The 55,677-nt window shown below is 63.6% G+C and carries 55 protein-coding genes and 1 pseudogene (1 of these 56 only partly in view); 36 read left to right on the top strand and 20 right to left on the bottom strand.

What is annotated here, in order from left to right; all coding sequences use genetic code 11:
- Nucleotides 1-151: 151 nt before the first annotated feature.
- Together ald and HV711_RS05645 are read left to right on the top strand one after the other, a co-directional pair.
- Nucleotides 152-1,270: an alanine dehydrogenase gene (ald, locus tag HV711_RS05650; RefSeq protein WP_035478181.1), complete on the top strand. Its 1,119-nt coding sequence runs from the start codon at nt 152-154 to the stop codon at nt 1,268-1,270.
- Nucleotides 1,271-1,413: 143 nt separating this feature from the next.
- Nucleotides 1,414-1,830 carry a PAS domain S-box protein gene (locus HV711_RS05645; protein WP_028360165.1) on the top strand — a complete coding sequence of 139 codons (417 nt, stop codon included), beginning with the start codon at nt 1,414-1,416 and terminating at the stop codon, nt 1,828-1,830.
- Nucleotides 1,831-1,833: 3 nt separating this feature from the next.
- Here the strand turns inward: HV711_RS05645 and HV711_RS05640 are convergent, their stop codons facing one another.
- Nucleotides 1,834-3,120, bottom strand: coding sequence for an MFS transporter (locus HV711_RS05640; RefSeq protein ID WP_035478178.1), 1,287 nt, complete (start codon nt 3,118-3,120; stop codon nt 1,834-1,836).
- Nucleotides 3,121-3,431: 311 nt separating this feature from the next.
- Here HV711_RS05640 and HV711_RS05635 point away from each other — a divergent pair, with 311 nt between their 5' ends.
- Together HV711_RS05635 and HV711_RS05630 are read left to right on the top strand one after the other, a co-directional pair.
- Complete coding sequence (locus tag HV711_RS05635; RefSeq protein WP_013591875.1) at nt 3,432-3,749, top strand: ArsR/SmtB family transcription factor; 318 nt, start codon at nt 3,432-3,434, stop codon at nt 3,747-3,749.
- Between the two features lie 91 nt (nt 3,750-3,840).
- Complete coding sequence (locus HV711_RS05630; RefSeq protein ID WP_013591874.1) at nt 3,841-4,902, top strand: alkene reductase; 1,062 nt, start codon at nt 3,841-3,843, stop codon at nt 4,900-4,902.
- Between the two features lie 115 nt (nt 4,903-5,017).
- On the opposite strand, the gene HV711_RS05625 is transcribed toward HV711_RS05630, so the two are convergent.
- Both HV711_RS05625 and HV711_RS05620 read right to left on the bottom strand, forming a co-directional pair.
- Complete coding sequence (locus HV711_RS05625) at nt 5,018-5,545, bottom strand: GNAT family N-acetyltransferase (protein ID WP_035478272.1); 528 nt, start codon at nt 5,543-5,545, stop codon at nt 5,018-5,020.
- Nucleotides 5,546-5,594: 49 nt separating this feature from the next.
- Nucleotides 5,595-5,855 carry a hypothetical protein gene (locus HV711_RS05620; protein ID WP_013591872.1) on the bottom strand — a complete coding sequence of 87 codons (261 nt, stop codon included), beginning with the start codon at nt 5,853-5,855 and terminating at the stop codon, nt 5,595-5,597.
- 168 nt (nt 5,856-6,023) lie between these two features.
- On the opposite strand from HV711_RS05620, the gene HV711_RS05615 reads away from it, so the two are divergent.
- On the top strand, nt 6,024-6,452 hold the full coding sequence (locus tag HV711_RS05615) for a hypothetical protein (RefSeq protein ID WP_035478176.1): 429 nt from the start codon (nt 6,024-6,026) through the stop codon (nt 6,450-6,452).
- A gap of 151 nt (nt 6,453-6,603) precedes the next feature.
- On the opposite strand, the gene HV711_RS05610 is transcribed toward HV711_RS05615, so the two are convergent.
- Nucleotides 6,604-6,822, bottom strand: coding sequence for a DUF2795 domain-containing protein (locus HV711_RS05610; RefSeq protein ID WP_013341490.1), 219 nt, complete (start codon nt 6,820-6,822; stop codon nt 6,604-6,606).
- Nucleotides 6,823-7,026: 204 nt separating this feature from the next.
- On the opposite strand from HV711_RS05610, the gene HV711_RS05605 reads away from it, so the two are divergent.
- The 3 genes and pseudogenes from HV711_RS05605 to HV711_RS05595 all read left to right on the top strand — a co-directional run bounded on the left by HV711_RS05605 (nt 7,027) and on the right by HV711_RS05595 (nt 10,095).
- Nucleotides 7,027-9,192, top strand: coding sequence for an ATP-binding protein (locus HV711_RS05605; RefSeq protein WP_035478173.1), 2,166 nt, complete (start codon nt 7,027-7,029; stop codon nt 9,190-9,192).
- Nucleotides 9,193-9,250: 58 nt separating this feature from the next.
- Nucleotides 9,251-9,466 (top strand): FmdB family zinc ribbon protein, encoded by a 216-nt coding sequence (locus tag HV711_RS05600; RefSeq protein ID WP_013591869.1) that lies wholly within the window; start codon nt 9,251-9,253, stop codon nt 9,464-9,466.
- An 89-nt stretch (nt 9,467-9,555) separates the two neighbouring features.
- A pseudogene (locus tag HV711_RS05595) lies at nt 9,556-10,095 on the top strand (low affinity iron permease family protein).
- Between the two features lie 35 nt (nt 10,096-10,130).
- On the opposite strand, the gene HV711_RS05590 reads toward HV711_RS05595, so the two are convergent.
- The 6 genes from HV711_RS05590 to HV711_RS05570 form a co-directional block, all read right to left on the bottom strand.
- On the bottom strand, nt 10,131-10,766 hold the full coding sequence (locus HV711_RS05590) for a ParB/Srx family N-terminal domain-containing protein (protein ID WP_035478171.1): 636 nt from the start codon (nt 10,764-10,766) through the stop codon (nt 10,131-10,133).
- A 60-nt stretch (nt 10,767-10,826) separates the two neighbouring features.
- Nucleotides 10,827-11,120 (bottom strand): DUF6723 family protein, encoded by a 294-nt coding sequence (locus HV711_RS05585; protein WP_013591866.1) that lies wholly within the window; start codon nt 11,118-11,120, stop codon nt 10,827-10,829.
- A 168-nt stretch (nt 11,121-11,288) separates the two neighbouring features.
- Nucleotides 11,289-11,414, bottom strand: a complete 126-nt coding sequence (locus HV711_RS33790; RefSeq protein ID WP_013591865.1) for a hypothetical protein — start codon at nt 11,412-11,414, stop codon at nt 11,289-11,291.
- Nucleotides 11,415-11,472: 58 nt separating this feature from the next.
- Entirely contained in the window at nt 11,473-11,901 is a 429-nt protein-coding gene (locus tag HV711_RS05580; RefSeq protein ID WP_082201388.1) for a GFA family protein, read from the bottom strand.
- Between the two features lie 51 nt (nt 11,902-11,952).
- A complete protein-coding gene (locus tag HV711_RS05575) occupies nt 11,953-12,105 on the bottom strand; it encodes a DUF6496 domain-containing protein (RefSeq protein WP_013591863.1) in 153 nt (50 codons plus the stop codon).
- A gap of 170 nt (nt 12,106-12,275) precedes the next feature.
- Entirely contained in the window at nt 12,276-12,818 is a 543-nt protein-coding gene (locus HV711_RS05570) for a DUF4142 domain-containing protein (protein WP_013591862.1), read from the bottom strand.
- Nucleotides 12,819-13,016: 198 nt separating this feature from the next.
- On the opposite strand from HV711_RS05570, the gene HV711_RS05565 reads away from it, so the two are divergent.
- Together HV711_RS05565 and HV711_RS05560 are read left to right on the top strand one after the other, a co-directional pair.
- Nucleotides 13,017-13,190, top strand: coding sequence for a hypothetical protein (locus HV711_RS05565; RefSeq protein ID WP_013591861.1), 174 nt, complete (start codon nt 13,017-13,019; stop codon nt 13,188-13,190).
- Nucleotides 13,191-13,278: 88 nt separating this feature from the next.
- The gene (locus HV711_RS05560; RefSeq protein WP_035478167.1) at nt 13,279-14,370 is read left to right on the top strand and encodes a glycosyltransferase family 4 protein; all 1,092 of its coding nucleotides are present in this window, start codon (nt 13,279-13,281) and stop codon (nt 14,368-14,370) included.
- Nucleotides 14,371-14,462: 92 nt separating this feature from the next.
- Here the strand turns inward: HV711_RS05560 and HV711_RS05555 are convergent, their stop codons facing one another.
- Together HV711_RS05555 and HV711_RS05550 are read right to left on the bottom strand one after the other, a co-directional pair.
- Nucleotides 14,463-14,870 carry an Hsp20/alpha crystallin family protein gene (locus HV711_RS05555; RefSeq protein WP_013591859.1) on the bottom strand — a complete coding sequence of 136 codons (408 nt, stop codon included), beginning with the start codon at nt 14,868-14,870 and terminating at the stop codon, nt 14,463-14,465.
- 24 nt (nt 14,871-14,894) lie between these two features.
- Entirely contained in the window at nt 14,895-15,335 is a 441-nt protein-coding gene (locus HV711_RS05550; RefSeq protein WP_013591858.1) for an Hsp20/alpha crystallin family protein, read from the bottom strand.
- 276 nt (nt 15,336-15,611) lie between these two features.
- Here HV711_RS05550 and HV711_RS05545 point away from each other — a divergent pair, with 276 nt between their 5' ends.
- Nucleotides 15,612-16,097, top strand: a complete 486-nt coding sequence (locus HV711_RS05545; protein ID WP_035478165.1) for a hypothetical protein — start codon at nt 15,612-15,614, stop codon at nt 16,095-16,097.
- A 105-nt stretch (nt 16,098-16,202) separates the two neighbouring features.
- The gene (locus HV711_RS05540) at nt 16,203-16,484 is read left to right on the top strand and encodes a hypothetical protein (protein ID WP_035478164.1); all 282 of its coding nucleotides are present in this window, start codon (nt 16,203-16,205) and stop codon (nt 16,482-16,484) included.
- Nucleotides 16,485-16,504: 20 nt separating this feature from the next.
- Here HV711_RS05540 and HV711_RS05535 read toward each other — a convergent pair whose 3' ends face one another.
- Complete coding sequence (locus HV711_RS05535; protein ID WP_035478162.1) at nt 16,505-18,850, bottom strand: hybrid sensor histidine kinase/response regulator; 2,346 nt, start codon at nt 18,848-18,850, stop codon at nt 16,505-16,507.
- 332 nt (nt 18,851-19,182) lie between these two features.
- Between HV711_RS05535 and coxB the strand changes: the two genes are divergently transcribed.
- The 6 genes from coxB to HV711_RS05505 are packed head-to-tail and all read left to right on the top strand — an operon-like array spanning nt 19,183 to nt 25,447.
- Nucleotides 19,183-20,277, top strand: coding sequence for a cytochrome c oxidase subunit II (gene coxB / locus HV711_RS05530; RefSeq protein ID WP_035478160.1), 1,095 nt, complete (start codon nt 19,183-19,185; stop codon nt 20,275-20,277).
- Nucleotides 20,274-22,223: a cytochrome c oxidase subunit I gene (gene ctaD, locus HV711_RS05525; protein WP_035478157.1), complete on the top strand. Its 1,950-nt coding sequence runs from the start codon at nt 20,274-20,276 to the stop codon at nt 22,221-22,223. Before coxB ends, ctaD begins: the two co-directional genes overlap by 4 nt.
- Nucleotides 22,220-22,870, top strand: a complete 651-nt coding sequence (locus HV711_RS05520) for a cytochrome c oxidase subunit 3 (protein ID WP_028360179.1) — start codon at nt 22,220-22,222, stop codon at nt 22,868-22,870. Before ctaD ends, HV711_RS05520 begins: the two co-directional genes overlap by 4 nt.
- 11 nt (nt 22,871-22,881) lie before the next feature.
- Nucleotides 22,882-23,214: a hypothetical protein gene (locus tag HV711_RS05515; protein WP_013591851.1), complete on the top strand. Its 333-nt coding sequence runs from the start codon at nt 22,882-22,884 to the stop codon at nt 23,212-23,214.
- Nucleotides 23,187-24,155, top strand: a complete 969-nt coding sequence (locus HV711_RS05510) for a cytochrome c oxidase assembly protein (RefSeq protein WP_035478154.1) — start codon at nt 23,187-23,189, stop codon at nt 24,153-24,155. Before HV711_RS05515 ends, HV711_RS05510 begins: the two co-directional genes overlap by 28 nt.
- Nucleotides 24,152-25,447 (top strand): c-type cytochrome, encoded by a 1,296-nt coding sequence (locus HV711_RS05505; RefSeq protein WP_035478152.1) that lies wholly within the window; start codon nt 24,152-24,154, stop codon nt 25,445-25,447. The genes HV711_RS05510 and HV711_RS05505 overlap by 4 nt, the downstream gene beginning before the upstream one ends.
- 45 nt (nt 25,448-25,492) lie before the next feature.
- Here HV711_RS05505 and HV711_RS05500 read toward each other — a convergent pair whose 3' ends face one another.
- A complete protein-coding gene (locus HV711_RS05500; RefSeq protein WP_035478150.1) occupies nt 25,493-26,002 on the bottom strand; it encodes a GNAT family N-acetyltransferase in 510 nt (169 codons plus the stop codon).
- Between the two features lie 321 nt (nt 26,003-26,323).
- On the opposite strand from HV711_RS05500, the gene HV711_RS05495 reads away from it, so the two are divergent.
- The 3 genes from HV711_RS05495 to HV711_RS05485 all read left to right on the top strand — a co-directional run bounded on the left by HV711_RS05495 (nt 26,324) and on the right by HV711_RS05485 (nt 29,693).
- A complete protein-coding gene (locus HV711_RS05495) occupies nt 26,324-26,848 on the top strand; it encodes a CinA family protein (protein ID WP_035478149.1) in 525 nt (174 codons plus the stop codon).
- An 84-nt stretch (nt 26,849-26,932) separates the two neighbouring features.
- Nucleotides 26,933-28,981, top strand: coding sequence for an NAD(+) synthase (locus tag HV711_RS05490; protein WP_035478147.1), 2,049 nt, complete (start codon nt 26,933-26,935; stop codon nt 28,979-28,981).
- A gap of 124 nt (nt 28,982-29,105) precedes the next feature.
- A complete protein-coding gene (locus tag HV711_RS05485) occupies nt 29,106-29,693 on the top strand; it encodes a hemerythrin domain-containing protein (RefSeq protein ID WP_035478145.1) in 588 nt (195 codons plus the stop codon).
- Between the two features lie 69 nt (nt 29,694-29,762).
- On the opposite strand, the gene HV711_RS05480 is transcribed toward HV711_RS05485, so the two are convergent.
- A complete protein-coding gene (locus tag HV711_RS05480; protein ID WP_035478142.1) occupies nt 29,763-32,069 on the bottom strand; it encodes an FdhF/YdeP family oxidoreductase in 2,307 nt (768 codons plus the stop codon).
- Between the two features lie 225 nt (nt 32,070-32,294).
- Between HV711_RS05480 and HV711_RS05475 the strand changes: the two genes are divergently transcribed.
- Together HV711_RS05475 and cydB are read left to right on the top strand one after the other, a co-directional pair.
- A complete protein-coding gene (locus tag HV711_RS05475) occupies nt 32,295-33,746 on the top strand; it encodes a cytochrome ubiquinol oxidase subunit I (protein ID WP_028360187.1) in 1,452 nt (483 codons plus the stop codon).
- Nucleotides 33,727-34,743: a cytochrome d ubiquinol oxidase subunit II gene (cydB, locus tag HV711_RS05470; RefSeq protein ID WP_035478141.1), complete on the top strand. Its 1,017-nt coding sequence runs from the start codon at nt 33,727-33,729 to the stop codon at nt 34,741-34,743. Before HV711_RS05475 ends, cydB begins: the two co-directional genes overlap by 20 nt.
- 276 nt (nt 34,744-35,019) lie before the next feature.
- On the opposite strand, the gene HV711_RS05460 is transcribed toward cydB, so the two are convergent.
- Nucleotides 35,020-37,677 (bottom strand): glucose/quinate/shikimate family membrane-bound PQQ-dependent dehydrogenase, encoded by a 2,658-nt coding sequence (locus HV711_RS05460; protein ID WP_035478139.1) that lies wholly within the window; start codon nt 37,675-37,677, stop codon nt 35,020-35,022.
- Nucleotides 37,678-37,841: 164 nt separating this feature from the next.
- Between HV711_RS05460 and HV711_RS05455 the strand changes: the two genes are divergently transcribed.
- The 4 genes from HV711_RS05455 (at nt 37,842) to HV711_RS05440 (ending at nt 39,782) form a co-directional block, all read left to right on the top strand.
- Nucleotides 37,842-38,258 carry an NUDIX hydrolase gene (locus tag HV711_RS05455; RefSeq protein WP_028360190.1) on the top strand — a complete coding sequence of 139 codons (417 nt, stop codon included), beginning with the start codon at nt 37,842-37,844 and terminating at the stop codon, nt 38,256-38,258.
- Between the two features lie 110 nt (nt 38,259-38,368).
- Nucleotides 38,369-38,596 (top strand): hypothetical protein, encoded by a 228-nt coding sequence (locus HV711_RS05450; RefSeq protein ID WP_028360191.1) that lies wholly within the window; start codon nt 38,369-38,371, stop codon nt 38,594-38,596.
- 49 nt (nt 38,597-38,645) lie between these two features.
- The gene (locus HV711_RS05445; RefSeq protein ID WP_035478137.1) at nt 38,646-39,188 is read left to right on the top strand and encodes a hypothetical protein; all 543 of its coding nucleotides are present in this window, start codon (nt 38,646-38,648) and stop codon (nt 39,186-39,188) included.
- An 81-nt stretch (nt 39,189-39,269) separates the two neighbouring features.
- Nucleotides 39,270-39,782, top strand: coding sequence for a hemerythrin domain-containing protein (locus HV711_RS05440; RefSeq protein ID WP_028360193.1), 513 nt, complete (start codon nt 39,270-39,272; stop codon nt 39,780-39,782).
- Between the two features lie 116 nt (nt 39,783-39,898).
- On the opposite strand, the gene HV711_RS05435 is transcribed toward HV711_RS05440, so the two are convergent.
- On the bottom strand, nt 39,899-40,399 hold the full coding sequence (locus HV711_RS05435; protein WP_013591835.1) for a YciE/YciF ferroxidase family protein: 501 nt from the start codon (nt 40,397-40,399) through the stop codon (nt 39,899-39,901).
- A gap of 171 nt (nt 40,400-40,570) precedes the next feature.
- Between HV711_RS05435 and HV711_RS05430 the strand changes: the two genes are divergently transcribed.
- Nucleotides 40,571-41,446 carry a manganese catalase family protein gene (locus tag HV711_RS05430; protein WP_035478135.1) on the top strand — a complete coding sequence of 292 codons (876 nt, stop codon included), beginning with the start codon at nt 40,571-40,573 and terminating at the stop codon, nt 41,444-41,446.
- 125 nt (nt 41,447-41,571) lie between these two features.
- On the opposite strand, the gene HV711_RS05425 is transcribed toward HV711_RS05430, so the two are convergent.
- Nucleotides 41,572-42,810, bottom strand: a complete 1,239-nt coding sequence (locus HV711_RS05425) for a phosphatidylserine decarboxylase family protein (protein WP_035478132.1) — start codon at nt 42,808-42,810, stop codon at nt 41,572-41,574.
- An 87-nt stretch (nt 42,811-42,897) separates the two neighbouring features.
- Nucleotides 42,898-43,899: a flavodoxin family protein gene (locus tag HV711_RS05420; protein ID WP_035478271.1), complete on the bottom strand. Its 1,002-nt coding sequence runs from the start codon at nt 43,897-43,899 to the stop codon at nt 42,898-42,900.
- Between the two features lie 239 nt (nt 43,900-44,138).
- On the opposite strand from HV711_RS05420, the gene HV711_RS05415 reads away from it, so the two are divergent.
- A complete protein-coding gene (locus HV711_RS05415) occupies nt 44,139-44,831 on the top strand; it encodes a PIG-L deacetylase family protein (RefSeq protein ID WP_035478129.1) in 693 nt (230 codons plus the stop codon).
- 132 nt (nt 44,832-44,963) lie between these two features.
- Nucleotides 44,964-45,908: a glycosyltransferase family 2 protein gene (locus tag HV711_RS05410; RefSeq protein WP_035478127.1), complete on the top strand. Its 945-nt coding sequence runs from the start codon at nt 44,964-44,966 to the stop codon at nt 45,906-45,908.
- 42 nt (nt 45,909-45,950) lie between these two features.
- Here HV711_RS05410 and HV711_RS05405 read toward each other — a convergent pair whose 3' ends face one another.
- Nucleotides 45,951-48,638: an ATP-binding cassette domain-containing protein gene (locus HV711_RS05405; RefSeq protein ID WP_035478125.1), complete on the bottom strand. Its 2,688-nt coding sequence runs from the start codon at nt 48,636-48,638 to the stop codon at nt 45,951-45,953.
- Nucleotides 48,639-49,139: 501 nt separating this feature from the next.
- On the opposite strand from HV711_RS05405, the gene HV711_RS05400 reads away from it, so the two are divergent.
- The 6 genes from HV711_RS05400 to HV711_RS05375 all read left to right on the top strand — a co-directional run.
- Nucleotides 49,140-50,435 carry a glycosyltransferase family 4 protein gene (locus HV711_RS05400; RefSeq protein ID WP_035478123.1) on the top strand — a complete coding sequence of 432 codons (1,296 nt, stop codon included), beginning with the start codon at nt 49,140-49,142 and terminating at the stop codon, nt 50,433-50,435.
- 110 nt (nt 50,436-50,545) lie between these two features.
- Nucleotides 50,546-51,166, top strand: coding sequence for a D-glycero-alpha-D-manno-heptose-1,7-bisphosphate 7-phosphatase (locus HV711_RS05395; protein ID WP_013591827.1), 621 nt, complete (start codon nt 50,546-50,548; stop codon nt 51,164-51,166).
- Nucleotides 51,163-52,446 carry a lipopolysaccharide heptosyltransferase II gene (gene waaF / locus HV711_RS05390; RefSeq protein ID WP_175145015.1) on the top strand — a complete coding sequence of 428 codons (1,284 nt, stop codon included), beginning with the start codon at nt 51,163-51,165 and terminating at the stop codon, nt 52,444-52,446. The genes HV711_RS05395 and waaF overlap by 4 nt, the downstream gene beginning before the upstream one ends.
- 25 nt (nt 52,447-52,471) lie before the next feature.
- Entirely contained in the window at nt 52,472-54,217 is a 1,746-nt protein-coding gene (locus tag HV711_RS05385; protein WP_013591825.1) for a carbamoyltransferase family protein, read from the top strand.
- Nucleotides 54,214-55,293, top strand: a complete 1,080-nt coding sequence (locus HV711_RS05380) for a glycosyltransferase family 2 protein (RefSeq protein WP_035478119.1) — start codon at nt 54,214-54,216, stop codon at nt 55,291-55,293. Before HV711_RS05385 ends, HV711_RS05380 begins: the two co-directional genes overlap by 4 nt.
- Nucleotides 55,290-55,677: the 5' end (the start) of a glycosyltransferase family 9 protein gene (locus tag HV711_RS05375; protein ID WP_035478116.1), read on the top strand. The gene runs 752 nt beyond the window's last position; only the first 388 of its 1,140 coding nucleotides appear in the window; the start codon lies at nt 55,290-55,292; its stop codon lies beyond the right edge, outside the window. Before HV711_RS05380 ends, HV711_RS05375 begins: the two co-directional genes overlap by 4 nt.

The following is a 55,677-nucleotide window of genomic DNA, read 5'->3' as shown; positions in this document are numbered from 1 at the left end:
TCGGGCGTATGCTGGTTCACGACGCCGCCGCGCGCTGCATGCGCCACGTCTGCGCAAGCTGTCATGGCGACGCAGGCGCCGGCGGCGCTCGCCGCATTGCCGCAGCGCACAAAAAAATCACAGAGCGGTTTATCCGCAACTGGAGGATGACATGCACGTTGGCGTTCCAAAGGAAATCAAGAACCACGAATACCGTGTGGGACTGACACCGTCGTCGGTCCGCGAAATGGTAGCGCACGGGCATACGGTCACTGTCGAAACAGGCGCCGGCAACGGCATCGGCGCATCGGACGCAGTCTATGAAAAGGCCGGCGCGAAGATCGTGCCGCGCGCCGAAGAGGTGTTCGCAACGGCGGAGTTGATCATCAAGGTGAAAGAGCCGCAGGCGGGCGAGCGCGCCATGCTGCGCGAAGGCCAGATCCTCTTCACCTATCTGCATCTTGCGCCGGACCCGGCGCAATGCGCCGATCTCGTGAAGAGCAACGCCGTCTGCATTGCCTATGAGACCGTCACGCAAGCAGCCGGCGGCTTGCCGTTGCTCGCTCCCATGTCCGAGGTTGCGGGCCGCATGTCCATTCAGGCAGGCGCGTTTTGTCTGGAGCGTGCGCATGGCGGCAAGGGCATTCTGCTTGGCGGCGTTGCGGGCGTGCCATCGGCGAAAATCGTAATTCTCGGCGCGGGCGTGGTCGGCTCGAACGCCGCGCAGATTGCCGTGGGCACCGGTGCTCAGGTCGCGGTGATCGATCGCAATCTGGACGCATTGCGGCGCATGGACCGTCTGCTCGGCGCCCGCGTGATGACCGTGTTTTCGAATCAGGACAATGTCGAAAAACACGTGCTCGAAGCCGATCTCGTCATCGGCGGCGTGCTGATTCCCGGCGCGGCCGCGCCGAAACTCGTGACACGCGCGATGGTCGAAGCCATGCAGCCGGGCGCCGCGATCGTCGACGTGGCTATCGATCAAGGCGGCTGCTGCGAGACGGCGAGGCCCACCACGCATGCCGAGCCGACCTACAGAGTGGGCGACGTGGTGCACTACTGCGTCGCGAACATGCCGGGCGGCGTGCCGCGCACCTCGACGTATGCGCTGAACAACGCAACGCTGCCGTTCGCGCTGCAAATCGCGGACAAAGGCTGGCGCAAGGCATTGCAGGACGACGCGCATCTTCGTAACGGCCTGAATGTCGCGCTCGGCAAGGTGACCTGCCGCGAAGTGGCGGAGGCGCTCGACTACACGTGGGAGTCGCCGGAATCCGTCATGGCGATGTGATCGGCCAGGCGTTGTCCGGCAGCTTCGGGCACGCCGCTTCTTTGTCTGGCTCAACGAAGGGCGCGGCTTTTTCCCGCCCCGTCGACGGAAAACCGTTCGCCCACCGAAGTCTGCATGATTCTCTGCCATTCAGGAGTGAGCGTATGACAGAAGCGCCAGCACTAGCGGAATGGATATTCGATCAGATGGCCGATGCCGCCATCTACGCGGACCGCTCCGGCACCATCGTGCGCTGGAACCGCGCCGCCGCCGCACTGTTCGGCCACAGCGCCGCCGAGGCGCTCGGCCAGAATCTCGATATGATCATCCCCGAACGTTTGCGCGCGGCGCACTGGCGCGGCTTCGAGGCGGCCATGGCAAGCGGCGTGACCAGGACGCACGGCCGCGCGACCCTGACGAGCGCGATCCACAAGGAAGGCCGCAAACTCTATGTGGAGATGACCTTCGCGCTGGTCGTCGATGCAGACGGCAGCGCGTGCGGCTCCGTGGCCGTGGCGCGTGACGTCACCGCTCGCGTCGAACAAGAACGGGCCGTTGCCCGTCACGGCGGCCCTGTGTAACGCCTACTCGACGTGCGCCTTGACATGCTCCGGCCGCCCCGCCGCGTAACCGAACCAGGCCGACACCACGCATACGCCTGCACATAGCGCGGCCAGGCTGTTCAGCGAACCGGTTGCATGGAGCAGCGATCCGGCAATGAACGGTCCACATGACGCGATCAGATAGCCGATGCCTTGAGCCATGCTCGATAGCTGCGCGGCCACGTGCGAGTCGTACGAACGCAGGCCGATAACGGTGAGCGCCAGCGTGAACGACGCGCCCTGCGCCATGCCGAGCAGCAGTGCGGCTATCCATATGGTGGATAGAGGTGCGAAGAAGCAGCCCATCAACCCCACGCCCGTCAACAGCAGCGCACTCACATTCACCACGCGCTGATCGCGCAGACGAGCAAGCAGAAACGGCAGCAAGAGCGACGCAACCGCCTGCGTGACGACGCTCAGCGACAGCATGAATCCGGCGTCGACAGCGCTCATGCCGCGCGTGCGAAGCACTGTCGGCAGCCAGCCGAACACGATATAAGCCAGCGACGATTGCGACCCCATGAACAGCGTGACCTTCCACGCCAGCGGGTCTCGCCACAGTCCGCTCACCACATGGACGCGTCTTGCAGTATGCGAGGCCCTGGCGGGCAGACGCACGCCCCACACGAGCGTCGCGAGCGCAACCGGCAAGGCCCACAGTGCCAATGCCCACGCCCACGCGTTGCCGCCCGCGCCGCCGAACAGATGCCCGATCGCGTTGGCGGCGGGCACGGTGGCCGCCGCGGCCGCGGCGGCGCCCGCGCACATGGCGGCGCTGTAGATCCCCGTCATCAACGCGACATGATGCGGAAAGTCGCGCTTCACCACGCCCGGCAGCAGCACGTTCATCAGGCCGATGGCAAAACAGGCCACGATCTGACCGACATACAGCACCTGCCATGCTGGGACGACCCGCAACGCGGTGCCGAGTGTCAGCAGTATCAGCAGCGCGAGCAATGCGCGCTCACTGCCGAGGCGCCGTGCGAGCAACGGCGCAAGCGGTCCGAACAGGCCGAAGCACAGCGACGGCAAGGTGGTCAGCACGCTCGCGCCGGTGCGCGACAGATGAGTCGCCCGCACCGCTTCGAGCAGTATGGGACCCACGCTCGTAATCGGCGTGCGTAACGAGAAGGCGATCAAGGCAAGGCTCGCCGCCAGCGCGATCGTACGGGCGCGCGAATCGTGGGGCGCCGGCGTGTCCGCGGCAGCGCGCGCGGGCGCGCCGGACTGTGCGTGCTGAAGGTTGCGAGGCGTTTCGGGGGTTGTCATCGATGGCGTGCGTTTTTAAGGTTCGGCGAAGGCGACCCTTGTTCGTCTCGCATTGTATGCGGCAAAGGCGCTGAGCATCGGAGATCGGCAATTGCGGATACCGGGGATAAGGCCGTGAGTATCGGATTGCGGCGGATGCGCGCGCGGCTTGTGCCTGCGCGGAGTGGGTCGACAAGGCCATTCCCCCACCGCGAGTAGTGCCTCCATGCATATCGTAAAATTACGATATATACTCCGTTCCGTAGCGATAGAGGCGTCCGGCGGCCGCCGCCGCGCGCCTGACTGTTGAACAGCATGACGGTAGTTGACGAATGAAACGAACCCCCATCGCGCCGGACATCGACGCGATCCACAAGGCGCTCGCCAATCCGGTGCGTCGCGAGATTCTTGGCTGGCTGCGCGAGCCGTATGCGCATTTCGCCGATCAGGAGCTCCCGCTCGACCATGGCGTTTGCGCGGGCAAGATCGACGCGCGCTGCGGGCTCTCGCAGTCCACCGTGTCGGCTCACCTCGCGGCGTTGCAGCGCGCCGGACTCGTCACGTCGAAACGTGTGGGGCAATGGGTGTTCTTCAAACGCAACGAGCCCGTTATTCAGGCGTTTCTCGAGCATATGAACTCGAAGCTCTGAGCCGTCTCGCATCGCCGCTTTCCTTCACTTCTCGTTGCCGCGCAACTATTTTTCGGCAAGGCGTCCGCGCCTTCGCCAAAGGTGAACATTTATGCCGACTCTTTTCGATCCGCTGCAAATTGGCGACCTCACGTTGTCCAACCGCATCATCATGGCGCCGCTTACGCGCCAGCGCGCCGAGGAAATCCGCGTGCCGAACGCGCTGATGGCGAAGTACTACGCCGAGCGCGCAACGGCGGGCCTCATCATTAGCGAAGCGACCTCCGTCACGCCGCAAGGCGTGGGCTATGCCGAAACGCCGGGTATCTGGTCGCAGCAACAGGTGGAAGGCTGGAAGCTCGTGACGAAGGCCGTGCACGCTGCAGGCGGCAAGATCTTCCTGCAGCTGTGGCACGTGGGCCGCATTTCCGATCCGCTGTTCCTGAACGGCGAACTGCCGGTCGCGCCGAGCGCCATCGCAGCGAAAGGCCACGTGAGCCTCGTGCGCCCCGAGCGTCCGTATGTGACGCCGCGCGCGCTGGAACTCGATGAAATCGCCGGCATTGTCGAGGCGTTCCGCAAGGGCGCGGAGAACGCGAAAGCAGCAGGATTCGACGGTGTGGAAGTGCACGGCGCGAACGGCTATCTGCTCGACCAGTTCCTGCAGGACAGCACCAACCAGCGTACCGACGCATACGGCGGCCCGATCGAAAACCGCGCGCGTTTGCTGCTCGAAATCACCGACGCGTGCATCGACGTGTGGGGCGCCAACCGCGTCGGGGTGCATCTCGCGCCGCGTCGCGACGCGCACGACATGGGCGACTCGAACCCGGCAGCCACCTTCGGTTATGTGGCGCGCGAACTCGGCAAGCGCAAGATCGCGTTCATTGCCGCGCGCGAAGCGTTGGGCGAAGACCGCCTGGGTCCGCAATTGAAGAAAGCGTTCGGCGGCCCGTACATCGCGAACGAAAAGTTCACGAAGGAGACCGCGCAGCAAGTGCTCGACGCCGGCGAGGCGGACGCAGTGGCGTGGGGTCAGTTGTTCATCGCGAACCCGGATCTGGTGCGCCGCTTTGCGACCAACGCGCCGCTGAACAAGCCCGATCCGTCCACTTACTATGCACGCGGCGAAACCGGCTACGTCGATTATCCGGCGCTGGAAACGGTGGAGTAAGCAAGACTGAAGCAACAAGCGGCGGGCGTGGCCGGAGCAAAACTCCGGCGGCGGCCGCCGCGTTTTTTTGTGCCGTCCCGCCACGCCTCGCGTCTGCATCGCGCGGCTTGGCGTGTCAGCCAAGATCGCGGCGCATGAACACGCGTTTCGATTCGTCGAGACCGCGCGCGATATGCGCTTCGCGTCGCGCAATCAGTGCGGCGTCGAGGTCGGCTTCTTCGATATCGCTAAAGCCAAGACGCCGGTAATACGGCGCATTCCATGGCACCTCGCGATACGTCGACAGATTCAGTTGCATGAGCCTACGCGAACGCGCAAGCTGCGCGACCTCGTCGATCAGCGCCGCGCCAATGCGCCGCCCTGCATGCGAAGTGAGGACGTCCAGCTCCTGAACATAGATACGCGCGGGCTGCGGTTCGAACATCACGAATCCGGCAGACGTCCCATCGCGATCCACCGCGACGATGATCTCGCGCGCCGCAATCTTGCGCTCGACAAGCGTAAGGCTCATGGGCGGCGCATCCGCAATGCCCGCCATGCCGACACTCGCAAAGCGCAGGCCCGCGTCGAATTCGATGGTGCGAACGGTTTCGGCATCGTCAGGCGCGGCGAAACGGAAAGCGATGTCGCTGGATGGCTGCATGCAGATCGGAATTGATGGGTTGATCGTGAACTCGCCGTGCTTCAACGCGTTACTGACTCGACGAAGCAGCCGAAGCTGCCGGCGCCGCGCTGCCCGACTGGCCGGACGCCGCTGCGGCATCGCTCGCGCGCTTCGCGGCGTCGCTCTCACCGCTAGTTCCTTTTGCGCCGGCGGAATTGCTCATCACGCCGCTGCTCCCGGAACTCAGGGTGTCCTTACTGGTGTCGTCCACTTTCTTGCAGCCCGAGCCGCCCACGGCCAGCGCGGCGATCCAGACAGCCAGCAACGCGCTTTTCACATTCCAATGCATCGTAGCACCCGTTTAGTTCGCCGTCGCCCGAGGCGCGGCCTCTGTTAGTCGATATCCGCAGCATCGGCTGTGCCCGCGCGTGGGCGCGCAGCATCGCGCACGACCCGGCAAGCGGCTTGCTTCGAAGCTAATCTGGTCTTGGTTCGACACGCAGGAGGAAAACCGATCATGCTGCTCAGCGACGAAGAACTCGCGCGCCTCGACGGCGTGGCACCCTTTCTCGAGAGCGAAGCGAAGACGTCGCTCAACTTCGCACCCCACTACGAAGTGACGGCTGAATTCGAGGCGCATCTGCAGCCGGGCTTGCGCATTCGCGCACCGGCCTCCGACGCTGGTCGCGCGGAGCCCCGCGATGCCGACACCCCGCCCTATCCACTCAATCTGTTCGTCGGCGTGCCGCTCGACGAATTGCGCCAGCTTGCGCAAGCCGACGACAGCAAGCGCGAAGCGATGATTGCGAGCTTCGGCGCGTCGTTCACTCCGCGCCTGCTGCGGGCAATCGAAACGGAAATGCCTGGCGCGATCAATCTCGACGCCGGTGTGCAGAACGAAGCCGGCACACTCTCGGTCATGCTCGCCGAACTTTCGCAGACGTGACGGGCGCACGTCTGCGCAACGCGTGGCCACGGCGTCTGTTGCACGCGCCATTGCCGCGGTTTACTTCAACTTGTAGTTACTTCCGTCGCTTGCAGATTTGACAGCGGAGGCGGCGCCTCGCACATCGTGGCAGGCGCCGGTCCGCGCCACATTACTCGTTGCCCACGCCTTTCGAGACTTCCGCGGGACTGCCGTACTCCTGCTCCGGCAAGCGTTCGAGCGCGTCGAGCACCTCGTCGTCGGCGCCGTTGCCCTTCGCCGTGTCCAGCAGACTCGCCTTGTCGGCGGGATACGAGGCGCCCTTGAGCGCTTTCTGGACATCGATGAATTTGCGAATCGGGCCGCCGTTCGAATTCGAATTGGACGCCATATGCATCTCCTTGGGGTTCGCTAATCAGGTGGCAGACGTGCAGCATGGCGCGTTCCTCGCGGGCATGCGCGCCTCGCATCTGCTGCGTCCGTGCGAAACGTTAGATGGCGGTAGCGGGAATGAATCTGGCTCGTAGTACGGAAGCGGGCCGCCGCACTCAGGGCGGCCCACTTTCGTCTCCGTCAGCAAGCAAAGGAACTTGCCGTGAGTACTGCGGACCGCGAAGCAATTCTGGTGAACCAGCAGGCGATTCTCGCGCGATTCGGCGAGCTCGCGCTGCGCTCTGACGACCTCGACGAAATCCTCACCGAAGCGTGTCGTCTTGTGGCCGAAGCGTTGCAAACGGACATGGCGAAGGTGATGGAATTGCAGAAGGACCGTATCACACTGGTCGTGCGCGCGGGCGTCGGCTGGCCGCCTGGCGTCGTGGGCGTGGCGAAGGCGCGCGCCGAGCGCGGCTCGTCCGAAGGTTATGCGCTGCAAACCGGCAAGCCCGCCATCTCGCCCGACATCGAGAATGAAACGCGCTTTCGCTATTCGCAGTTCATCGTCGATGCGGGGGTGAAGGCGCTCATCAACGTGGTGATTCTCGGGGGCAAGGACCGGCCCGCGTATGGCGTGCTGCAGGTGGACAGCCGCCATCCGCGCAACTTCGACGACGCCGACACCGAATTTCTGCGCTCCTATGCGAACCTGCTCGCCGCGGCCGTCGAACGGCTCAGAATCGCCGCAGAAACCCACAAGCACGCGACGTGGCTGCGCGAAAGCGAAGAACGCTACCGCATGCTGGCCACGCAGATTCCGCAACTGGTGTTCACCTGCACGAGCACCGGTGAGCGCACCTGGGACAGTCCGCAATGGATCGAATACAGCGGCCTGCCGGAGAAGATCAGCCGGGGGCTCGGATGGCTCGACGCGATTCATCCCGACGACCGCGACGCGACGATGATCGCATGGAGCACGTGTGAGGTGAAGGGCGAATATGCGGTCGCGCACCGCATCCGCCGCGCGGACGGCGCTTACCGCTGGTTCCAGACTCGCGCGAGACCGGTGCGCCCCGAAGGACGCACGGTGACGTGGCTCGGCACATCGACGGATATCGAGGACCAGGCTCGCATACGCGAAGCGCTCGAACGCAGCGGCGAGGAACTTGAGCGGCGCGTCTCCGAGCGCACGGCCGAATTGCAGCGGGCATTGGACACGCTTCATGAGGAAACGCGCGAACGCTCGCGCGCGGAAGAGCGCCTGCGTCACAGCGAAAAACTGAAGGCGATCGGCCAGCTGACCGGCGGCATCGCGCACGATTTCAACAACATGCTGCAGGCGATCATGAGTTGCCTGAGCCTGATTCGCGTGCGCATGCAACAGGGCCGCCCTACCGACGTCGTCACTCTCGTGGAGCGCGCCGAAAAAGGCGCGGTGCGCGCGGCGACGCTCACGCACCGTCTGCTTGCGTTCGGCCGTCAGCAGACGCTCGAGCCGCGGCTCGTCAGCCTCGATGCCATCGCGCACGACATGGAAGACATGATTCGGCGCGTGGTCGGTGCCGGCATCAACGTCGAACTCAAACTCGGCGACGGCACCTGGCTCGTGCAATGCGACCCGACCCAGCTGGAAAGCGCGCTCGTCAATCTGTGCGTCAACGCTCGCGATGCGATGCCGGACGGCGGCTGGCTCACCATCAGCACAAGCGAGGTGATCCTGAGCGAAGCCGAGGTCGCCGACTTCGAAGACGCACAACCCGGCCGCTACTGCTGCATCGCGGTGTCCGACACCGGCATGGGCATGTCGCCGAAAATCATGGAGCACGCGTTCGAACCGTTCTTTACGACGAAGCCGTCGGGCCAGGGCGTCGGCCTCGGCCTGAGTCAGATTTACGGTTTTGTGAGGCAGTCCGGCGGCATCGTGCAGATTGAAACGGCGCTCGGCAAAGGGACCACCGTGCGCCTGTGCATGCCGGCCTCCGTGCAACGGGAAGATGCGGAAGAGGAGCACCAAGACCCGGCGAAAACCATCATGCTGGTCGAGGACGAAGAGATTGTCCGCGAAGTCACAGCCGAACAATTGCGGGAACAGGGCTACCGCGTGCTCGAAGCGGACAGCGGCGCCGCGGCGCTGCGGCTCCTGCATGCGGGCGCCCGTTTCGATCTGCTGATCAGCGACGTGGCCCTGCCCGGCGCGCTCAACGGACGCCAGATCGCGGAGTCCGTGAGGCAGCGTTATGCGTGGATGCCCGTCATTCTCGTCACCGGCTACGCGCCGGGGGACGCGCTCGTCGACATGGACGTGATCAGAAAGCCGTTCTCTCCGGAAGTACTCGCGGAGCGCGTGCGTGCGAAGCTGGAGCAACCGCAGACCGACGTCGACTAAACTAAGGCTCTCACGACGGCTAACGGCCCTTCATCATTCTTCTCACCGATCGACACCCATGCCAGTTTACGACTACGCGTGCGCCGAGTGCGGCAACTTTGAAACAGTCCGCCGCATTGCCGAGCGCGACGAGCCCGCGCCCTGCCCGCAATGCGGAAATGCCGCCGCACGCGTGGTGATCGGCGCACCGTCGCTGGGCGGCGGTTCGGCGCAAGCAAGCGAGGAAACCGGCAGCTATGGCATGCGGCACCGGGGCGGGTGCTCCTGCTGCTGACCCTCCTCGTCAAGATTACCGGCAACGGCTCCCGCGGTCGGCACGAGGCGTGCTATCAGCAAAGCAGAACCACTCCGGGAGAAGTAAAAATGGAACCAGCAAAGGTGCGCTCCAGCTCGGACAGCATGGAGACCGTTCCGCCGACCTCCAGCCCCGCCTATGCGGCAAGCAATCCCGTCACGCGCGCCTTCGACACGTTCGCAAGCTCCGTCACGCGAATTGCCGGATCGCCGATCGCCTTCGGCCTTGCGATCATCATCGTGATCGTATGGGGCATCACCGGCCCGCTCTTTCACTACTCCGACGCGTGACAACTGGTCATTAATACCGGCACCACGATCATCACGTTTCTGATGGTGTTTCTGATCCAGCAAAGTCAGAACAAGGACAGCGTCGCGATGCATCTCAAGCTGAACGAATTGCTCGCGTCGCATCGCGCGGCGAACAATCAACTGATCGGTATTGAAGACGCCTCCGAGGACGATCTACGGCGCCTCGCGGCCGCCTATCTGCGGCTTGCCAGCCGCGCGGGCGCGCACGGCAGGGAGAGCGTGGACGTCGACGCGTGCGTAGAAAAAACCGCCGCGGACAAGGTGAAGAGCGGCAACGAGGAAAGCGAGCGCGCCTGACCAAGGTGTCCCGCAGGATCGGCGCCGCGAGCGAGCTAGCTGCCGTCGGGGACGTTACCGTCCGGCCCGTTGTCCGGGCCGCTGTCCGGCCCCTCATAACCCGGCAGCCCGAGCGCTGCCTCGCTCTTCGCCAGGTCCAGCGCTCGCTTCACTAGTGCTTCGTACTCCTCGTCGTTTGCCGGACGCGGCAGCAGCTTGCGGAACAGATCCGCCCAACGGAATTCCGCCAACGGCACACTCGTTTTCCTATAACCGCCGGCCTCGCGCACCGACGCGGCCAGACTGCGGAACTCGTCGTCGACCAGTTCCCATACATGCAATGGCATCTCCGCGAAGGGCACTCGCTGGGCGCGCTCATCGTACGGATACGCCCAGCGATTGTCCTCGAGCGCGAGCCAGAATTCGGCCGGCGAGCAGGTGGACAAGTCTTTCACCAGCACGACCGGTACCAACTTGATATCCGCGTGCCACAGCGCCGCGGCCACGTGGTGATGATCGGTCGCAAACGCTTCGCCGCCCGGCCCGAGAACGATCGGAACCGGCTTTTCGGCGATCGCCATCTTCAGATCGTGACCGCTCAGCGATTGATAGAAGCGCGTCTTCTCACGCACCTCGCGCATGCCGTGCGTCACCTGAGTTGGCCGTATACGCTCGATTTCCAGCGTCTTCATCGTTGTCTCCCTGCCTGCAGCCTGTTATTCGTGCGGGGCGTGGTGCGCGCTTTGCGCACCTCACGGTTCCGGGTTCAGCAAATCCGCGGCGACCACTTCAGCGCCCTTACGCGCCGCCGCCTCGCGCGCTTCGAGCGCGGTGTCGAACGGACCGATCATCGGCGCACCGTCATAGGGGAAGATCAGGCGGTCGTCCGTCGTCCGCACGACCTTCAGGTCCCCGGTAAACGTGCCGGTCGCGGTGCGGCGATACGTCGGGTAGATCCTGTAGTCGCTTGCGCTGGTGGCGATACCGTCCGGCGATGCGAGGGCCCGCAGCGAACTATTGTGAAAGTGCAGCTTCCTTCTCACCATCTCGATGCCTGCAATTGCTATCGTCGACTGGTTAGGGGCCTTGAAAAAAGGAGCGTGGCGCTCGCGCATACGCGGGCGCGGCGCACATCGAATGCGCGCCGCGCTCTTTCCCGTCAGCCGGGACATCAGCGTCCGCAATGCGACGCCGCTACCGCTTGCAACAAAAAGTCAGGGCTGACGTTGTCCGCCCTGGTGCTGCGGCGTCTTCTGCTGGTTCTGCTGTTGCTGGCCGTTCTGCTTGCCGGCATTCTTCGGATTGCCAGGTTGTGCATTGGATTGCTTCGGATCGCTCATTTCGACTCCTTTTGATCAAAAGTACCTGTTGCGGCGCGTCCCCTGCCGCATGGCGCGACTATCGGGGACTGTCTTCCGCATATTCCGTACGTACGCCTTTCGGCAACCACGGCTCCCTGTGGCAACACCACAGTTCGTAACTCGGCTCATATACGCCGACGTTATCGAAAGCGCCGAGCGGGACGTCGAGTTCATCGCTTCCCACATATGCCATGAAGGCCACCGATCCGCACGCCGGACAGAAATACCTCCGTCCTTCAGGCGAGCTTTGCCATACATGGATCAGACCGGAGAACTCGACAGCGTCGCGCGCAAACATCGCGTAAGCGCCGAATGCGCTGCCATGTACACGCCGGCACGTCATGCAATGACACAGCGATACGCGCCGCGGCATGGCGCTCACGCGAAACCGCACGGCGCCGCAGGCGCATCCGCCTGTCTGCTCGATTTTTCCAACCTGATCGTGTTGTGCGCCTTCAGTGCTCATGCTGCAGCCTCCGGTCCGGCGTTGTGATGTCAATAGAGCGTGGTTCGTGCGCTACTTGTCACTCTTTTTCGGAATCTTTGCGCCGGATTTGCGGGCCTGATTCAGCGCGATGGCGACCGCCTGTTTATGCGGCTTGCCATGTTTCGTTTCGGTCTTGATGTTGCGCGACACGGTTTCTCTGGACGTTCCTCTTTTCAGCGGCATGATCCTCTCCTTCAGTCGACGCGTTAATCGGGACGCAACCGCGGCAAGCCACGGCTGCTATTAAAAACGCAGCACGCCACGTGCCACACGGCGTGCTGCGCACCGCGGCGTCGGACACGCCCGGGCGCCGCCGCATCAAGCCGTCGCGCGAGTGCAGCCGTTGCCTGTGACTATTCCGACACGCCCTTCTTCGACGCGAGTTGCTGCGCGCGCTGATAGTGCTCCTTGATGGTAGGCAGCCCCTTCTGCGCGGCTTCCTTGAGTTTCGCGTTCTGCCCGTCGGCGATTTCCTTCTCGAAGGCGGCAATCGTCTTCTTGTGCCCCTCGAGGGCGACCTTCTGGATATAGGCCTGATCGAATTGCTTGCCCTTCAACGGCTTGAGCGCGTCGAGCACGCTCGTATCCGAATTGTCCTTCGGCACTTCCACGCCATGCGGCGCGGCCATCTTCAGTTCGAGCGTCAGCTTCGTGTGATCGATCATCATGTGATGCGCGAACGACTTCACGTCCTTGTCGCTTGAGTTTTTGGTCGCCAGTTTGGAAGCGTCGATTTCCGTCGACGAAGACATCGAGGCCGCCTGCACGAAATCTTTGTCCACCTGCGGGAGCGGGTTGGCGGCAGTGGTCGAGGCGGCTTCCGTCTGCGCGTTCGCAGCGACCGGAACGAGGCTGAAACAACCGCACGCTAGTGCAATGACTGTCATCTTCTTCATGCGTTTCCTCACTGAGGTTCGAACGGGGTAGCAAAGTGGCGCAATGTTCGTTGCGACGCCCACGGCGCAGCAACCCGCATGCCGCGGCGCGTCAGAGCAGTGAGTTTTTTTTATCTGCCCCGCTCGAACGCGGGCACGGCTGCGGGACCGCCCCTTGCTGGTTGCCTTTGCCTTCCAACCAAACAGAGGGAGAACGCAATGACTACGAAACCCAAAGGTCCCGACGAGTCGACGCAAAACGAAGCCGGTGGCGAATCCGGCGAACGGACATTCGAAACCGACGTGTCGGAAACCGGTGATGACGGCACCACCGTCCGTCAAGCGGAAGTGAAGGAAAGCGACCTGTCGGAAGTGAAGAAGGACAAGTCCTGAAGCCTGTCGTCCTGAAGCCTGCCGCGAAGGCCGCGCCCGCCTTGCTTCGCGGACGCGGCCGCCATTCAACCTCAACACACGATAGCCTGTGAGAATCGCTCAAGTCGCACCCCTGTACGAAAGCGTTCCGCCCTTTGCCTATGGGGCGACCGAGCGCGTGGTCTCCTACCTGACCGAAGAACTCGTTCGACGCGGCCACGACGTCACCCTGTTCGCCACGGCCGACTCCAGCACCGCAGCGCGGCTCGTGCCGATCTGCGAGCGGGGGCTATGGCGCGACACGGCCGTGTGGGACACGCTCACGCATCATGTACGGCAGCTCGCGCGCGTCGCGCATCTCGCACATGAGTTCGACGTCGTGCATTTTCATGGCGACCCGCTGCATTTTCCGCTCGCGCGGTCGCTGCCGTGCAATTCGCTCACCACGCTGCACGGCCAGTTACTGCCGGTGGATCATGGGCCGCTCTTTCGCGAATTCGCCGCCGCGCCGCTCGTCTCGATCTCCGACGATCAGCGCAAGCCGGTGCCGTCCGCGAACTGGCTGGCGACGGTCCATCACGGCCTGCCGCGCGACGAATTCGAGTTCCAGCCGCTACCCGGCGACTATTTGCTGTTTCTCGGCCGTCTGATGCCCGGCAAGCGGCCCGACCTGGCGGTGGACATTGCAAGACGCACGGGGCTTCCGTTGAAGATGGCGGGCAAGCTGCATCCCGGCGAACGCGAATATTTCGCACAACAGATCGAACCGCTGCTCGAGCGGTCGCGCGATTTCACCGACTATCTCGGCGAAGTCGGCGGAACGCTGCGCAAGGAATTGCTGCGCCACGCGCGGGCACTGCTTCTTCCTGTGGAATGGGCCGAACCGTTCGGCATGGTGATGATCGAGGCGATGGCCTGCGGCACGCCGGTCATTGCGTTCGGACGCGGCGCGGTGCCCGAGGTCCTGGAGCACGGCGTCAGCGGCTTTATCGTCGACAACGTGGAAGAGGCCGTGCAGGCCGTGGCGCGCATCGGCGACATAGATCGCGCGCAATGCCGCCGCGCATTTGAAGCGCGCTTCACGGCGACCCGTATGGCCGACGATTACCTGCGCGTGTACGAGCACCTGCTCGCAGGAGCGGGCATGCGCGCGGCCGTGCCGGCATCCGGTAGCGACGCCGACGCACAGGCATACGGCTAAACGTTCGGCAAATCGCTCGCCGAATCGCCGAATTGCGGGCTCACTGCGGGCGTGAAAGCCACGGCCCCAGGAAGGAGCCGTGGCAAACGGCATCAACCGACGTTCACTTCAATTCGGCGCGGCCGCGCTTCTTCGCGTCGCGGAATGACGAGTTTCAGCACGCCGTCCTGCAGATTGGCTTCGATCTTCGACGTGTCGAATTCCGCGCCCAGCGTGAAGGAACGCTTGAAATGCGGCGCGCGGATTTCCGCGTGCTGCAGACGCAGGCCCGCGCGTGTCGGCACGCTCGCCTCCGCTTCGATATGCAGATTGCCGTCGTGCACGCGCACTTCCAGCTTCTCTTTGGACACGCCCGGCAAATCCGCCCACAGCGTGACGCCATGTGCGTTCTCGATCACGTCGACGGGCGGCGTGAGCGTCGCACGCGGCTCAGCCTGCTCGCGTTCACCGCGTGCCACCGGCTGCTGATCCTTCTGGACGACTTGAGTCGTATCGCTCATGATTCCCTCCATCACGGCTGATGATTACTGAATGGCGATGGCGCGAGGCCTCGACGATTCGCGCTTGCCGACGCTGATCGACAGACAGCCGTTCGAGTAGCGTGCCTCGACCTTGTCGGGATCGGCCTGTTGCGGCAGTTCGATCACGCGGCGGAAAGAGCCCGTGAACCGCTCCTGCGCGTACTGACGCGTGGACTCGTCGGCCTCGGGCGCGACGCGCTTGCGCTCGCCGGCAATCGTCAGCAAGCCCTTGTCGATGGACACGTCGAGTTGCGACGGATCGATGCCCGGCGCGAACGCGACAATCTCGATTGAGTCGTCGGTGGTGCCGATATTGATTTGCGGAAAGGCCGGCAGGCGGCCGGAGCGGATGCTCGAAGGGAAACCGCCGAACAGCGCCGACATCTGCTGCTGCAGACGGTCGAACTGACTGAACAGGTCGGTCGCGAAGTAAAGGTCACTCATGATCGTTTCCTCCTCGGTAGTGCCGGGGCGAGGAGACGGACGGGGACAACGCGCTCCGCTCCGCCTGCCCGCACCCGCTGACAGACAAATCGGGCATGCAGCGCGCCGCCGGAAGGGGCGTGTCTACTTCTCTACGTGCCCGGAACACTCACTGAGCGGAATCTAAAATAAATCCGCCCAACACGATTTCAAGACCCTTCCTGCAAATTTTTGCCCTTGAAAAATAGAGGCGAAACCACATAGTCGTGCGAGATCAAACAAGTGTCGGAGAAAGGCATGGAATTCGATTCGGACTGGCTGACTCTGGGACGGCACCGCGTGTGCCTGCGCTCGCCAAGGGGGTTTCCCACCGAGGGCATGCGCACCGCCGTCGACGTGATACGCATTGCCATCGAGAACAACATGAGCGCTCGCGCGCGCCTCGTGGATGTTGCGGTGCGAGAAGAAAAAGCGTACGACATCTCGGTGGGCACCACCTTCGCCGAAGACCGCCTGTGCGCCCCGCAACTGGAAGCGGCGATTGCCACGGTGCTCGGCTTGCTGCCGTCACAGGTGCGCATTTTCGTGACGGTGGTGACGCAGGAGGAGGTGGATCTGCATTTCGGCGTGTACGAGCGGATGCTGGCTGAAAAGATCAGCGGATTGCCCCCCATCAGACGGACTGCGCAAGAGGACGTGGACCGCCCGCGCGGCTTGTCCGATACGAGCCATCTTGCAGCAGAGCCGAAACCAGGCGGCCTCGCGGCTCGCGCGCAGCCTTAAGATTTCCTTCAGGATCGCGCGATAAATTCCAGGCAACGTCGGTTACCACACCATACCGGCGAGCCAGCCTCGCCGTACATTAATAAAAAAACCTGAGAGACCTCCATGCCGAAGGCAAAATCCGGCGGCGCCGCTGCAGCCAGCGCCCGCCTTGCGTACCTGCCGGAACTGGCGCGCGGCTCTTCGCATATCGGCAGTACCTTGACGCCGGAAAGCGAAAAGCGCGCGATTGCCGAAACCCTCGCCGAGTTCTGTCAAATGTATGGGGACGCGCAAGTCTCGCTGTTCCAGCAGCTCCTCGCGGAAGAGCTGCGGCACCGCGGCAAACGCGACGCCGCTGCGGCGGTCGCGCATTTCAAATTTGCCGGCGGTTCAGGCAGGCCCTGACAGCGCGGCCCGACGTGCCGTCATTCGTCGAAGCCGCGCAGCATTGCGTCCAGTTCGTCGATGCTGTACGGCTTGCGAAGTGCGCCCCAGCGAAACGGCAATGCCTTCACGGCAGGCATTTCATGGCCCGATGCAAAAATAATGCGTAGCGTGGGCCGCAATTGCGTGGCGCGTTGGGCCAGCTCGAGGCCGGGCATGGCCGGCATGGAGAGATCCGTGATCAGCACGTCGAACCGTTCTGCCTCAAGCAGGCGCAACGCCTCTTGCGGCGAACCCGTGATAGTCACGTCGTGGCCCACGAGCTTCAGCAATTCGCCAACGGCCTCCGACGTCTCCACGTCGTCGTCAACCAGCAGCAGACGCAGACTCGCGCGAGCCGCCGGCGCGGGCCGTGTTTCCTCCGACGCAGCGCTGCGGGCGAGCGGCGGCACGCCGAGTATCTGCCGTATCTTGTACGCGAGCTGCTCGCGGCTATAGGGCTTGCTTAGCAGTTCGACGCCGGGGTCGAGCCGCCCGCCGTGCACGATCGCGTTTTGCGTATAGCCTGATGTAAAAAGCACCTTCAGGCGCGGCAACAACTGCACGGCCTGCGCGACCATGGCCGGGCTGCGCAGCGGCCCCGGCATGACGACGTCGGTAAACAGCAAGTCGATATGCACGCCGCTGCGCACCACGGCGAGCGCCTGTTCCGCGTCGTTCGCCTTCAGCACGCTGTAGCCGAGGCCGGACAGCGTGTCGACCACGGTGGATTGCACCTCCTTGTCGTCTTCCACGACGAGGATGGTCTCCGTCCCGCCGAGCAGCGTGACGGGCTGCGGAGCCGGCGTCTCGACCGCTTCTTCCGTGGAGCGCGGCAGATAGATCTTGACCGTCGTGCCGTGGCCCACTTCGCTGTAAATCCGGATGTGGCCGCCGCTCTGCTTGACGAAGCCATAGGCCATGCTGAGCCCGAGGCCCGTGCCCTCGCCTTCCGGTTTCGTCGTGAAAAAAGGATCGAACGCGCGCTGCACGACTTCGGGCGGCATGCCCGTGCCGGTGTCGGTCACGGCGAGCATCACGTACTGGCCCGCCGGCACGTCGGGAAAGCCCACCACGTATTGGTCGTCGAGCATGGCGTTCGACACTTCCATGGTCAGCTTGCCGCCTTCTTTCATCGCGTCGCGTGCATTGATCGCAAGATTGAGGATCACGTTCTCCAACTGATGCACGTCGACGAGCGTATTCCACAGTCCGCCCGCCACCACGGTTTCGATCTGGACCGTTTCGCCGAGCGCACGGCGCAGCAGGTCGTCCATGCCGCGAATCGCGGCCGCCAGATTGATGACGATAGGCCGCAACGGCTGCTGGCGCCCGAACGCGAGCAGCTGCGAGGCGAGTTTCGCGCCGCGCTCCACTGCGTCGATTGCCTTGTCGAGGCGCTCGCGCGTCCAGCCGTCGCGCTTATGGCGGCTTTCCAGCAATTCCAGGTTGCCGCGCAAAATCTGCATGACGTTGTTGAAGTCGTGCGCAACCCCGCCTGTGAGCTTGCCGATGGCTTCCATTTTCTGCGACTGCACGAGCGCCACGCGGGTCTCTTCGAGCAGCCGCGTTGCTTCCATTCGCTCGGTAATGTCGCGCGTGATCTTTGCGAAGCCGACCAGCGTGCCGCCGTCGCGGATCGCGTCGATCACCACGTGCGCCCAGAAACGCGTGCCGTCCTTGCGCACGCGCCACCCTTCCGCTTCGAAGCGGCCGTCGCGCGCCGCCGCTGCGAGCCCGCGCTGCGGGAGTCCCTTCGCGGCGTCTTCCGGCGTGTAGAAGCGCGAAAAATGCGAGCCGATGATTTCACTCGCCGTATAGCCCTTGATGCGGCGTGCGCCCGAATTCCAGTTGGTGACCATGCCTTCCGGCGAGAGCATGAAGATCGCGTAATCGGTCACGCCGTCCACGAGCAGCCGGAAACGCCGCTCGCTTTCCAGCACGGCCTCGTGCACCGTCTTCTTGTCGGTCATATCGCGCACGATCTCGCCGAAGCCGACGAGCGCACCGTCGGGCGAACGCAGCGCCGTCAACACGACGCTTGCCCAGAACACCTTGCCGTCCTTGCGCAGACGCCAGCCTTCACCTTCGAAGCGCCCTTCGCGGCGCGCCGTGGCGAGTGCGGTGTGCGGGAGCCCTTTTGCACGCTCCTCAGCCGTGTAAAAGATTTCCAGCGGCTGCCCGATGACCTCCTCCTCGCGAAAGCCGTGAATAGCTTCTCCGCCCGGATTCCACGAGCGGATGCGGCCGTCTTCGGACAGCCCGGTCACGGCGTAGTCGCGCAAGGATCGAAGCCAGATATTGGCCCAATTCTGAACGATGTCATCCGGCTCGTATGCCTGCGCCATCAAGATGCTCCATGGAAAATAGGCCGAGGACCTATCTGCGATTTAATGCGCGGCGCGACGGCGCACCGCGTATTGTCTTCTACTGTTCGACCTTCTCTCGCACGTAAAGCCCCGGAAAAGCCGGTCCTTTGCGGCTTTATGCGCATCGTGACATTTTATTAGCGAACGCAAGCGAGATGAAGCGCTCTGAGCGAAGACGGCCTCAAACGGGTGTAAGTGTTTGAAAGACTCTGCGCAAATTGTCAGCGCAAGGCCGTGCGCCGGCCAACTCCGCGAAGGTACAGCGCTTGCTAACCACTCGCAAACGCCCACCACTCACCCCCCGCCGAAGCATGCACGCAGGCAAAGCCCCTCGAAGCCGGCAGACAAACCCTGCTGGAAAACGCCCGCGCGGCGCGCGGCGGCTGCGGATCGCGGCGGCTTCCTGCTGCGGGGTCGCGTTGCATGCGCGGGCTGCTTCTGCTGCACCGGCCCATGATGCGCTCAGTCCGGCGGGCGTGCAGGCGTCCCACATCTTTTCGCTCTGGACACTCACCCTGACGGTCTGCTCTCTGGTGTTCGCGGCGGTGCTGATCGCGCTCCTCGTCGCGATGACGCGCGCGCCGCGCGCGGACCGCGATGCGCGTCCCGACCTCGGCCCGCTGGAGCGCCCGGAAAAACGCGTGCGCCGCGTGGTGGGCGGAGCGGCGGCCGTGTCGGTCGTGCTGCTGTTCGGCCTGCTCCTCGCCGACGTTGCGACCGACCGCGCGCTGTCGCGATTGCCCGTCGCCGACGCCGTTCATCTGGAGATGACCGGACACCAGTGGTGGTGGGAAGCCCGTTACGCCGACGACGCGCCGGGCAGCGGCTTCGCTGTGGCGAACGAACTGCACATTCCGGTCGGCCGGCCCGTCGTCATCTCCCTAAAGGCCGACGACGTGATCCATACCTTCTGGGCCCCGAATCTGCACGGCAAAAAGGACATGATTCCGGGGCGCCAATCGACCATCGAATTTCGCGCCGACCGCGCCGGCACCTATCGCGGCCAGTGCGCGGAATTCTGCGGCCTCGAACATGCGCTGATGGCCTTCACCGTGGTGGCCGAGCCGCCCGCCCAATACGACGCCTGGGTGGCGCGGCAGCGCGCGCCCGCGCCGCAGCCCGTCAACGCGCTGCAGGCGCAGGGCGAACGCCTCTTCACGACCGGCAACTGCGCCGGTTGCCATACGGTGCGCGGCACCTCGGCGCACGGCGTGCTCGGGCCCGATCTCACGCACGTGATGAGCCGCCCGATGCTCGGCGCCGGCACGTTCGAGAACACCCCTGCGAATCTGGAGTCGTGGATCAAGGCGCCCGGCAGCATGAAGCCCGGCACCACGATGCCTGCCAGCCAGTTGTCGGCGCAGGACCTCAATGCCCTTGTCGCATGGATCGGAACCCTTCAATGAGCGAACGTCATTCTCCCTCTGGGCGGTCCCTCGAGCATCTCGTCGACGGCCCCGCCGCGGGCCCCGAGATTGTCGAGGCGCTGGCCCGCACCTGGAGCGACCCGCCGGGCTGGCTCGGCCGGCTGTCGGCGATCAACCACAAGACCGTCGCGCGGCGCTTCGTGATCACCACCTTCGTCTTCTTTCTGCTGGCGGGCCTTCTCGCGCTCGCCATGCGCCTGCAACTGGCGCGGCCCGGCAATCGCCTCGTCGGACCGGAGCTGTATAACCAGCTCTTCACGATTCACGGCACGACCATGATGTTTCTGTTCGCCGTGCCGGTCATGCAGGCCGTCGCCGGATGGCTCGTTCCGTTGATGATCGGCGCGCGCAGCGTCGCCTTTCCGCGCATGAACGCCTACGCCTACTGGGTCTTCCTGTTCGGCGGCACGACGCTATATGTCGCGTTCCTGCTCGGCGCGGGACCGGACGCCGGCTGGTTCAGCTACGTGCCGCTCGCCGGCCCCGATTATTCGACGGGCAAAGGCGTCGACATCTGGGCGCAGATGATCACCTTCACCGAACTCTCCGGCCTGCTCGAAGCGGTGGTGCTCATCACCACCATCTTCAAGATGCGCGCGCCGGGCATGTCGCTTAACCGCATGCCGCTCTTCGTGTGGGCCACGCTGATTACGCAGTTCATGGTGCTGTTCGCGATGCCCGCCGTGATGCTGAGCAGTACCGCACTGATTCTGGACCGTCTGGTCGGCACGCATTTCTACAACCCTGCGCGCGGCGGCGACGTATTGTTGTGGCAGCACCTGTTCTGGTTCTTCGGCCATCCCGAGGTGTACCTGATCTTCATTCCGCCGCTCGGTTTTCTCTCGTCGATTATCCCGACCTTTGCGCGCCGCCCGATATTCGGCTACCCCGTTATGGTGCTCGCGCTCATCACCACCGCGTTTCTCGCGTTCGGCCTGTGGGTGCATCACATGTTCGCGACCAGTATTCCGGCGCTCGGCAAGAGCTTTTTCACCGCCGCGAGCCTGATGATCGCGATACCGTCCGGTGTGCAGATCTTCTGCTGGATCGCCACCCTGTGGACGGGCCGCCTCAACCTGAAGACGCCCCTGTGGTTCGCGCTCGGCTTCTTCTTCATCCTCGTGATGGGCGGCATGACGGGCGTGATGCTCGGTTCGGTGTCGCTCGATCTGCAAGTGCACGATACCTACTTCGTGGTCGCGCATCTGCATTACGTGCTGCTCGGCGGCGCGGTGTTCCCGCTGTTCGGCGCGTTCTATTACTGGTATCCGAAAGCCACCGGCCGCCTGATGAACGAGACGCTGGGACGCCTGCAATTCTGGCTCTTTTTTATCGGCTTTAATGTGACGTTCTTTCCGATGCACATTCTCGGCCTGCACGGCATGCCACGCCGCGTGTGGACCTATCCGCCCGGGATGGGCTGGGACGGCCTGAACCTCACGGCGACGATAGGCGCGCTCACCATCGGCGTCAGCGTCCTCGTATTTATCGTCAATGCGCTGCATAGCTACCGGCATGGCGCCGTGGCAGGCGCGGATCCGTGGGGCGCGGGCACGCTCGAGTGGAGCACCGCGAGCCCGCCGCCGCCGCATAATTTCGACGCGCTGCCGGTGGTTCACGGACGCGATCCGCTGTGGGAACCCGGCGGCGAGCCCGCGTATGTCAGCGGCCTCGCGGCCGAATCGCGCGAGGTGCTGTCCACTACCGCGCTCGATGCGCTGCCCGATTTGCGTCTGCTCTTTCCGTCCCCGTCCATCTGGCCGTTTCTCAGCGCGGTCGCGACCACCGTGCTGTTTATCGGCTCGATCTTCTCGCCGTGGGCCGTCGTGTGGGGCTCCGTGCCCGTCATCGTCGCGATGATCGGCTGGTTCTGGCCCAACCGCGGGCAGAACAAACGCGCGCTGCAACTGGAGCAACGGCCATGACGGAACTGCGCAAAGTGCCCGCCGGTGCCGCATCGGATCAGAACGGCGCGGCGCCCGCCCTGATGCTCGACGTACGCCATCTGCCGAGCTTCGGCTTCGGGCATCGCAGCTTGATGTGGTGGGCCACCATGTGCCTGATGCTGATCGAGGGCACGGTGTTCGCCATCGCCGCCATGGCGTATTTCTATCTGCGCGGCCTGACTGCGAGCTGGCCGCTCAATGCCGCGCCGCCGCAACTGCTGTGGGGCACCGCCAACACGGCGATCCTGCTCGTCAGCATGTGGCCGAACCAGCTGGCGAAACGGGCCGCCGACCGTCAGGACCGCACCCGCTCGCGCCTGTGGCTCGCCGTATGCCTGCTGTTCGCCCTGGCGTTTCTCGTATTGCGCGCCTTCGAATTCGCCGCGCTGAACGTGAGCTGGTACACCAACTCGTACGGCTCCGTGGTCTGGCTGCTGCTGGGTTTGCACACGACCCACCTGATTACCGATGCCGTGGACACCGCGGTGCTCGCCGTGCTGCTCTTCACCGGTCCGTTTGAAGGAAAGCGTTTCGTCGATGTGAGCGAGAACGCGATGTACTGGTATTTCGTCGTCCTGAGCTGGTTGCCGATCTATGCGGTGATCTATCTGGCTCCGCGCTTGTGATGGAGGTCGCCATGCGAACCTGGCTTGCGCTGCTTGGTGCGCCCTCAGCGGTCCTCGCGGCGCTGAGTGCCGACTATGCGCTCGTCACGCCCGCGTGCTCGTGGCGCACGCTCTTGCCGCTCGGCAGCGTGACCGGCACCGCGCTGCTGTTTGCGATTATCGCCACGCTGCTCGCCTGGCACCGCTGGCGCGAAGCGGACATGGTTGCGCCTGCGAGCGCGCCTGCCCTACCCGCGCGACCTGCCATGCTCGCCTGTGCGGCCACCTGGGTCGGCATGATCTCGACACTCGCGCTCGTCGCAATGTGGATTCCGCAATGGCTCATCTCACCCTGCGTGCAATGAAAAAATCGACACGCTGGCTCGTCGCCGCGGCTGCGGCTTGCGCGTGTGCCGGCGTGCAGGCGCATGTGCTGAGCGCCGCGGAGCGCGGTGCGCCGCCCTTGCTGCGCTGGACCTTCGAGCCGTGGGTCGTCGCCTTGCTGCTTGTCAGCCTTGGTGTATACGTGGCCGGCTACCGGCGCCTGTGTGCGCGCAGCAGACGCGGCCGCCGCATTCGCGTGCGGCAGCTCGGCGCATTCGTGCTGGGATGGGGGACGCTCGTCGCCGCGCTCGATTCGCCGCTCGATGCACTGAGTGCGGCGCTCTTTTCCGCGCACATGATCCAGCATGAACTGATGATGATCATCGCCGCTCCACTGCTCGTGCTGAGCCGGCCCCTCGCCGTATGGCTCTGGGCCTTCCCTCCTGGAGCGCGTCACCGGATAGCCGCGGCGGTGCGCACGCCGGCATGGCGCAGCCTTTGGCGAACGCTGTGCGCGCCGGCCGTCGCGTGGCTGCTGCATGCCGCCGCGTTGTGGGCCTGGCATATGCCGCGTCTCTTCGAAGCGGCGCTCGCGTCGCCCGCTATTCATACGCTTCAGCACGCCAGTTTTCTGCTGAGCGCATTGCTCTTCTGGTGGGCCGTTTTCGGCGAAGGCGCGCGGCGCGACCAGAGCGGCTATGCGATGTTGTCGCTCTTTACTACGATGGTCCACACCGGCGCGCTCGGCGCCTTGCTGACGCTCGCACCCGGCCTCTGGTATCCGGCGTACATCGAGCCGACCTCGGCGCTCGGCATCGATCCATTGCAGGATCAGCAATTGGGCGGGCTCGTGATGTGGGTGCCGGCCGGTCTCGCCTATCTGATTGCGGCGCTCGCAACCGGCGCACGCTGGCTGGTGAATCGCGCGCCCCCGTCGCTCATGCCGACGACGCTCGCCGCGCCCCGGGACAGCAACTCATGACGCCGCGCCTCAAACATCTCGCACTGGCCGTGACGGCGGCGCTCTGCATCGTGCCGGCCACAAGTGTGTACGCACAGCAGTCGACTGCAGCGGATGCCGCGCTCGTCGCACGCGGCGACTATCTCGCGAAAGCCGCCGATTGCGCGGGATGCCACACGGCCGTCGGCGGTCCTGCGTATGGCGGCGGACTCGGACTCACGTCGCCGTTCGGCACCATCATGAGCAGCAACATCTCGCCGGATCGCCGCTACGGCATCGGCGCATTCAGCTATGAAGAGTTTTCGCGCGCCGTGCGCGAAGGCGTTTCGCCGGGCAACAAGCGGCTTTATCCCGCCATGCCGTATGCGTCGTTCTCCAAAATGTCCGACGACGACATGCGCGCGCTCTACGCGTATTTCATGCAGGCGGTGAAGCCGGTGCCTGAGCCCGCGCCGCCCACCAAGGTGCCGTTTCCGTTCAATCAGCGCTGGGTGCTGTATTTCTGGCAGCAGGCTTTTGCACCAAAGGCGCCGTATCGGCCGAAGCCCGGACGCGGCGCGCAATGGAACCGCGGTGCTTTTCTCGTGCAGGGCCCGGGGCATTGCGGCGCGTGTCACACGCCTCGCGGGCCCGGTTTTCAGGAACGCGGCTACGACGAGTCGTCGCCCATGTACCTCACGGGCGGCGTCAACGACAACTGGTTCGCGCCGAATCTGACGAGCGACCCGGGCTCGGGGCTCGGGCGCATCGGCGAACAAGATCTCGCGGCGTTTCTGAAGACGGGCCACGGTGCGGGCCTCGCGGCGTTCGGCTCCATGGTCGAGCAGGTGGAAGACAGCACGCAGTATCTGACCGACGAAGACGCGCTCGCCATGGCGCGATATCTCAAGTCGCTGCCTGCGCAGAAGCCGTCAGGCGCCTACGAGCCGCACGCCCAGCCGGATCTGCCGACGCGTAACGGCAATCGCGTCGATGCACCCCAAGCGGTCGGCGCGCGCGTCTACCTTTCTTTCTGCGCGCAATGTCACGGCGTGGAAGGCACGGGCGTTCCGAACGTATTTCCGCGGCTGGCCGGCAATCCGGCTGTGATCACAGAAGACACCACCTCGTTGGTCCGCCTCATGGTGGAAGGCGGCAACAGCCCCGCGACGATCGGCGGGCCGCCGCGCCAGGCCATGCCCGGCTTTGCTCAAACGCTCACCAATGCGCAAATGGCCAATGTGCTGTCGTGGATCCGTACGTCCTGGGGCAACGACGCTCGCCCCATCACCGCAAACGACATCCAGTCGTTGCGTCAGAAGCTGCACAAATAGCACCGCCCGAGACACGCTATTCCATACCGCGCCGCGTGTCGTGGGTCAGGCATCGCGCATGGTTTCCTTGCGCTGATTGTCGGGTGCCTGTCGGTCGAGGCGCTTCTCATAGCAGCACGCGTCCGCCTTGCTGACGTACGGTCCATACGGCGCAATGCGATGAAAGCCATGCTTTTCGTAGAACTCGATGGCGCGGCGGTTGTTCAGGTGGGTGCCGAGCCACAACGCCTGATAGCCCAGTTCTGCCGCTTCTTTCTCGAGCCGCGCGAGGATCGCGCTGCCCACACCATCCGCGCCGGGACGCGCATAGAGGCGCTTGATCTCCGCTATGTGCTCGCCGAGCGGACGGAATGCGCCACAGCCGAGCGGCATCGCGCAATCGCTGCGCGCGACCAGAAAGCGCGAGCATTCAAGCGCGACGTCGCGGATCGAGAAACGGCTCTGCCCACCGTCGCCGGTGAACACGGCGAGCGTAGCCGTCAATTCGTCGAGCAGCGTCTGTGAATCCAGCGAAGACGGATCCTCGCGGTTGATAACGATTGTGGGAAACATCATGGGCGTCGCCTCCCGTAGGTGGGTGTCTACCGTCGCGTGTCGTCGCATGCCATCGCATGGCACACAGGAAACAGCAATCGCTGTACCGATCGGCTAGACGGTTCGGCGTGGGTTTGCCCAAGGTCACCGCTGCTTCAAAAAAGCCCGCCGAGCTGGCGGGCCTAACCGAACAAACAACCATGGCGTCCCGCTGACGGGACCATCGTAGAGAGCAATCGGCGTGCCGCCCGATCAACATGCGTGCGCAACGGGTATTGCACTTGCTTGCAGACAGTCACAGGGAGTCACGTGCCCCTACCTTGAATGAACGAGGACGGAAAAATGAATATTCCCCGCAGCGTGGTTGGATTTCTGTCGTCGCGCGGTCTCGTGATGGCCACCGCCGAGTCGTGCACGGGCGGCCTGATTGCCTCGCTGATCGCCGATGTGCCGGGCAGCGGCGCATGCCTCGACATGGGGCTCGTGGTCTATTCGCCGCCGGGCAAGTGCGGCTTGCTGAAGGTGCGGGCGCAGACCATCGAAGAGCACGGCTTGACGAGCGAGGAAGTCGCCCGCGAGATGGCCACGGGCGCGCTCGCGCTTGAAGCCTGCTCGGCGCATATCGTCGTCGCCAATACGGGGATTGCCGGGCCGCCGCCGCAAGGCGAAGATCTCGCGCCGGGCACTCAATGCTTCGCGTGGCGCTACAGGCGCCGCGACGGCGAATACATGTTCAGCGAGACGCGCGTGTTCGACGGCGACCGCACGACGATCCGGCAGAATGCAGCGCTTTACGCATTGTCGCGGATAGAACATTATTTCAATGAGTTGCCGAACGCGAGGCGCCGCGCCTCGCCCTCCGCCTGAGCAGCGTGCAAGACGCTACGGGCTGTGTTCAATGCGGGCCGGCGAGGCGAGCGTCCGGCCTCTTCCACTGAGGCGCTGCCCATCATGACACGATCATTTTTCAACCTATACAGCCACGATTTCGCGCGCGTCGCGGTTGCGGTCCCGGTGTGCCGCGTCGCCGATCCGCAGTTCAACGCGAAAGAAACGCTGCGGCTCGCGCAGGAAGCTGCGCAACAAGGCGCCGTGCTCGTGGTGTTTCCCGAGCTCGGCATCTCCGCTTATACGTGCGACGACCTGTTCCATCAGCGCGCGCTGCTCGATGCGTGCGAGACGGCAATCGGTGAGATCGTTGCGGCGTCCACCAATATTCCTGCCGTACTCGTGATCGGCGCACCGCTGAAAATCGAACACAAGCTCTTCAATTGCGCGCTCGTCATTTCCAACGGCAAACTGTGCGGCGTGGTGCCCAAGAGCTACTTGCCGAACTATGGCGAGTTCTACGAGGCACGCCAATTCAGCGCAGCTGAGAATGCCTCGTCCACACATGTGACGCTGTGCGGACAGCAGGCGCCGTTCAGCGCGTCACTGCTCTTCGACGTTCCGGATGCGCCGCTGTTTCGCTTTCACATTGAAATATGCGAGGACGTGTGGGTTCCGGTGCCGCCTTCTTCGTTCGCCGCGCTGGCGGGCGCGACGGTGCTCGTGAATCTTTCAGCGTCGAACATAGTGATCGGCAAGTCGGCCTACCGGCATCAACTGGTTGGGCAGCAGTCCGCGCGTTGCCTCTCCGCGTATCTCTACTCGTCGGCAGGCCGCGGCGAGTCCACCACCGATCTCGCATGGGACGGCCAGGCGCTGATTTACGAAAACGGCGAACTGCTGGCGGAATCCGAGCGTTTCCTCGATACCTCGCACATCATTTACGGCGACGTCGACCTCGAACGCCTATCGCGCGAGCGGATGCGGCAAACCACGTTTGCGCAGTCCACGCGCCGCCACGCCGGCGAGGTCGCCCGATTCCAGACGGTCAGCGTGCCGGTTGCGCTGCCGGACGCCGAGCATCTCCCGCTCATGCGGGCGATCAACCGCTTTCCCTACGTGCCGTCCAATCCGGCCACGCGCGACGAACGCTGCGCCGAGGTCTACAACATTCAGGTGCAGGGGCTGCTGCAGAGGTTGGGCGCGGCCAACATCTCCAAGGTCGTGATCGGCGTTTCCGGCGGGCTCGATTCCACGCAGGCACTGCTCGTCTGCGCGAAAGCGATGGACCGGCTAAAACTGCCGCGCTCGCATATTCTCGGCTACACGATGCCGGGATTCGCGACCAGCAGCCGCACGCTCCAGCAGGCCAAAGATCTGATGCAGGCCGTGGGCTGTTCGATGGAGGAAATCGACATACGTCCAAGCTGCATGCAAATGCTGAAGGATCTGCATCACCCCTTCTCCGCGGGCGAAAAGCAGTACGACGTCACCTTCGAAAACGTTCAGGCGGGCGAACGTACGAGCCACCTTTTCAGGCTCGCCAATTTTCATCAGGCCATTGTGATCGGCACCGGCGACCTGAGCGAACTGGCGCTCGGATGGTGCACCTACGGCGTCGGCGATCACATGTCGCATTACAGCGTGAACGCGAGCGTGCCGAAGACGCTGATCACGCATCTCGTGCGCTGGGTCGCCGAATCGGGCCAGGTCGGCGAGGCCGGCTCGCATGTGCTGGAGCAGATTCTCGCGACGGAAATCAGCCCCGAACTGGTGCCCGGGAAAGTCGACAAAGTCATCGACCAGAAGACGGAGAGCATTATCGGCCCTTACGAATTGCAGGACTTCAACCTGTATTACCTGCTGCGCTTCGGCTTCAGTCCGTCGAAAGTCGCGTTTCTTTCGCATAGCGCGTGGGCCGACCGCGAGCGCGGTATCTGGCCGGCAGGCAAAAGCGTTACTCGCAACGAATACACCTTGGCCGACATCAAACGCAATCTGGCGATTTTCGCCGAACGGTTTTTCCGCACCAGCCAGTTCAAACGCTCGTGCATTCCCAATGCGCCGAAAGTAGGCTCCGGCGGCTCGCTCTCGCCGCGCGGCGATTGGCGCGCGCCGAGCGATAGCGAGGCCACCGTCTGGCTGCAGGACATCGCCAACATTCCTGACTAGGGGAGGCGTTGCAGGAATGCGGAGTGCGGTACCTCGCGCATCCGCGAGCGCCCGCATGCTCACTTGCGCATGCCGGCAATCCCCAATACCGACGCGCGGCGCCGCGTCATTCTGGAGAACTGCCATGCCCGATAGCCATTCCTCGATGTCTCCCACCATCACCGCGATGATCCGGCTCGATCATATGCATGTACTCACCGCGTTCCATCGCTACCATGCGGACACTGCATGGTGGCGCAAGCGCGCGATTGTCAATTCCGTCTGCGCCGCGCTCGAAATTCACGCGCAACTGGAAGAAGAGATCTTTTATCCGGCACTGCGCGGCGTGTTGAGCGACGACCAGACGCTCGACAAGAGCCGCCCCGAACACGACGAAATGCGCGCGACTATTGCGAAGCTGCGCGCAACGGGTCCGGAAGACGCAGCGTATGACGGCCTCTTCCAGCAACTGATGCGCGAAGTCATGCACCATGTCGCCGATGAAGAAACCGTGCTGCTGCCCGCCGCGGAGCGCGCCTTGAAGAGCGAGTTGCGTTCGCTAGGCGGGCAGATGACGCGCCGCAGACTGCAGCTTCTCGGCGAACGTCCGCGTGAAATCGCCGTGAATACCGCCGGTACCTTCCCGATTGCGACTTTTCTGCTCGGCTCGCTGCTTGTGATCGGCGCGACGCATTGCCTGCCGAAATCGCGCAGAATGCGCTACGCCGATTAGCGGCGGCGCATGCCACTCGAAGAAGATTGCCGGGCCGTCGGGGCCCGGCCTGTCGCTCGGCCCGTCGTTTTACGCCGAAGCGCGCACAGCCGGCTTGTCGACGATTCTCACCGGAATCGATTTGGCGCCGGGCACTTTGCTCTCTTCCGCGTAATGCCAAAGCGGCAATAACGGGTTGCACTCGGGGTAATATCCGGCGATGCAGCCGCGCGGAATGTCGTACGCCTTGACGCTCAATCCATTGACGCGCCGGTCGAAGCCGTCGTCGGCAATGGTCTGCAAGCCGATTTTGTCGCCCTCCGAAAGACCGCTCGCGCTCATATCGTCCTTATTCATCAGCACAACCATGCGTGAGCCTTTCACGCCGCGAAAGCGGTCCTCGAGGCTATAAATCGTCGTATTGAACTGGCTGTCGGAGCGCAGTGTCATGAGCCGCAAGGCGTCCGGTTCGCGCTCGGGCATGTCGGGGTCTTCGCCCAGTGCCTTCGGCACGATGAACTCCGCCTTGCCGCTCTTCGTTTTCCATTGCCGCTCGCGGGCAGGCAAAGGCTTGTGAAATCCACCCGGCGTCCACATGCGCTGGTTGAAGTCGTGAAAGATCTCGGGGTACGTCTTGGCGATTTCGTCGCGCACCACCGAATAATCGTCACGCCACGCATCCCAGTCCACGTTGAAACGATTGCCCAGCGTCGCCTTCGCAATGCCCGCCACAATGTAAGGCTCGGAGCGAATGTGCTCGCTCGCGGGCTCCGCCACGCCGCGCGAGCCATGCATGCAGGCCGTGCTGTCCTCCATGGAAACCGCCTGCTCGCCACCTGCCTGCCGGTCGATTTCAATGCGGCTCAGGCACGGCAGAATGTACGAAATCTCGCCGTGCACGAGATGGCTGCGGTTGAGTTTCGTCGCAACGTTCACATTGAGCCGCAAACCGCGCCACGCCGGCTCTATGCGCATGCGGTCCGGCACGGAACGCACCAGATTGCCGCCCAGATTGAAGACGCCCTTGACCTCGCCTTTCAGCATCGCCTCGAATGCTTCGACCGTATTCAGACCTTTTTTGCGCGGCGGTTCGAATGAAAACTGACTGGCCAGCTTGTCGAGCGGGGCGAGTTCGGGCTTCTCGGTAATGCCGACCGTGCGCTGCCCTTGCACATTCGAGTGTCCACGCACGGGAGACGGACCGGCTCCCGGTTTGCCGATATTGCCGCGCAAAAACAGCAGATTGCATACCATGCGGACATTCTGCACGCCCAGTCTGTGCTGCGTGAGCCCCATGCCGTAATGAATCATGACGGCGTTAGCTTTCATATATTCGTCGGCGGCAGCTTCGAGTGCCTCGCGCGGCAAGCCGCTCACTTTCTCGATCTCCGCCCATGACGCCTCGCGCGCATAGTTCGCGAATGCCTCATAGCCGGTGGTGTGCTCGCGAATGAAATCGACGTCGATCACGCGCGGCCGCGCCTCTTCGATCACCAGGTCGTCCGCTGCGATCACCGCCTTGCAGATGCCGAGAATTGCCGCGGTATCGCCCCCTGTCTTCAACTGATGGTACTGCGTGCTGATCTGCGTGTTGTCGGGCGTGAGCATCTGCACCGGCGACTGCGGATTCGCAAAGCGCACGAGTCCCGGCTCGCGAAGCGGATTGAATGTGATGATCGGCACGCCGCGTTTGCGCGCATCCTGCAACTGGTGAAGCATGCGCGGACTATTGGTGCCGACATTCTGGCCGAAGAAGAACATCAGATCCGTTTTCTCGAAGTCTTCGAGCGTAATGGTGCCGACGCCGACTCCGATCGCCTCCTTCAGGCCGACGCTCGTACTCTCGTGACACATGTTGGAGCTGTCCGGCAGATTGTTGGTGCCGTACATGCGCGCGAAAAGCTGATACATGTATGACGTTTCGAGCGATGCGCGGCCCGACGCATAGAAAACCACGCTGTCGGGCTCGAGTTGATTCAGCTCGCGCCCGATTTCGTCGAATGCCTGTTGCCATTCCACCTGCACGTACTTGTCGGTGGCGGGATCGTAGCGCAAAGGCGCCGTGAGCCGTCCTGCTTCCTCCAGGTCGTGATCGTGCCATGACAGCAGTTCCGTTACCGTGTGCAACTTGAAGAACTCCGGCGTCATTCGCTTCGAGGTGAGGTCCCACGCGGTCGCCTTCGCACCGCTTTCGCAGAACTCGAACACGTGCGGGTCGGCCGGCTTGGCCCACGAGCAGCTCACGCACATGAAGCCGTCCGGCTTGTTCTGCTTGCGCAGCGCCGCGCTGTCTTTCACACCCACATGCTCCTGCGCGAGAATCGTCGTGACCGCCTTCAATGATCCCCACCCTCCGGAGGCGAATGGGTAGTCACGTGTCGTATCCTTTTCTTTCATCGCCGTCTCCTCGCGGTCATCAAGGTATCAGCGGGCAGCAATGCACGTACCCGTGCAATCGACGGGAGCGTACCGCTGACAATCGGGTTACGGCCGCCCTGAGCGACCGTGCGGCACGCGACAAATCACGGCGTTCAGGCCACGTATTTGCTACCCTTCATGAGCTGCGTTGCAGTGCAAAACGGCCTCCTCCCGCTCCTTTCAGGTCCTTACTCGAGGTACGCGATGTCACCCTCGGCTGACGCTCTCTTTCTCGCCCGGACGCAATTCGGCTTCACCATCGCCTTTCACATTATTTTCCCGGCGATGTCGATCGGGCTCGCCAGCTATCTCGCGGTCCTGGAAGGCGCATGGCTCCTCACCGGCAAGCCGGTCTATCTGGCGGTATTTCGCTACTGGCTGACCATCTTCGCCGTGGTGTTCGGCGTGGGCGTCGTGTCGGGCCTCGTTATGTCGTACGAGTTCGGCACCAACTGGGCGGGGTTTGCCTATCGCGCCGGTCCCATCGTGGGTCCGTTGATGGGCTATGAGGTGCTCACCGCATTTTTCCTCGAGTCCGGCTTTCTCGGCGTGATGCTGTTCGGCATGAAACGCGTCGGCCCGAAACTGCATTTTCTCGCGACGGCGCTCGTCGCTATCGGAACATTGACGAGCGCCTTCTGGATTCTCGCCGTCAATTCATGGATGCAGACGCCGCAGGGTTTCGCGATGGTGGACGGCCGCTTTTTTCCCGCCGACTGGTTGAGCATCATCTTCAATCCGTCGTTCCCCTATCGGCTCGTGCATATGGTGCTGGCTGCCTACCTGAGCGTGGCATTCATAGTGGGCGCGGTCGGCGCGTGGCACCTGCTGCGCGACGCGAGTAACGAGCCCGCCCGGCTGATGGCTTCCATGGCGTTATGGATGGCGTGCATCGTCGCACCGATCCAGATACTCGCCGGCGACCAGCATGGCGTCAACACACTCAAGCATCAGCCCGCCAAGATCGCGGCGCTGGAAGGCGATTGGGAATCGAAGCCCGGGCAGCCGCTCATATTGTTCGGCATGCCAAACATGAAAACGGAAACCACGGACTACGCCGTCGAAATTCCGCATCTGGGCGCGCTGATTCTCACGCACACGTGGAACGGCTCGATTAAAGGCCTGAAAGAGTTTCCGCCTGCCGACCGTCCCTATTCGCCGCTGGTTTTCTGGGCCTTTCGCATCATGGTCGGCCTGGGCGTGCTGATGGCGCTGACCGGCTTCGCGAGTCTCGCACTGCGCGCAAGGCATTCGCTTTACCACGCACGCTGGCTGCATCGGCTCATGGTAGCAATGGGACCTGCGGGCCTGATTGCGCTGCTGTGCGGCTGGACCGTCACCGAAGTCGGCCGTCAACCGTACACCGTGTACGGCCACTTGCGCACCGTGGACAGCGTGTCGCCAATCGCCGCGCCGGGTGTCGCGACATCGCTCGCGGCATTCGGTGTGGTCTATATGATCGTGTTCGGCGCGGCGATGGTGTTCCTCTTGCGGCTCATGGCGAGGCCGCCGTCGCTCGCCACCGAGGGGCCCGCGAAGGATAAGCCGCATCGCAGTGCGGGCATCACGCCGGGGCCCGCGCAGCGGCAAGCCGTTTCGGCCACCACGGACAACGCTCTTTCACGGGACCCGCGCCATGACCGCCGCCACGATTGATCTGCCGCTCGTCTGGGCCGCCATTCTCGCGTTTGCCGTGCTCGCCTACGTGCTGCTCGACGGTTTCGACCTGGGCGTGGGCATCCTGTTCGCCGTCGAGCGCAATCGCGACGACCGCGATCTCATGGTCAATTCCATCGCGCCGGTCTGGGACGGCAATGAAACATGGCTCGTGCTCGGCGGCGGCGGGCTCTTTGCCGTTTTCCCGCTTGCCTATTCGATCATCCTGCCCGCGCTGTACCCGCCTATCATTGCAATGCTGCTCGCGCTCGTGTTTCGCGGCGTGGCCTTCGAGTTCCGCTTTCGCGCGACAGGCACGGGCCGCGCGTGGTGGGACGTCGCATTCTTCTCCGGTTCAGCCATGGCCGCGCTCTGCCAGGGGCTCGTGCTGGGCGGACTCCTGCAGGGCATCCATGTGGTGGGCGTGTCGTATTCCGGCGGCTGGTGGGACTGGCTCACCGGTTTCACCGTTTTATGCGGGCTTGCGGTCGTCGTCGGCTATACGCTGCTCGGCGCGTGCTGGCTGATCTGGCGCACCGAAGGCGCGCTGCACGAGCGCTGCCGGCGTCACGCGCGCACGACGGCAGTCGCGGTGCTCGCACTGATCGTGGTCGTCACCCTATGGACGCCGATGTTGCAAGGCGCGCTGGCCGAGCGCTGGTTCCGCTGGCCCGCCGTTGCATTCACCGCACCGGTGCCGGTCCTGCTGGTTCTTCTCGCGGTGGGCTTCTGGCGCAGTCTTTCATCACGGCGTCATGGTCTGCCCTTGCTGTTTGCGTACGGCATCTTCATTCTTTGTTATGCAGGTATCCTGATCAGCCTCTATCCCAATCTCGTGCCGCCCGGCATTTCTTTCCGCGATGCCGCCGCGCCGCACGCGAGCCTGCTGTTTCTTCTCGTAGGCGCCGCGATTACCGTGCCGATGATTCTCGGCTACACGATCTACGCGTACTCCGTCTTCAAAGGCAAGATGCGTCCAGGCGAGGGGTATCACTGACATGTGGCGACGCTTCGCATGGTTTGTGGGCCTTTGGGTGCTCGGCGTGGCGACCGTAGGCCTCGTAGCAGGCCTGTTGAAAGCTGTCTTACACGCGGCCACGCACTGATCGGCTCCAAAAAATGTGAGCCCCTTTGGGTCGGCCGACATGTTTGCTCGCTGGCCTGTAACGTTTTCAACTTTTACTTTGATCGACGAGCCAGTTAGAAGCGCGCCGGCCAATGCGGGGGATTCCCACATTCGCCGGCGCGCTTACTTTCCTTGCGCGGCTGTCTTTCAGGGGAGCGTGTAGGCGATCACATAGTCACCCTGCTTGGTTCCGAGCGAGCCGTGGCCGCCGGCCGTGACGAGCACGTACTGCTTGCCGCTGCTGTCGGCGTACGTCATCGGTGTCGCCTGGCCGCCTGCGGGCAAGCGGGCTTGCCACAAACGGTCGCCGGTGTGCACGTCGTACGCACGCAGATAGTAGTCGAGCGTGCCCGAGAGGAAGGCCACGCCGCCCGCCGTCGTGATCATTCCGCCGAGACTCGGCACGCCGAGCGGCATCGGAATCGGCAAGGGCGCGCTGTCGCGGATCGTGCCGTTCTTGTGTTCCCACGCGATCCGGTTGGTGCGCAGATCCACGCCGGCGACATAGCCCCACGGCGGTGCCTGGCACGGAATGCCGAGCGGCGAAAGAAACGCGTTCAACTCGAAGCCGTACGGCGTGCCGCGCGCGAGCTTGATACCGCTCGTTTCACTGCCCTTCTTGTCGCCGTTGTCGGACGGAATCTGCGAGCGCGGTATCAGCTTCGACGTGAACGCCATGTAGCTCGGATTTGCGATGAGTATCTGCCGCACGGGATCGACCGCCACGCCGCCCCAATCGAACACCCCGAAATTCCCCGGGAAAACGAGCGATCCCTGCTCGGAAGGGGGCGTAAACATGCCGTCGTAACGCAGCGACTTGAACTTCACGCGGCACCACAATTGGTCGAAAGGATTCGTGCCCCACATGTCGCGTTCGCGCACTTTCGGCGGCTTGAAGTTCAGTGCGGAGAAGGGTTGCGTCGGCGACGTATGGTCGCCGCTCGCGGCGCCCTGCGGCACCGGCTCTTCGGTGATAGGCACGATAGGCTTGCCTGTCTCGCGGTTCAGCACGTAAATGCTGCCCTGCTTCGTCGATGCAATCAGTGCAGGCTGCACGCCGCTCGCCGTCTGCAGATCGATCAGCGAAGGCTGACCGCCTACATCCATGTCCCACAGATCGTGGTGCGTGAATTGATAATTCCAGCGCATCTTGCCGGTGGCGAGATCCAGCGCGACGATGCCTGCCGCCACCTTTTCGGAAGCCGGCGTGCGAAGACCGCCCCATTGATCGGGCGTCTGGTTGCCAAGCGGCAGATAGACCATGCCGAGCTTCTCGTCGACACTGAACACGGACCACATATTCGGCGAATTGCGAACATAGGTCTGATTCGGGCCGATCGGCTGCGTCGCGTCGGGATTGCCTGCGTCCCAGTTCCACACGAGGTGGCCGTCATGCACGTCGAACGCGCGAGTGACGCCCGAGGGTTCATTGGTCGATTCGTTATCGGTGACGTGGCCGCTGATAATGACGAGATCGCGGGTGACCGCCGGCGGCGACGTCGAGTAATAACCGCCCGGCGTGAAAGGACCGATGTTCGTGCGCAGGTCAATCTGACCGTTATTGCCGAAATGCGTGCAGGGCTGGCCCGTGTCGGCGTTCAGCGCAATGAGACGCGCATCGGCTGTCGGCAGGAAAATGCGGCGCGGGCACTCGGCGCTCGCCGCCGCGTTGGCTGTCTGCTGCGTCGCTGCGGAAGCTTCGCTCGCGGCAATCGCGGCCGATGCGGGTTGCGCGGCGGCAGCCGCGCCGGATGCGCCGGCCTCCGTGCTCGCCGATGCGGTGTCGGCAGAAGACGCAGCAGCGGGCGCCGCAGCAGACGTGTCGCTACCCGGCGCTGCTGCGGCTGTCACATTCGAAGCCGCGTTCGCTGCCGAATTCTCGCCGCCGTTTGCCGCCGGGGCCGACGCACCCGCGGCATTGTCCGCAGTTGCGACCGTCGCATTGGCAGGGTACAGGGCGTCGTCGTGATACGACACGCCGCGACAGGTCATATGTTCCCAGTGCTTGAAACCGACCGGGCTCTGAATATGCGGGTTGTATCGCCACAACTCCTTGCCCGTGGCGGGATCGAGTGCAATGACAATACTATGGGGCGTGCAGAGGAAGAGCTTGTTGCCGACCTTGATGGGCGTATTTTCATCGGTCGTTTCGGTTGGGTCGCCCGGGCCCGGCTTGTCGCCTGTTTCGAACTGCCAGGCAACCTTCAGTTGCCCTGCATTTTGCGGTGTGATCTGCGTGAGCGGCGAGTAGCGCTGGCCGAGCGGCGAGCCGCCATAGTCGGTCCAGTCGCCCGCCTGCCGGTTCGCGTCGCCGGGAAGCGCCGGGCTGGGTGTAGCGGCGGTCGACGCCAGCGTGCCCGGGTGATCGTACGGATGATTGAATGCCGTGCCGATGCCAAGCAACACCGTAATGACGACGGCGGCCGCCAACGGCACGACACCCTCGCGATGCGCGGCCGGCGGTCCGAACACCAGCTTGCGCGTGACGGGCGGCAACAGCAGCCACAACGCGAGTACGAGCCAGACCCACAAACGCGGCAGCAATTGCCAGAAGTCGAAGCGCGCTTCCGTCACGGCCCAGATCGTCGAGCCGAACAGCACGAGGGCAAACAATAGCAGCGCCGAGCGCCTGCGGATGGCGAGCAGCACGCCCGTCAGCGCAATGGCGATCCCCGTGATCACGTAGTACCACGAGCCGCCGAGCGTAACGAGCGGGACTCCGCCCGCGGCTAATGCTAAACCGATAATGATGAATACGACAGCGGGGACCGCAAGCGCGGGGGGAAACCGATGCGGCTTCGACATGTTCGCCACCTCTACAGACAAAGATTCAAATTGAATTGCAAAAATAGCCCGCCTGCGCAGAGCTGGAAGGCGCTGCCCTGCGAGTAGCATTTGCGGTTCCCGGACCTGCTGGGAGAAGGCATAACGCATGCTTTGTAAGCTCGCATCTACTTGGGCACTCTGTCATGAAGCACCGAGCTACCGTCCTGTGCCTGCGCACCAATCGCATTCTGCTCGTCGCGAGATCGAACGGACGATGGGCGCTGCCCGGCGGCCGCTGCAAGGTCGGGGAATCCGTGTCTGCCGCCGCCATTCGCGAGTTGGTGGAAGAAACGCAATTGAACGATGTCGCGCTCCACTACATTTTTGAATTCTGGGGTGCGCGCACTCGCCACTATGTATTCGCCGCGCGAGTCCCCGAGCATATCGAACCTGTGCCGAGCCATGAAATCAGCCGATGCCGCTGGATCCGCGCGAACGACATCCATTCCGCATGGGTCAGCGTGTCCACGCGCGGGATCGTTCAGGTACTGCTGGAAAAAAGCAGCCCCGTAGGGCCCGCCCGAAGGTCGAGCCCCTTGCGGGTGTTCGAGCGTACGTGAGTACGTCTGCGCATGAGTGTGCGTCGCGCACGAGTCGGCCTCGTGACACCGGCGTGGCACAAGCGTTGCATAGCCATGCTTGTCGCGTACTTCACTCACGGAGTTTCAAAATGGCAGGAGATAACTCTTTCAAGCCCGGCGAAATCGTCAGGACGTCCGGTATCTATTCAGTAGTCAAAGACGACGGGAAAGACACTTTCGAAGTAACCTGCGTGGAGGGAGAACACTTTCCGCCGACCCGCAGCGGCAAAGGTGCGCACTTCGAGCTCAAGTATGCGGCCACGCACGCGCACCGTCACGGCGAGCTGAAAGGCAGTGAAGCCAGACAGCCCGCTTAATCAGAACCCCTGAACTGCCCCGCTTTGCTCAGGCGAGGAGCCGAGAACGGTGCCGAAGACTTCCGCCACGCCTTTCGTGCTCGCCGAACGGGCGATCATCGGCCTGTATGACGGCGGCGTGCTCTCGCCCGCCGTCCTCGAACGGCTACTCGCCGCGTTCGCTACAGCGAATCCCGACTGGGACACGGAGCCGACCGAACGCACCGTCGACGGACGGTCGCTTCATGAAGTCGTTGCCCTCACCATGTTGCCTGGCGAATCGCTGCGCACAGCGCGCAAGTCGTTTGCATCCGTCATCGAGCATATCGCCGGCGCGGCTGAAACAACCGGGGCAAGCCGCCAGTCGAGCGAAGTCGAAAGTGAGGAAGACGAAGAGCCGCCCGCTGAAGACGACGACAGCGCCGAACTGGCGAGGCAATTGTCCGGCGGCAAGCAAGGTAAGTCGGCGGGGCGCCGAAGCAGCGCCGCAAAGACGAAAGACGCGGGCACTTCCGCTCGAACCCCCGCACGAAACCCCGCACAAAAACCGGCGCGATCAGCCGCGTTCAATCCGCTCGTCAACGCAGCGGCCCCGCGCAAGAACAGGCGCTGAGCCGCCTGCGAACGGGCACGGTGTTTGCGATGCCTCTCTCAAACGTGCCGCCGCGCGGCGGCGTTCAACATGGAGAGCGACATGCCAGAAAAACAACCGACCCCTAACACCGACGACGCACTCGAACTGCTCACGGCGGATCATCGCGCGGTCGAACGGCTTTTCACCGCATTCAAAGAAGCCCGGGAGGACGACCTCGAAGCGAAGGCCACGCTCGCGCAACGCGCCTGCGAAGAACTGACCATTCACACCATCATCGAAGAAGAACTGCTTTATCCCGCCGCAAGCGAAGCGCTGCCCTCAAGCGATGTGGTCGACGTGGAAGAAGCCTACGTCGAGCACTTTCTCGTGAAAACGCTGATCAGCAAGTTCGAGACGCTGAAGGCGGGCGACAAGGGCTTTGATGCGACCTTCAAGGTCATGAGCGAGATGGTGCAACACCACGTCGAGGAAGAAGAGAGCGAGCTGTTCCCTGAATTGCGCAAAGCCAATCTGGATTCAAAGGCGCTTGGCCAGAAAATCGCGAAGCGAAAAATGGAACTGCAAAGCAAGCTGGATCAGGTGGGAAGCCGCGCCGTCGGCGACAAAACCTGATGCTTCTTCCGGCCGCGGGCCCTCGCCCAAGGCGTGGCCTGCTGAAATAACCGCATGGATACCCGCCCTCAGACGGGGCGGGATTCTCTCTATCGACACGTCAACATCCGGTCCACTCACTTCTGTTGTTTGGCCTTTTCGTTGCCGGCACGTTCGGCAAATTCGGTGAGCTTGAGATCCGTCGCCTTTTCTTCTTCTAGTGTTTCCTTCAGCAGATTCACGGCTTCGGTAAAGCCCAGTTGCTTGCCGATTGCGCAGAGGCTGCCATATGCCGCGATCTCGTAGTGCTCAACCTTTTGCGCAGCGGCGACGAGACCCGCATCGAGTACCGGGCCTTTTTCCATTTCGTCGATGAGTTCCTGCCCTTCTTCGATCAGGCCTTCCATCGCGACGCACTTCATTCTTTTCAACCTCACGCCACTCGTTTCTACAACCTTATCGATTCTTTCGACCTGTCCCTGCGTTTCCTCCAGATGAATCTTGAATGCCTCGCTCAGTTGCGGATCGGATGCGGCACGCGAGAGCTTCGCCAATGCTTTGGTCAATTGCTTTTCCGCACTGTAGATATCCGACAGCATGTGAACGAACAGATCGTCGATAGTCTTTCGCTGTGTCATGTGCAACTCCCAAAGGTGGTGGTCAGGAGCCTTGCATCGCGCAACGGATGTGCCCGCCAAAACCGGCACATGCCTCGCAGATGGTAGCGCTTCGCATTCGCACCGGGTACGGCGCATGCGCAGACAGCCGTGCAGTCCGAAGCTTTCCAACCATACTCAACGGAGAAGCCAATGTTCGTTCACAACAAGCGACTTCAATACACCGTGCGTGTCGCAGCGCCCAATCCGGGCCTTGCCAATCTGATGCTCGAGCAATTCGGCGGGCCGCAGGGCGAGCTGGCGGCCGCGTGCCGGTACTTCACTCAGGCCGTTGCCGAAGACGACCCGGGCCGCAAGGATATGCTGTTCGACATTGCCACGGAAGAACTGAGCCATCTGGAAGTCATCGGCTCGATCGTCGCGATGTTGAACAAGGGCGCCAAAGGCCAGTTGGCTGAAGGCGTCGAGCAGGAGGCCGAGTTGTATCGATCGCTGACAGGCGGCGGTAACGACTCGCACACCACCGCGCTCTTGTACGGCGGCGGACCTGCGCTCACCAACTCAGCAGGTGTGCCGTGGACCGCGGCGTATATCGACACGATCGGCGAGCCGACCGCCGACCTGCGCTCGAATATCGCGGCTGAAGCGCGCGCCAAGATCGTCTATGAACGCCTGCTGAACCTGACCGACGACCCCGGTATCAAGGAAGCACTCGGCTTTCTGATGACGCGCGAAATTGCGCACCAGAAGTCGTTCGAAAAAGCACTGCATTCCATCCAGCCGAACTTCCCGCAGGGCAAGCTGCCGGGCGTTCCGGAATTTACCAACGTGTACTACAACATGTCGGCCGGCGAAGGCGATGCGCGGGGCCCATGGAACGAAGGGCCGGAATGGGAATTTGTGGAAGCGCCGCAACCGGCGGTGGACGGCGGTGACGGTCTGCCGTCTGTCAACGTGACGCAGGCGGATGTCGAAGTACTCGGCGCGCTCGCTTCTCGCACTGCGTCCGACGCTACGACGGATCCCGTGACGGGGGCGGATCTCGGCTCGCGCAAGCAACCCGGCTAACTTCTTAGCCACTGTTGTCGGGACTTCGCTTATAAAGATCGCCGCGGAGCGCGTTGCACTCCGCGGCATCTGAACGTCAGGCATGCTCCTTTTGTGAACGGCTAACCAGCGAGATTGAGGCCGCGCTACCTCGCCGTCGCGACATGCGTTTTCACCTTGATTGCGGGCGCATTGTCGAATGGAGGCTGCGGAACGAAACTGCGGATCGCGCCCGGTTCGAACACGAGGCAGCAGGTCGAGCCGCCGTACTGGAAGTAGCCGATTTCGTCGCCCTTTGCGACGCGTTGCCCGGGCAGCGCTTCAATGATGCACGACGACACATCGGCCATGCCGACAAACACGCAGCCGACCTGACCGACAGCGGGATCGTCGCTTTCGATCACGATCACCGCGCGCGCTGCGAGCGCGGTGATGTAGCCCTGCGAGTCGTTGAGACCGCCTGCGTCGCGGCCTTCCGCGTCGGTATCGGAATAGTAGGTGCCGTCCAGTGCGTAGGCTTTTTTGATGACACCGTTTATGGGCGCATGCCAGCGGTGATAATCGAACGCATTCAGATAGCACTGGTAAATGGAACCGCCGGCAAAACGCTGCGCGAGCTCCCGCTGGCTGGCTGAAAACATGTCGAGCAGCGAATAGGGCTGTGCCTTGATCCAGAAGCTGTCGGTCAGTTTGACATCTGTCTGGATGTTATACGGAGCCGCCTCACAGGGGCTCACGATGATCTTGTCGTTATCCGGCTGATCCACCGTCCGAGCGCCGTCGCGAAAGCGGCGCGTGAAGAAGTCGTTCCATGAAAGAAAGCCCCAGTAGGGTGTGTCCGGCTCGCACACGAACTGCGAGAAGCCGATCTTCTTGTCCGCCTCGGGCGAAAACCAGCCGTTCGGCGACGACGTATTCAGATGTTCGCGCGAATGCGGCCCGCTCAGAAACGCACACCAGCAGTTCAGCACCTGCTTGATCCGCTGATTGAAGGCGGCGTCGCGAAAGAGCGCATAGCCGGAGGGCATGCACATCGGCCAGTCGAGCACCGCATTCAACGGACAGTGAATCAGACTGGTTTCGCTGAACGGCGGCGCGTAGGTCATCAGATAGTCGACGATGTCCATCAACTCGCCTATCGACGAATAGCCGAGTACATAGCCTTCGTCGCGCGCCTGGTTGATGGCCCGCGTCATATTCATGCGCAGCACGGGATCGCCGTCCAGCAGCGCGGCGAGCTGTTCCACCGCTGCCGTGCGGGGCGCGTGCGCCGCGCGGGCACGCGCTTTTTCGGCGAGTTCGGTGCGATATCGCGCGAGATGTTCTTCGCTGTTCGGCAGCCAGCCACCAAGCCGGCGCCGTTCGGCCGCTTCCTTGTCTGTCATGCGTGTCCTTCGCTCTTGCGTTCAAGTCATTAATGAAAAACCACGGCGGTGCCTTACACGAGGATGGCCCCGCAGTGCGGCAATCGACTATTTCGCACGCGGCGTGTGCAATGCGTCGCCTGGCTGCTTGTGGCCGCTGCGGATCTGATCGACGCATTCAGCCACCGCCTTGGCTACGTTGACGACCTCCTGCTGCATGTCCTCGTCGCGGTCCAGCGTCGCGTGGCTCGTCGCGTAGGGCTCGTAGTAGCCGATAAAGCGATCGAGCTGCGACTTCTGACCGGACTCGATCAATCCCATCCAGCCGAGCCAGTCGGCGAGCGCGCGGCGCGATCCTTCAATCCCTGCCACGTCGCCGTGCACTACCACGCCATAGGCCCGGCCCGCGAGGTGCTTCGGATAGTCCCATCCGGCCAGTTCGATGCGCTTCGCCTCCTCAGGCGTCTTGCCGTGCGTGGAGGTGGGATCGGGATTGCCGCCATCCGCGCACACGAGGCGATCCATCAGCAGCTTCAGCGGGCTCGTCACCTGATACCAGTAGACCGGCGTGACGAAAATCACGCCGTGCGCGGCCGCAAAGCGCTCATAGATCTCGTTCATCCAGTCGTTGACGAGGCCGAGCGAATGATTGGGGTAGCAACTGCATGGCCAGTGGCAAAGCGGCATCGCGGTCGAAACACATCCCTTGCAGGGATGGATATGCAAATCGCGGTCGGAATTCAGGCGCGACAGGTCGAGCAGGTCGACGTCGAACGCAAGCCGCTCCAGCACACCCTGCGCGATCTTCGCGAGCCGGTAGCTTTTCGACATTTCGCTGGGGCAGGTGTAGTCGTTTCGCGACGACGCATTGACGATCAGCACGCGCGAACGGGTAGCGGGGTCGCGCTGTCGGGTTTGCGCGGCCTTGATGCGCTCGCTCGCCGCGCGCCATTCGACCGACAGATCGTAATCGGGATCGGCATAGCCCGCGCCGGCTTTCGCCGTGATGGGCGCTTTACGCGAATGCGAATAGGCGTCCCACGCAATGGCTTCGAGCCTCGCGAGTGCTTCATCTTCAGCGCGAAATGCCGGGTCGTAGAAGCGCGCCATGAAGCGCTCGCGAAACACTTCACGCGGAAGTTGTTCGGTGACCTGCCCTCTGCGAACTTCAACGGGCACGGGTGCTATAGAAGGATTCTTCGTTTCGCTCACGAGATGTCATGCGTAAAACGGTATGCTCCTCAGCAAGCAAGGCGCATTCCTTGCGGTATGAGAAATCGACGCAGACGCCAGGTCCGTCTCTTGCTCATTACACCATTTGCCTTTCTTTCAAATAAATCCATCACGAAATGATGCAATCACACGCGCGCCTGCTCGTCGTTTCTCCGCACCTGGACGATGCAGTATTGAGCTGCGGACTGCTACTCACCGCTAATCCGTCGGCCATTGTCTGCACGGTTTTTACGGCGCCACCGCGCGAAAATATGTCTACCGACTGGGACCGCCAGGCAGGCTTCAACGACGCGTTCGAAGCCATGCGTGTCCGCCGGCAGGAGGACAGCGAAGCGCTTCAAATGCTCCACGCACAGCCCATTCATCTGCCCTTTCGCGACGCGCAATACCGCCACACACCCTCGCCCGAGGCATTGACCGAAGCACTCCGCCATACGCTCCTCGCGCACATGCCGGACAAGGTGGTGATCCCGCTCGGCCTCTTTCATTCGGATCACACGCTTGTGTCGGATGCCTGTCTTCCGCTCATCGCCGAGATGCGCGGCACGGTCTTTCATACCTACGAAGATGTCCCATACAGAAGAATGGAACAGGCCGTTCCAGAACGCATTGAAGAACTGAGGAATCGCGGCTACGTGCTGACACCCACAGACGATCTGCCCGCCACCACGCGCGAATCCGCTTCGCATGAACAGATGAAACGCGAAGCCATCGCCGCCTACGCGAGCCAGTTGCGCGCATTTGGTCCCGACGCCGAAACCACGCTCTATTCGACGGAAAAGTACTGGGAGCTGAAGCGGGACCACTAACGGGACCGCTAACGGGACCACTAAGCCGGACCGCCGAGCGCGGACCCACGAGCGTAACGTGAAGCCAGTTGAAAGCGAACGGCACATCGTTTGCTTGACCCGGGCATCGTCTCATTGAGAACAAATAACAGCATGGAAAAAAAACCGCTGTCCCGGCGCATTTCGGTCGTCGTTCTGACACACAACCGCGCCGACGAGCTTGTGGCCACTCTCGAGCGCTTACTCGCCCTTCCGGAAAACCCGCCCATTTTCGTCGCGGATAACGGCTCGAACGACAACACCGTCGCGCTGGTGAAGACGCTTTTTCCGACCGTATGCATCGTCGAATGCGCGGCGAATCTCGGCGCAGCGGGACGCAATCGCGCCGCGGCCTGCGTCGGCACCGACTACGTCGCCTTCTGCGACGACGACACCTGGTGGGAACCAGGCTCACTCGAACGCGCGGTGCAGTTGCTCGATGCATGGCCCAATGTCGGCATATTGAGCGGGCGCGTCGTGGTCGGCGAAGACAAGGTCACGGACCCGATGTGCTCGGTGATGCGCGCGAGCCCGCTTGGCAGCGAAGGACTGCCCGGCCCGGCGCTGATCGGCTACATGGCGGGCGCGTGCGCATTTCGCACGGCCCTGTTCCGCGAGTTGGGCGGCTACGAGCCGCGGCTATTCATCGGCGGTGAAGAAGAACTGGTGGCGCTCGACGTGCTCGCCTCCGGGCACGCCATTGTCTATTGCGATCAATTGACCGTGCATCATCATCCTTCGCCGTCGCGAGACAGCGCATTGCGGCGCCGCACGCTTGCACGGAATGCGGCGTGGATCGCATGGCTGCGTTTGCCCTGGCCCGAAGCGTGCCGCGCCACGGCGCAAGCACTCGCCACCTTCTCACGCGAAGGCACACTGGCCCGCGACGGCCTCCCGCTCCTGCGCGGCCTTGCATGGGCATGGAGAAACCGCCAGCCTGTGCCACCTCATGTGCTGAATCTGCGCGAACGCGTGAGAAGCGGCGAACGGCAGATGGCAGCGCCCGCACAAGGTGCTCGCGCAGAACCTGCAGTGAGCAAGGCGGACGCGCGCACGTGAACCGCGAGCGCCATCGGCCCCTGCTGCAACTGCATTAGAGCACTAGACGCCGGTGCGCGCAGACGCCATTGCAAGATTGCGAATTTCGCCGATCAGCTTTTCAGGTGCAACCGGCTTCGTCAAATGCGCCTGAAAACCAGCCATTTTCGCGCGCATGCGGTCTTCGCCCTGCGCGTAGCCTGTCAAGGCAATGGCCGGCACGCGGTCCTGCAACGGTAACTGGCGCTCGGCTTCGAGCCGCCGTAAACGGCGCAGCACGTCGTAGCCGTCTTCATCGTCGGCAAGCACGATGTCGCATAGCAGCGCATGCGGCCATTGCGCCGTCGGCGTGTGCGCGAGCCAGTCCAACGCCGTCGTGCCCGACGACGCGGTGTGCACGCGCGCGCCGCTCGACGTGAGCACGGCTTCGAGCGCGTCCAACGCGTCTTCCTGATCGTCGATCGCCATCACGAAGAGGCCTTCGAGCGGCGCCGCGCCATCGATGTCGGCGACTGGGGTCGCGACTTCCGTGCGGGTCGAGCCGGCATCGGCCACGGGACGCAGCGGCAACATGGCCACATACGCGAGCCGGCCATTGAGCGGCATCAGCGTGAAGCTGCCGCCGGCCGCGGAGAGCGCGTCTTCCATATAGCGCGCCGCCGCTTGCGACAATTCGGCGGGCTTCTCGCCCATGCCGAGCACGGTCACCCACACCTGATTGTTATGCCGCTCGACGCGCAATTCGATGCGCTGCCCCGGCTTCGCGTGCACGATCTCGTTGCGGCACAACTCGCCGATCAGCGGTTGCAGCACACTCGGGTCGCCGGTCACGCGCAGGTCGTTGTCGCTGATCTGCGGATACAAGGTCACGCGCTGCGCCGCAATCTCGTCGTGCAACGCGTCGATAACACCAGCCATCAGCGCCGCGAGACTGACCGACTGCGCCGTGAGCTTGCGCTGCGCGTGCTCCAACTCGCCCTGCTGCCATTGCAGGGACCACATCTTCGCGTACACGCCCTCACGCGCGAGCAGTTCGCGATGCGTGCCCTGCTCGACCACGCGGCCATGTTCCATCACAAGAATCCAGTCGGCGTCGACCACGGTCGACAGACGATGCGCGATCACAATCGACGTGCGGCCCTGCGCAAGACGCGTCAACTCCGTTTGGATCGCACGCTCCGAGCGGGTGTCGAGCGCGGACGTCGCCTCGTCGAATACGATGATGCGCGGATCCTTCAGAATGGCGCGCGCAATGGCAATGCGCTGCCGCTCGCCGCCGGAAAGCCGCACGCCGCGTTCGCCGACGCGCGTGTCGTAATGATCCGGCAATCGTTCGATGAATTCGTCCAGCTGCGCCGCGCGTGCCGCCCGCACGACATCCGCGCGCGTGGCCGAGGGCCGGCCATAGGCGATGTTGTACGCAATGGTGTCGTTGAACAGCACCGTATCCTGGGGCACGATGCCGATGGCTTCGCGCAGGCTCTTCTGCGTCACCTGCCCGATGTCCTGCCCGTCGATGCGAATCGTCCCGCTGTTCGGCTGATACAGGCGAAACAGCAGCTTCACGAGCGTGGACTTGCCGGAGCCGCTGCCGCCGACTATCGCGAGCGTCTTGCCCGGATACGCATGAAAATCGACGTCGCGCAGAATCTGCCGCGCCGGGTCGTAGCCGAAATCCACGTGCTCGAAAGAGATCTGCCCGGCGCTCACCATCAGCGGTTTCGCGGCCGGCTCGTCGATATCTTCGCCCACGCGTCCGCGCGCCGAGAGTATCTCGAACATGCGCTCGACGTTCACCATGGCGTCGTTGGTCTCGCGGAACACGAAGCCGAGCGTATTGAGCGGCATGCAGATCTGGATGATGTAGGCGTTCACCAGAATCAGATCGCCCACGGTCATGCTGCCCGCCACCACATGCTGCGCGGCCAGCAGCATGATTGCGCCAATGCCGAACGCGATCACCGCGCTCTGTCCGACGTGCAACGCCGTCAGCGCACGCTGGTTCGCGGTTCTCGCATGCACCCACTTTTCCAGCACAGCTGAAAGGCGCCGCGTTTCCGTCTCTTCAGTGGCGAAGTATTTGACGGTGTCGTAATTGAGCAGGCTATCGACGAGCCGGCCGTCCGACTGTGCCTCCAGCGCATTGACCGCGCGCTGGAACCCGACCCGCCGCCGCGTGAAGATGAACGTATACACCCCATAGCAGACGAAGGTCGCGGCAATCGCGATCATGAATTCGCGCGCGTAGTTGTGGACCATGATCGCGACAATGGTGGCGATCTCGAACGCGGTCGGCACGATCGTGAAGAGCGCGACGCCGAGTAGAAAGCCGATACCGTCGGCGCCTTTCTGCACATCGCGCACGATGGCGCCGGTCTCGCGCTTCGCATGAAAACGCGCACTCATGCGATGCAGATGCGCGAAGGTCCGCTCGGTAAAAGCCGCGACCGTACGCTGCGTGACGATGCTGAACACCACGTCGCGCGCTTCGTTCAACGCATCGCCGAGAAAACGCAGCAACGCATAGGTCAGAACGAGAAACACGGGAAACAGCGCCTGCGCAACGGGGTGCCCCAATTCGTCGACCACATGCTTGAGCACGAGCGGCATCAGCACGGTCGAGAGCTTGGCCGACACCATCAGCAGCAAGGCGGCGAGCGTCTGGTTGCGATAGCGCCAGACCGCGCGCATCAGGTCGGCGGCAATGCGGCGGGTCAACTGGGAACGGGGCAGCGTGGCGGGGTTCGGCATGGGGTCCCTGTGAGGCCGCCGCAGCGCGAGCTACTGGCGGACGTTAGATTCCACAACGCGATTCGCGAGGCGGCGCGACGCCCGGCGCGACACGTCGATAGGCGTCGAAGAGGTTCGACTGTGCGCCGAGGCCACTCCTGAGCAAGCGCTACGCCCGCTGTCCGACAAAAGTTAGCACATGCGGCAGGTGAACGACAGGCTTCATTCCTCTCGCATCGCAGAGAAAAAAATTCGCGCTTCTCGCTGAAGTGCTACTCGAATTTACATGGCAGTGTGTAGAAAAAGGGAACGCCACACCGCTTCTCGCGCGATAAAAAGGGAACGCTACAGCGCTTCTCCGTATCCACCGCCACATTAACGCTGGCGCGGCGCCTTGACCCGCATAGGCACACGGCATGCTGTCGGCAGGTAACAGCGTCGTATCGCGCGAAATTGCATAAGAGTGCTCAGCAAAGCGCGCGAGACACGCCCTGCCAATGCCTATCTCGCGAAGGAATGTCAATGAAGATCGCCCTCATCAGTGAACACGCCTCGCCCCTCGCCGTCGCCGGAGGCGTCGACAGCGGAGGACAAAACATTTACGTCGCGAACGTTGCGCGTGAACTCACGGAGATGGGCCATCTAGTGGATGTGTTCACGCGGCGCGACCGCGCGCTCCTGCCGCTCGTCTCCGACATGGAGGGCGTGCGCGTCATCCACGTTCCGGCAGGGCCGCCGATGCAGTTGCCGAAAGAACAGCTGCTGCCCTTCATGGATGAATTCGCCGCATTCCTGATCGAGTTCTTCCGCCGCGAGAAGAAGCACTACGATGTGATGCACGCCAATTTCTTTATGTCGGGCCTCGCGGCCATGAAGGTGAAAGCGGCGCTCGGTGTGCCGCTCGTTACGACGTTTCATGCGCTCGGCCGCGTGCGCCGCATTCATCAGGGCGCGAACGACGGCTTTCCCGACGAGCGTTTCGCGATCGAAGACGACCTCGTCGCGCAATCCGACGTGGTGATCGCGGAATGTCCGCAGGACGAAGCCGATCTGATCGAGCATTACCAGGCCGATCCCGCGCGTATCCAGACCGTGCCGTGCGGTTTCGACGCCGACGAGTTTCATCCGATGGATCGCGCCGCTGCGCGCGAAGCGCTCGGCTGGCAGCAGGATCAGTTCACCGTGCTGCAACTCGGCCGCCTTGTCGAGCGCAAAGGCATCGACAACGTCGTGCGCGGTGTGGGCGTGCTGAAGAAGGCCTTCGGCGCTTGCGCGCAACTTTACGTGGTGGGCGGCAACTCGGACGCGCCGAATGAAAAAGCCACGCCGGAAATCGCGCGCCTGCGCGGCATTGCGCGCGAATGCGGCGTGGCCGAGCAGACCCACTTCGTCGGGCGGCGCGGGCGGGCGCAACTGCGCTACTTCTATAGCGCCGCCGACGTGTTCGTGACAACGCCGTGGTATGAGCCGTTCGGCATCACGCCCGTCGAGGCAATGGCATGCGGCACGCCCGTAATTGGCGCGGACGTCGGCGGAATCCGCTATTCGGTGGCCGACGGCCTCACCGGCTTTCTCGTGCCGCCGCGGGATCCGGCCGCGCTCGCTGCGCGCCTCGACCAGCTGCGGCGCGATCCGGCGCTGGCGCGCCGGATGGGCGAAGCAGGTCTGGAGCGCGCGCGCCAGGAATTCACGTGGCGCGGCGTGGGCGAAGCACTTGCGCAGATCTATATGCGCACCGCCCGGCTCGTGCCCGCCAAAACCGCGGAAGAACGCGTGGAGGTACGAATGCGCGCGGCAGCCGGCGCGGCGTTCCGGTAGCACGCCACGCGTCATTGCAGCGCCAGCCAGCGCAGCCTGTTTCGTCACGCCGGGGCGGACGCACCGTCCGCTTCCGGCGAATCGTCCACGTTTTCGGCACCGTCCCCATCATGTTGCAACCCGCGGTTTTTCTCGACAAAGACGGCACGCTGCTCGACGACGTGCCCTACAACATCGAGCCAACGCTCATGCGCCTCGCCCCCGGCGCGCGCGAAGCGTTGACGCTGCTCGCGAGCCAGCCGTTTGCGCTCTTCGTGATCAGCAATCAATCCGGCGTCGCGCTCGGCAAGTTTCAGCGCGCGGCGTTAAAGGGCGTCGAGGCCGAGCTCGCGCGAATGTTCGCCGACTGCGGCGCGACGCTTGCCGGCGCGTACTGGTGCCCGCATCATCCCGAGGGCAGCGTGGCGCCGTATGCGACCGCCTGCGACTGCCGCAAGCCGGCGCCCGGCCTGCTGCTGCGCGCGGCTCGCGAGCATCGGCTGGATCTCGCGCGCAGCTGGTTTATCGGCGACATTCTCGACGATGTCGAAGCGGGCAATCGCGCCGGATGCCGCACGATTCTGCTCGACAACGGCCACGAGACCGAGTGGATCGAAGGGCCGCAGCGCGTGCCGGCCGCGCGCGCCGCCGACCTGCACGAGGCTGCGCAGATTGTCGTGCGCCAAGCCGAAGCCGCCCATGGCGAAGCCGCGTCGAGGCCCGCACCCGCCGGCGAGGAAGCCGCTCAATGAACGCGCCGCTTCTCATCGCTCAACCCACGCTCGCTCACGCTCGCGTGCCCGACAGCCCGCAGCTTGCACAGTGGGGCGAGGACATCAAGCGGATTCTGTGCGTGCGGCTCGACAACCTCGGCGACGTATTGATGACCACCCCCGCGCTGCACGCGTTGCGCGAGTCCGGGCCGGGCCGCCATATCACGCTGCTCGCGTCGCGCAGCGGCGTGGCGCTCGCGCCCTATCTCGACGACGTCGACGACGTCATCGAATACGAAGCGCCGTGGGTCGCGAGTCCGGCCGCGAGTTCGCGCTCGCTCGCCGACGATCAACGCATGCAGGAACGCCTGCGGCACGGCGGCTTCGACGCGGCCGTGATCTTCACCGTGTACAGCCAGAGCCCGCTGCCCGCCGCCATGCTGTGCTATCTCGCGGGCATTCCGCGGCGCCTCGCGCATTGCCGCGAGAATCCGTATGCATTGCTAACCGACTGGTTGCGCGAACCCGAGCCGCAGCAGCGCACGCGTCATGAAGTGGAACGGCAGCTCGATCTCGTGCGCCAGGTCGGCGCGCAAGCGCCCGACACGCGCATGCGTTTCGCGGTGCGCGAGACCGATCGGCGCAGCTTGGCACAGCAGCTCGCCGCACGCGGCGTACACGTCGACGCGGACAAAGGCCCACGCTGCATTGTGTTGCACCCAGGTGCAACCGCCGCCTCGCGCCGTTATCCGCCGGAGCGCTTCGGCCAGGTGGCGACGCGGCTCGCCACAGAGACGGGCGCGCCCATTCTGATTACCGGCAGTGCGAGCGAACGCGCCCTCGCACAAGCTGTGATTGCCGCCGCCGCGCCGCGCGTTCGCGCGCAACTGCACGACATGAGCGGTGCGCTCTCGCTCGGCGAACTGGCGGCATTGATCGAACGCGCCAGCGTGCTGGTGTCGAATAACAGCGGGCCGGTGCATCTCGCGTCCGCGCTCGCGACGCCGGTGGTCGATCTGTATGCGCTGACGAATCCGCAGCACACGCCGTGGCAAACGCCGCATCGCGTGCTGTTTCGCGATGTCGAATGCCGCTGGTGTTATCGCAGCGTGTGTCCGCAGCATCATCATGCATGCCTGCTCGGCGTCACGCCCGCCGAGGTCGTGACTGCCGCGCTCGAGTTGCGCGGCGAGGCGCAGTTGCGCGCCGCATCCGCGCGCGAACGCGCGCACTCTTCTTCCGCTTCTTCCTATAACGAATCCCACGCCCACCCCAGCGACGCGGCGCCGCCGCTCGCCGATCAGCCGGTGGTGCCCTGACAACCCACTCCTACTGCGAACGCTCATGTACACACTCGGAATCAATGCCGTCTATCACGACAGCGCCGCAGCCCTGCTGCGCGACGGTGTGGTGCTCGCCGCCGCCGAAGACGAACGCTTCACGCACGTCAAGCACGCGAAGCGCCCCGTGCCCTTCTCCACCTGGCAACTGCCGTTCGATGCAATCGACTACTGCCTGAGAGCCGCCGGCATCACGCTCGCGGACGTCGATCATGTCGCCTACTCGTACGACCCGGGCCTGTTCAGCGGCATGCCGAAGCGCCCCGGCGCGACCATCGAACTACCGTTCGACCCGGCCAACACGCGCCTTGCCGATCCGTCGGCGTCGCCGTGGGATCCGCTCTTTCTGAGCTATATCGCGAATGCCAAGGGACAATTGCTCGACGGCGCGCCGCATCATCTGCGCAAGCGCTTTCAGGGCGTGGACCGCGACAACGGCTTCAAGTGGCATTTCGTCGAGCATCACCTCGCGCACGAAGCGAGCGCGTTCCTCGCCGCGCCCTATGACAACACCGCCGTGCTCACCATGGACGGGCGCGGCGAAGGTGTGACGACCAGCATGGGCCAATTCGTCGACGGCGAATACACGCGGCTCAAACAAGTGGAGCTGCCGCACTCGCTCGGCCTGCTCTACGAAGCCGTGACCGACTGGCTCGGCTTCCTGCATTCGTCGGACGAGTACAAAGTGATGGCGCTCGCGTCCTACGGCAAGCCCGAGTATGTCGACGTGTTCCGCGACATCGTGCGTTATCGCGGCGACGGCAGCTATACCGTCGACGCCCCGCGCCTCGTCAAACGCTTCGGCCCGGCGCGCGAGCGCGGCGGTCCGCTCGAGCAACGGCACTTCGACATCGCGCATTCGCTGCAGCGCGTGCTCGAAGAAACCGTGCTGCAACTGGCGGGCTGGCTGCACGAGAAGACCGGCTTGCGCAAGCTCAGCATGGCGGGCGGCGTCGCCTTGAACTGCGTGATGAATTCGAAGCTGCGCGACGCCGGCCCGTTCGACGAAGTCTGGGTGCAGCCTGCCGCCGGCGATGCGGGCACCGCGCTCGGTGCGGCGCTCTGGATCGACTATCGCGAACGCAGCGAACGCGGCGACCGCAAGCGTCACTGGACGATGGATCACGCGTACCTCGGCCCCGAGTATCCGGAAGAAGAAGTCGAGCAATTCCTGAAATGGTCGAAGGTGCCGTATCGGCGGCTCGACGACATTGCGGGCGAAACGGCCGATCTGCTCGCGAGCGGCAAGGTTATCGGCTGGTATCAGGGCCGCACCGAATTCGGTCCGCGCGCGCTCGGCGCGCGCTCGATTCTCGCCTCGCCTGTCGATCCGCACATGCAGGCAAAGCTCAACGAGATCAAGGATCGCGAGGACTTCCGGCCGGTCGCGCCCGTCGTCATGGAAGAGCACGCGAGCGAATGGTTCGTGAACGGGGGCGTCGCGCCGTTCATGCTGTTCGTGTTCGACGTGCGCGCCGACAAGGCCGAGCGCATTCCTGCGGTGCGGCATGTCGACGGCACCGCGCGCGTGCAGACGGTGAACCGTTCGCAGCATCCGCTCTACTACGATCTGCTCGCCGCGTTCAACGAACGCACGGGTGTGCCGATTCTCGTCAACACGTCGTTCAACACGCGCGGTGAGCCGATGGTGAATTCGCCGCGCGACGCCGTGGAGTCGTTCTGGACCTCGCCGCTCGACGCGCTCGTGATAGGACCATTCCTCGTCGAGAAAGCGGAGGGCGGCGCATGAGTCCATCCGCAACGGGACCACTCGACGTACGAGGCAGCTTAAGCCATCCGCATAGCGAGGCAGAACCGATTGCGGCGGGCTATCCCGGCGTGCTGCTCGCGCACCTTGATGTTTCGGTGGTGGTGCCGACTTACCGGCGGCCCGACATGCTCGCCGCATGCCTGCGCGCACTGACGGAGCAGGACTTTCCCGCCGACCGCTACGAAATCGTGGTGTGCGACGACGGTCCGGACGAGGCGACGCGCACCTGCGTCGCGCGCATCGCCGCGGAACAGGCGACGCGTGGACTCGCCGTGCGCTACGTGCCGGTGACTCGCACGCAAGGGCCCGCCGGTGCGCGCAATGCAGGCTGGCAGCAGGCGCGCTCGCCGGTGATCGCCTTCACCGACGACGACACACTGCCGGACTCGCACTGGCTCGCAGAAGGACTCGCGGCGATTCGCCAGGGCGCGGCCGCCGCCGCGGGCAAAATCGTCGTGCCGCTACCCGCGTCGCCAACCGACTACGAGGCCGATGCGAGCGGTCTGGAGCGCGCCGAATTCGCCACGGCGAATGTCTTCGTAGCCCGAAGTTTTCTGACGATGACGGGCGGCTTCGACGAACGCTTTACGTCGGCGTGGCGCGAGGACTCCGACCTGCAGTTCACGCTGCTGCAGGCGGGCGGCAAGATCGTGCGCGCGAACGATGCGGTGGTCGTGCATCCGGTGCGACCCGCGCGTTGGGGCGTCAGCATTTCGCAGCAGAAGAAGAGCCAGTTCGACGCGCTGCTCTATAAGAAGCACCCCGAACTGTTCAGGACGCGAATCCGCTCGTCACCGCCGTTTCTGTATTACCTGATTCTGTGCGCCGTGCTGGCCGCCCTCGTCGGCGCGCTGGTGGGAGACGGCACGACTTTCACGCTCGGCTTACTCGCGTGGTTTGTACTGACGGCCTATTTCTGCGTCGTGCGATTGCGCGGGCGCGACCGCAGTTGGCGGCACATCGCCGAAATGGCGTGGACGTCCATTCCGATTCCGTTTCTGTCGATCTACTGGCGGCTCTACGGCGCCATCCGTTACAAGGTGCTCTTTCTATGAATGCAGGCTCGTTCCTGACGTCACTCGCACCTCGCCGCATCGCGATTTTTCGGGCGCTGCAACTCGGCGACATGCTCTGCTCGGTTCCCGCGCTGCGGGCACTGCGCAAGGCCGCGCCGCAGGCGCATATCGCTCTGATCGGCCTGCCGTGGGCGCAGTCGTTCGTCGAACGGTATGCAGACCTAGTCGACGAGCTGATTGTTTTTCCCGGCGCCGAAGGCTTCCCCGAGCAGCGTGAATCAAACGACGGCCTGCCTGCTTTTTTCGAATCGATGCGGGCGCAACGTTTCGATCTCGCTATCCAGTTGCACGGCAGCGGCGGCGTGGCCAACGACCTGCTGCTTCAGTTCGGCGCGCGTGCTAACGCGGGCTTCGTCCAGCCGG

Origin of the sequence: Paraburkholderia phenoliruptrix, from assembly GCF_902859825.1 — a bacterium.
Lineage (GTDB): Bacteria > Pseudomonadota > Gammaproteobacteria > Burkholderiales > Burkholderiaceae > Paraburkholderia > Paraburkholderia phenoliruptrix.
Note: the sequence above shows the minus strand (reverse complement) of the source record. Positions and strands in the feature narration are given on the sequence as shown.

Coding starts and splice junctions, on each gene's coding strand:
- ald (WP_035478181.1), top strand. CDS start 152: ATGCACGTTGGCGTTCCAAAGGAAATCAAGAACCACGAATACCGTGTG.
- HV711_RS05645 (WP_028360165.1), top strand. CDS start 1,414: ATGACAGAAGCGCCAGCACTAGCGGAATGGATATTCGATCAGATGGCC.
- HV711_RS05640 (WP_035478178.1), bottom strand. CDS start 3,120: ATGACAACCCCCGAAACGCCTCGCAACCTTCAGCACGCACAGTCCGGC.
- HV711_RS05635 (WP_013591875.1), top strand. CDS start 3,432: ATGAAACGAACCCCCATCGCGCCGGACATCGACGCGATCCACAAGGCG.
- HV711_RS05630 (WP_013591874.1), top strand. CDS start 3,841: ATGCCGACTCTTTTCGATCCGCTGCAAATTGGCGACCTCACGTTGTCC.
- HV711_RS05625 (WP_035478272.1), bottom strand. CDS start 5,545: ATGCAGCCATCCAGCGACATCGCTTTCCGTTTCGCCGCGCCTGACGAT.
- HV711_RS05620 (WP_013591872.1), bottom strand. CDS start 5,855: ATGCATTGGAATGTGAAAAGCGCGTTGCTGGCTGTCTGGATCGCCGCG.
- HV711_RS05615 (WP_035478176.1), top strand. CDS start 6,024: ATGCTGCTCAGCGACGAAGAACTCGCGCGCCTCGACGGCGTGGCACCC.
- HV711_RS05610 (WP_013341490.1), bottom strand. CDS start 6,822: ATGGCGTCCAATTCGAATTCGAACGGCGGCCCGATTCGCAAATTCATC.
- HV711_RS05600 (WP_013591869.1), top strand. CDS start 9,251: ATGCCAGTTTACGACTACGCGTGCGCCGAGTGCGGCAACTTTGAAACA.
- HV711_RS05590 (WP_035478171.1), bottom strand. CDS start 10,766: ATGAAGACGCTGGAAATCGAGCGTATACGGCCAACTCAGGTGACGCAC.
- HV711_RS05585 (WP_013591866.1), bottom strand. CDS start 11,120: ATGGTGAGAAGGAAGCTGCACTTTCACAATAGTTCGCTGCGGGCCCTC.
- HV711_RS33790 (WP_013591865.1), bottom strand. CDS start 11,414: ATGAGCGATCCGAAGCAATCCAATGCACAACCTGGCAATCCGAAGAAT.
- HV711_RS05580 (WP_082201388.1), bottom strand. CDS start 11,901: ATGAGCACTGAAGGCGCACAACACGATCAGGTTGGAAAAATCGAGCAG.
- HV711_RS05575 (WP_013591863.1), bottom strand. CDS start 12,105: ATGCCGCTGAAAAGAGGAACGTCCAGAGAAACCGTGTCGCGCAACATC.
- HV711_RS05570 (WP_013591862.1), bottom strand. CDS start 12,818: ATGAAGAAGATGACAGTCATTGCACTAGCGTGCGGTTGTTTCAGCCTC.
- HV711_RS05565 (WP_013591861.1), top strand. CDS start 13,017: ATGACTACGAAACCCAAAGGTCCCGACGAGTCGACGCAAAACGAAGCC.
- HV711_RS05555 (WP_013591859.1), bottom strand. CDS start 14,870: ATGAGCGATACGACTCAAGTCGTCCAGAAGGATCAGCAGCCGGTGGCA.
- HV711_RS05550 (WP_013591858.1), bottom strand. CDS start 15,335: ATGAGTGACCTTTACTTCGCGACCGACCTGTTCAGTCAGTTCGACCGT.
- HV711_RS05545 (WP_035478165.1), top strand. CDS start 15,612: ATGGAATTCGATTCGGACTGGCTGACTCTGGGACGGCACCGCGTGTGC.
- HV711_RS05540 (WP_035478164.1), top strand. CDS start 16,203: ATGCCGAAGGCAAAATCCGGCGGCGCCGCTGCAGCCAGCGCCCGCCTT.
- HV711_RS05535 (WP_035478162.1), bottom strand. CDS start 18,850: ATGGCGCAGGCATACGAGCCGGATGACATCGTTCAGAATTGGGCCAAT.
- coxB (WP_035478160.1), top strand. CDS start 19,183: ATGCACGCAGGCAAAGCCCCTCGAAGCCGGCAGACAAACCCTGCTGGA.
- ctaD (WP_035478157.1), top strand. CDS start 20,274: ATGAGCGAACGTCATTCTCCCTCTGGGCGGTCCCTCGAGCATCTCGTC.
- HV711_RS05520 (WP_028360179.1), top strand. CDS start 22,220: ATGACGGAACTGCGCAAAGTGCCCGCCGGTGCCGCATCGGATCAGAAC.
- HV711_RS05515 (WP_013591851.1), top strand. CDS start 22,882: ATGCGAACCTGGCTTGCGCTGCTTGGTGCGCCCTCAGCGGTCCTCGCG.
- HV711_RS05510 (WP_035478154.1), top strand. CDS start 23,187: ATGGCTCATCTCACCCTGCGTGCAATGAAAAAATCGACACGCTGGCTC.
- HV711_RS05505 (WP_035478152.1), top strand. CDS start 24,152: ATGACGCCGCGCCTCAAACATCTCGCACTGGCCGTGACGGCGGCGCTC.
- HV711_RS05500 (WP_035478150.1), bottom strand. CDS start 26,002: ATGATGTTTCCCACAATCGTTATCAACCGCGAGGATCCGTCTTCGCTG.
- HV711_RS05495 (WP_035478149.1), top strand. CDS start 26,324: ATGAATATTCCCCGCAGCGTGGTTGGATTTCTGTCGTCGCGCGGTCTC.
- HV711_RS05490 (WP_035478147.1), top strand. CDS start 26,933: ATGACACGATCATTTTTCAACCTATACAGCCACGATTTCGCGCGCGTC.
- HV711_RS05485 (WP_035478145.1), top strand. CDS start 29,106: ATGCCCGATAGCCATTCCTCGATGTCTCCCACCATCACCGCGATGATC.
- HV711_RS05480 (WP_035478142.1), bottom strand. CDS start 32,069: ATGAAAGAAAAGGATACGACACGTGACTACCCATTCGCCTCCGGAGGG.
- HV711_RS05475 (WP_028360187.1), top strand. CDS start 32,295: ATGTCACCCTCGGCTGACGCTCTCTTTCTCGCCCGGACGCAATTCGGC.
- cydB (WP_035478141.1), top strand. CDS start 33,727: ATGACCGCCGCCACGATTGATCTGCCGCTCGTCTGGGCCGCCATTCTC.
- HV711_RS05460 (WP_035478139.1), bottom strand. CDS start 37,677: ATGTCGAAGCCGCATCGGTTTCCCCCCGCGCTTGCGGTCCCCGCTGTC.
- HV711_RS05455 (WP_028360190.1), top strand. CDS start 37,842: ATGAAGCACCGAGCTACCGTCCTGTGCCTGCGCACCAATCGCATTCTG.
- HV711_RS05450 (WP_028360191.1), top strand. CDS start 38,369: ATGGCAGGAGATAACTCTTTCAAGCCCGGCGAAATCGTCAGGACGTCC.
- HV711_RS05440 (WP_028360193.1), top strand. CDS start 39,270: ATGCCAGAAAAACAACCGACCCCTAACACCGACGACGCACTCGAACTG.
- HV711_RS05435 (WP_013591835.1), bottom strand. CDS start 40,399: ATGACACAGCGAAAGACTATCGACGATCTGTTCGTTCACATGCTGTCG.
- HV711_RS05430 (WP_035478135.1), top strand. CDS start 40,571: ATGTTCGTTCACAACAAGCGACTTCAATACACCGTGCGTGTCGCAGCG.
- HV711_RS05425 (WP_035478132.1), bottom strand. CDS start 42,810: ATGACAGACAAGGAAGCGGCCGAACGGCGCCGGCTTGGTGGCTGGCTG.
- HV711_RS05420 (WP_035478271.1), bottom strand. CDS start 43,899: ATGGCGCGCTTCTACGACCCGGCATTTCGCGCTGAAGATGAAGCACTC.
- HV711_RS05415 (WP_035478129.1), top strand. CDS start 44,139: ATGATGCAATCACACGCGCGCCTGCTCGTCGTTTCTCCGCACCTGGAC.
- HV711_RS05410 (WP_035478127.1), top strand. CDS start 44,964: ATGGAAAAAAAACCGCTGTCCCGGCGCATTTCGGTCGTCGTTCTGACA.
- HV711_RS05405 (WP_035478125.1), bottom strand. CDS start 48,638: ATGCCGAACCCCGCCACGCTGCCCCGTTCCCAGTTGACCCGCCGCATT.
- HV711_RS05400 (WP_035478123.1), top strand. CDS start 49,140: ATGAAGATCGCCCTCATCAGTGAACACGCCTCGCCCCTCGCCGTCGCC.
- HV711_RS05395 (WP_013591827.1), top strand. CDS start 50,546: ATGTTGCAACCCGCGGTTTTTCTCGACAAAGACGGCACGCTGCTCGAC.
- waaF (WP_175145015.1), top strand. CDS start 51,163: ATGAACGCGCCGCTTCTCATCGCTCAACCCACGCTCGCTCACGCTCGC.
- HV711_RS05385 (WP_013591825.1), top strand. CDS start 52,472: ATGTACACACTCGGAATCAATGCCGTCTATCACGACAGCGCCGCAGCC.
- HV711_RS05380 (WP_035478119.1), top strand. CDS start 54,214: ATGAGTCCATCCGCAACGGGACCACTCGACGTACGAGGCAGCTTAAGC.